This is a genomic window from Xanthobacter sp. DMC47 (assembly GCF_056313845.1).
The window spans coordinates 222832-278770 of sequence record NZ_JBQUZM010000001.1 but is presented as its reverse complement, the minus strand read 5'-3'; the positions used below and the strand labels follow the sequence as shown (position 1 = coordinate 278770).

Annotated in this window: 55 protein-coding genes (1 of these 55 cut by a window edge); 42 read left to right on the top strand and 13 right to left on the bottom strand. The window is 68.2% G+C overall.

The genetic code is table 11. The features are described 5' to 3' along the window. Nucleotides 1-106 precede the first annotated feature (106 nt). From ACT54R_RS01350 to ACT54R_RS01335, 4 genes are read left to right on the top strand one after another with little or no spacing between them, the layout of a single operon-like run. Nucleotides 107-904, top strand: coding sequence for a sterol desaturase family protein (locus ACT54R_RS01350; RefSeq protein ID WP_168458190.1), 798 nt, complete (start codon nucleotides 107-109; stop codon nucleotides 902-904). A gap of 4 nt (nucleotides 905-908) precedes the next feature. Continuing rightward, entirely contained in the window at nucleotides 909-1304 is a 396-nt protein-coding gene (locus tag ACT54R_RS01345) for a hypothetical protein (RefSeq protein ID WP_476322668.1), read from the top strand. Nucleotides 1305-1347: 43 nt separating this feature from the next. Beyond that, nucleotides 1348-1533 carry a hypothetical protein gene (locus tag ACT54R_RS01340; RefSeq protein WP_168458188.1) on the top strand — a complete coding sequence of 62 codons (186 nt, stop codon included), beginning with the start codon at nucleotides 1348-1350 and terminating at the stop codon, nucleotides 1531-1533. A 33-nt stretch (nucleotides 1534-1566) separates the two neighbouring features. Further along, nucleotides 1567-1944, top strand: coding sequence for an antibiotic biosynthesis monooxygenase family protein (locus tag ACT54R_RS01335; protein ID WP_476322665.1), 378 nt, complete (start codon nucleotides 1567-1569; stop codon nucleotides 1942-1944). A 3-nt stretch (nucleotides 1945-1947) separates the two neighbouring features. Here the strand turns inward: ACT54R_RS01335 and ACT54R_RS01330 are convergent, their stop codons facing one another. Genes ACT54R_RS01330 through ACT54R_RS01315 form a run of 4 tightly spaced genes read right to left on the bottom strand, consistent with a single transcriptional unit; the run spans nucleotide 1948 to nucleotide 6294 of the window. Beyond that, entirely contained in the window at nucleotides 1948-3114 is a 1167-nt protein-coding gene (locus ACT54R_RS01330; protein WP_476322662.1) for a CaiB/BaiF CoA transferase family protein, read from the bottom strand. Beyond that, nucleotides 3114-4241 (bottom strand): acyl-CoA dehydrogenase family protein, encoded by a 1128-nt coding sequence (locus ACT54R_RS01325; RefSeq protein ID WP_476322659.1) that lies wholly within the window; start codon nucleotides 4239-4241, stop codon nucleotides 3114-3116. Before ACT54R_RS01325 ends, ACT54R_RS01330 begins: the two co-directional genes overlap by 1 nt. 49 nt (nucleotides 4242-4290) lie before the next feature. After that, nucleotides 4291-5481, bottom strand: coding sequence for an acetyl-CoA C-acyltransferase (locus tag ACT54R_RS01320; RefSeq protein ID WP_476322656.1), 1191 nt, complete (start codon nucleotides 5479-5481; stop codon nucleotides 4291-4293). A 45-nt stretch (nucleotides 5482-5526) separates the two neighbouring features. Beyond that, nucleotides 5527-6294, bottom strand: a complete 768-nt coding sequence (locus tag ACT54R_RS01315) for a 3-hydroxyacyl-CoA dehydrogenase (RefSeq protein ID WP_476322653.1) — start codon at nucleotides 6292-6294, stop codon at nucleotides 5527-5529. Nucleotides 6295-6424: 130 nt separating this feature from the next. Between ACT54R_RS01315 and ACT54R_RS01310 the strand changes: the two genes are divergently transcribed. The 11 genes from ACT54R_RS01310 (at nucleotide 6425) to ACT54R_RS01260 (ending at nucleotide 17652) form a co-directional block, all read left to right on the top strand. Further along, the gene (locus tag ACT54R_RS01310) at nucleotides 6425-7411 is read left to right on the top strand and encodes an AraC family transcriptional regulator (protein WP_476322650.1); all 987 of its coding nucleotides are present in this window, start codon (nucleotides 6425-6427) and stop codon (nucleotides 7409-7411) included. A 134-nt stretch (nucleotides 7412-7545) separates the two neighbouring features. Continuing rightward, a complete protein-coding gene (locus ACT54R_RS01305; RefSeq protein ID WP_168458181.1) occupies nucleotides 7546-8247 on the top strand; it encodes a phosphatidylserine decarboxylase in 702 nt (233 codons plus the stop codon). Beyond that, nucleotides 8247-9095 carry a CDP-diacylglycerol--serine O-phosphatidyltransferase gene (pssA, locus tag ACT54R_RS01300; protein ID WP_168458180.1) on the top strand — a complete coding sequence of 283 codons (849 nt, stop codon included), beginning with the start codon at nucleotides 8247-8249 and terminating at the stop codon, nucleotides 9093-9095. The genes ACT54R_RS01305 and pssA overlap by 1 nt, the downstream gene beginning before the upstream one ends. 241 nt (nucleotides 9096-9336) lie before the next feature. Beyond that, complete coding sequence (locus ACT54R_RS01295) at nucleotides 9337-10959, top strand: ABC transporter substrate-binding protein (protein ID WP_168458179.1); 1623 nt, start codon at nucleotides 9337-9339, stop codon at nucleotides 10957-10959. Between the two features lie 192 nt (nucleotides 10960-11151). Continuing rightward, a complete protein-coding gene (locus ACT54R_RS01290; protein ID WP_168458178.1) occupies nucleotides 11152-12165 on the top strand; it encodes an ABC transporter permease in 1014 nt (337 codons plus the stop codon). Next, a complete protein-coding gene (locus tag ACT54R_RS01285; RefSeq protein WP_476322644.1) occupies nucleotides 12162-13049 on the top strand; it encodes an ABC transporter permease in 888 nt (295 codons plus the stop codon). The genes ACT54R_RS01290 and ACT54R_RS01285 overlap by 4 nt, the downstream gene beginning before the upstream one ends. Nucleotides 13050-13059: 10 nt before the next feature. Continuing rightward, entirely contained in the window at nucleotides 13060-14811 is a 1752-nt protein-coding gene (locus ACT54R_RS01280; protein WP_476322641.1) for a dipeptide ABC transporter ATP-binding protein, read from the top strand. An 8-nt stretch (nucleotides 14812-14819) separates the two neighbouring features. Beyond that, nucleotides 14820-15029, top strand: a complete 210-nt coding sequence (locus ACT54R_RS01275) for an AtzG-like protein (RefSeq protein WP_476322638.1) — start codon at nucleotides 14820-14822, stop codon at nucleotides 15027-15029. Nucleotides 15030-15036: 7 nt separating this feature from the next. Beyond that, a complete protein-coding gene (locus ACT54R_RS01270) occupies nucleotides 15037-16470 on the top strand; it encodes an AtzE family amidohydrolase (protein WP_476322635.1) in 1434 nt (477 codons plus the stop codon). A gap of 11 nt (nucleotides 16471-16481) precedes the next feature. After that, complete coding sequence (hpxZ, locus tag ACT54R_RS01265) at nucleotides 16482-16871, top strand: oxalurate catabolism protein HpxZ (RefSeq protein WP_476322632.1); 390 nt, start codon at nucleotides 16482-16484, stop codon at nucleotides 16869-16871. 64 nt (nucleotides 16872-16935) lie between these two features. Continuing rightward, entirely contained in the window at nucleotides 16936-17652 is a 717-nt protein-coding gene (locus ACT54R_RS01260) for a GntR family transcriptional regulator (protein WP_476322629.1), read from the top strand. A 14-nt stretch (nucleotides 17653-17666) separates the two neighbouring features. On the opposite strand, the gene ACT54R_RS01255 is transcribed toward ACT54R_RS01260, so the two are convergent. Continuing rightward, complete coding sequence (locus tag ACT54R_RS01255) at nucleotides 17667-18548, bottom strand: LysR substrate-binding domain-containing protein (RefSeq protein WP_476322626.1); 882 nt, start codon at nucleotides 18546-18548, stop codon at nucleotides 17667-17669. A gap of 283 nt (nucleotides 18549-18831) precedes the next feature. On the opposite strand from ACT54R_RS01255, the gene ACT54R_RS01250 reads away from it, so the two are divergent. Further along, nucleotides 18832-19161, top strand: a complete 330-nt coding sequence (locus ACT54R_RS01250) for a DUF1127 domain-containing protein (protein WP_476322623.1) — start codon at nucleotides 18832-18834, stop codon at nucleotides 19159-19161. Nucleotides 19162-19339: 178 nt separating this feature from the next. Here ACT54R_RS01250 and ACT54R_RS01245 read toward each other — a convergent pair whose 3' ends face one another. From ACT54R_RS01245 to ACT54R_RS01235, 3 genes are all read right to left on the bottom strand, one after another. Then, a complete protein-coding gene (locus tag ACT54R_RS01245; RefSeq protein WP_476322620.1) occupies nucleotides 19340-20389 on the bottom strand; it encodes a DUF937 domain-containing protein in 1050 nt (349 codons plus the stop codon). A gap of 321 nt (nucleotides 20390-20710) precedes the next feature. Then, entirely contained in the window at nucleotides 20711-22552 is a 1842-nt protein-coding gene (locus ACT54R_RS01240) for a monovalent cation:proton antiporter-2 (CPA2) family protein (protein ID WP_476322617.1), read from the bottom strand. Nucleotides 22553-22750: 198 nt separating this feature from the next. Continuing rightward, entirely contained in the window at nucleotides 22751-23332 is a 582-nt protein-coding gene (locus ACT54R_RS01235) for an invasion associated locus B family protein (protein ID WP_476322614.1), read from the bottom strand. A 530-nt stretch (nucleotides 23333-23862) separates the two neighbouring features. On the opposite strand from ACT54R_RS01235, the gene coxB reads away from it, so the two are divergent. The 9 genes from coxB to ACT54R_RS01190 all read left to right on the top strand — a co-directional run bounded on the left by coxB (nucleotide 23863) and on the right by ACT54R_RS01190 (nucleotide 31718). Then, the gene (gene coxB / locus ACT54R_RS01230) at nucleotides 23863-24744 is read left to right on the top strand and encodes a cytochrome c oxidase subunit II (RefSeq protein WP_476326332.1); all 882 of its coding nucleotides are present in this window, start codon (nucleotides 23863-23865) and stop codon (nucleotides 24742-24744) included. 122 nt (nucleotides 24745-24866) lie between these two features. Beyond that, complete coding sequence (gene ctaD, locus ACT54R_RS01225) at nucleotides 24867-26492, top strand: cytochrome c oxidase subunit I (protein ID WP_168458166.1); 1626 nt, start codon at nucleotides 24867-24869, stop codon at nucleotides 26490-26492. Between the two features lie 113 nt (nucleotides 26493-26605). Next, nucleotides 26606-27598, top strand: coding sequence for a heme o synthase (locus ACT54R_RS01220; protein ID WP_476322610.1), 993 nt, complete (start codon nucleotides 26606-26608; stop codon nucleotides 27596-27598). Then, the gene (locus tag ACT54R_RS01215) at nucleotides 27595-27783 is read left to right on the top strand and encodes a hypothetical protein (protein WP_168458164.1); all 189 of its coding nucleotides are present in this window, start codon (nucleotides 27595-27597) and stop codon (nucleotides 27781-27783) included. The genes ACT54R_RS01220 and ACT54R_RS01215 overlap by 4 nt, the downstream gene beginning before the upstream one ends. An 85-nt stretch (nucleotides 27784-27868) precedes the next feature. After that, on the top strand, nucleotides 27869-28480 hold the full coding sequence (locus ACT54R_RS01210; RefSeq protein ID WP_168458163.1) for a cytochrome c oxidase assembly protein: 612 nt from the start codon (nucleotides 27869-27871) through the stop codon (nucleotides 28478-28480). Nucleotides 28481-28613: 133 nt separating this feature from the next. Further along, nucleotides 28614-29441, top strand: a complete 828-nt coding sequence (locus tag ACT54R_RS01205; RefSeq protein WP_476322606.1) for a cytochrome c oxidase subunit 3 — start codon at nucleotides 28614-28616, stop codon at nucleotides 29439-29441. Nucleotides 29442-29528: 87 nt separating this feature from the next. Beyond that, nucleotides 29529-29915 carry a DUF983 domain-containing protein gene (locus ACT54R_RS01200; RefSeq protein ID WP_168458161.1) on the top strand — a complete coding sequence of 129 codons (387 nt, stop codon included), beginning with the start codon at nucleotides 29529-29531 and terminating at the stop codon, nucleotides 29913-29915. Further along, nucleotides 29912-30673, top strand: a complete 762-nt coding sequence (locus tag ACT54R_RS01195; RefSeq protein WP_476322602.1) for an SURF1 family protein — start codon at nucleotides 29912-29914, stop codon at nucleotides 30671-30673. Before ACT54R_RS01200 ends, ACT54R_RS01195 begins: the two co-directional genes overlap by 4 nt. Nucleotides 30674-30863: 190 nt before the next feature. Next, on the top strand, nucleotides 30864-31718 hold the full coding sequence (locus tag ACT54R_RS01190; protein WP_476322599.1) for a MipA/OmpV family protein: 855 nt from the start codon (nucleotides 30864-30866) through the stop codon (nucleotides 31716-31718). Between the two features lie 47 nt (nucleotides 31719-31765). On the opposite strand, the gene ACT54R_RS01185 is transcribed toward ACT54R_RS01190, so the two are convergent. The 4 genes from ACT54R_RS01185 to ACT54R_RS01170 form a co-directional block, all read right to left on the bottom strand. After that, the gene (locus ACT54R_RS01185) at nucleotides 31766-32653 is read right to left on the bottom strand and encodes an SRPBCC family protein (protein WP_476322596.1); all 888 of its coding nucleotides are present in this window, start codon (nucleotides 32651-32653) and stop codon (nucleotides 31766-31768) included. Next, nucleotides 32650-32991: an ArsR/SmtB family transcription factor gene (locus ACT54R_RS01180; RefSeq protein WP_476322593.1), complete on the bottom strand. Its 342-nt coding sequence runs from the start codon at nucleotides 32989-32991 to the stop codon at nucleotides 32650-32652. Before ACT54R_RS01180 ends, ACT54R_RS01185 begins: the two co-directional genes overlap by 4 nt. Nucleotides 32992-33078: 87 nt before the next feature. Beyond that, the gene (locus ACT54R_RS01175; protein WP_476322590.1) at nucleotides 33079-33498 is read right to left on the bottom strand and encodes a hypothetical protein; all 420 of its coding nucleotides are present in this window, start codon (nucleotides 33496-33498) and stop codon (nucleotides 33079-33081) included. A 3-nt stretch (nucleotides 33499-33501) separates the two neighbouring features. After that, the gene (locus ACT54R_RS01170) at nucleotides 33502-34347 is read right to left on the bottom strand and encodes an AAA family ATPase (RefSeq protein WP_476322587.1); all 846 of its coding nucleotides are present in this window, start codon (nucleotides 34345-34347) and stop codon (nucleotides 33502-33504) included. A 320-nt stretch (nucleotides 34348-34667) separates the two neighbouring features. Between ACT54R_RS01170 and dksA the strand changes: the two genes are divergently transcribed. After that, the gene (gene dksA / locus ACT54R_RS01165) at nucleotides 34668-35084 is read left to right on the top strand and encodes an RNA polymerase-binding protein DksA (RefSeq protein WP_168458155.1); all 417 of its coding nucleotides are present in this window, start codon (nucleotides 34668-34670) and stop codon (nucleotides 35082-35084) included. A 105-nt stretch (nucleotides 35085-35189) separates the two neighbouring features. Here the strand turns inward: dksA and ACT54R_RS01160 are convergent, their stop codons facing one another. After that, nucleotides 35190-36773 carry a flagellar biosynthetic protein FliO gene (locus tag ACT54R_RS01160; protein ID WP_476322584.1) on the bottom strand — a complete coding sequence of 528 codons (1584 nt, stop codon included), beginning with the start codon at nucleotides 36771-36773 and terminating at the stop codon, nucleotides 35190-35192. A gap of 373 nt (nucleotides 36774-37146) precedes the next feature. Between ACT54R_RS01160 and ACT54R_RS01155 the strand changes: the two genes are divergently transcribed. From ACT54R_RS01155 to nuoN, 16 genes are all read left to right on the top strand, one after another. Beyond that, entirely contained in the window at nucleotides 37147-39819 is a 2673-nt protein-coding gene (locus ACT54R_RS01155) for a response regulator (RefSeq protein ID WP_476322581.1), read from the top strand. Between the two features lie 233 nt (nucleotides 39820-40052). Further along, nucleotides 40053-41726 (top strand): DUF3300 domain-containing protein, encoded by a 1674-nt coding sequence (locus ACT54R_RS01150; RefSeq protein ID WP_476322578.1) that lies wholly within the window; start codon nucleotides 40053-40055, stop codon nucleotides 41724-41726. 548 nt (nucleotides 41727-42274) lie between these two features. Then, nucleotides 42275-42640 carry an NADH-quinone oxidoreductase subunit A gene (locus tag ACT54R_RS01145; RefSeq protein ID WP_024278565.1) on the top strand — a complete coding sequence of 122 codons (366 nt, stop codon included), beginning with the start codon at nucleotides 42275-42277 and terminating at the stop codon, nucleotides 42638-42640. Beyond that, nucleotides 42631-43215 (top strand): NuoB/complex I 20 kDa subunit family protein, encoded by a 585-nt coding sequence (locus ACT54R_RS01140; protein ID WP_168458153.1) that lies wholly within the window; start codon nucleotides 42631-42633, stop codon nucleotides 43213-43215. Before ACT54R_RS01145 ends, ACT54R_RS01140 begins: the two co-directional genes overlap by 10 nt. A gap of 15 nt (nucleotides 43216-43230) precedes the next feature. After that, nucleotides 43231-43860: an NADH-quinone oxidoreductase subunit C gene (locus ACT54R_RS01135; protein ID WP_168458152.1), complete on the top strand. Its 630-nt coding sequence runs from the start codon at nucleotides 43231-43233 to the stop codon at nucleotides 43858-43860. A gap of 32 nt (nucleotides 43861-43892) precedes the next feature. Continuing rightward, nucleotides 43893-45080, top strand: coding sequence for an NADH-quinone oxidoreductase subunit D (locus ACT54R_RS01130; protein WP_476307667.1), 1188 nt, complete (start codon nucleotides 43893-43895; stop codon nucleotides 45078-45080). Between the two features lie 74 nt (nucleotides 45081-45154). Beyond that, entirely contained in the window at nucleotides 45155-46027 is an 873-nt protein-coding gene (gene nuoE / locus ACT54R_RS01125; protein WP_476322573.1) for an NADH-quinone oxidoreductase subunit NuoE, read from the top strand. A 5-nt stretch (nucleotides 46028-46032) separates the two neighbouring features. Continuing rightward, nucleotides 46033-47337 carry an NADH-quinone oxidoreductase subunit NuoF gene (gene nuoF, locus ACT54R_RS01120; RefSeq protein WP_168458151.1) on the top strand — a complete coding sequence of 435 codons (1305 nt, stop codon included), beginning with the start codon at nucleotides 46033-46035 and terminating at the stop codon, nucleotides 47335-47337. 117 nt (nucleotides 47338-47454) lie between these two features. Then, nucleotides 47455-49533, top strand: a complete 2079-nt coding sequence (nuoG, locus tag ACT54R_RS01115) for an NADH-quinone oxidoreductase subunit NuoG (protein WP_476326330.1) — start codon at nucleotides 47455-47457, stop codon at nucleotides 49531-49533. Between the two features lie 50 nt (nucleotides 49534-49583). After that, nucleotides 49584-50603: an NADH-quinone oxidoreductase subunit NuoH gene (nuoH, locus tag ACT54R_RS01110; RefSeq protein ID WP_168458150.1), complete on the top strand. Its 1020-nt coding sequence runs from the start codon at nucleotides 49584-49586 to the stop codon at nucleotides 50601-50603. A gap of 43 nt (nucleotides 50604-50646) precedes the next feature. Next, on the top strand, nucleotides 50647-51135 hold the full coding sequence (gene nuoI / locus ACT54R_RS01105) for an NADH-quinone oxidoreductase subunit NuoI (RefSeq protein ID WP_024278573.1): 489 nt from the start codon (nucleotides 50647-50649) through the stop codon (nucleotides 51133-51135). Nucleotides 51136-51333: 198 nt separating this feature from the next. Beyond that, nucleotides 51334-51942: an NADH-quinone oxidoreductase subunit J gene (locus ACT54R_RS01100; RefSeq protein WP_168458149.1), complete on the top strand. Its 609-nt coding sequence runs from the start codon at nucleotides 51334-51336 to the stop codon at nucleotides 51940-51942. Nucleotides 51943-51953: 11 nt separating this feature from the next. Then, nucleotides 51954-52262 carry an NADH-quinone oxidoreductase subunit NuoK gene (gene nuoK, locus ACT54R_RS01095; RefSeq protein WP_024278575.1) on the top strand — a complete coding sequence of 103 codons (309 nt, stop codon included), beginning with the start codon at nucleotides 51954-51956 and terminating at the stop codon, nucleotides 52260-52262. A 4-nt stretch (nucleotides 52263-52266) separates the two neighbouring features. Further along, the gene (gene nuoL / locus ACT54R_RS01090; RefSeq protein ID WP_476322568.1) at nucleotides 52267-54192 is read left to right on the top strand and encodes an NADH-quinone oxidoreductase subunit L; all 1926 of its coding nucleotides are present in this window, start codon (nucleotides 52267-52269) and stop codon (nucleotides 54190-54192) included. A gap of 2 nt (nucleotides 54193-54194) precedes the next feature. Further along, nucleotides 54195-55706 (top strand): NADH-quinone oxidoreductase subunit M, encoded by a 1512-nt coding sequence (locus ACT54R_RS01085; RefSeq protein ID WP_476322565.1) that lies wholly within the window; start codon nucleotides 54195-54197, stop codon nucleotides 55704-55706. A gap of 16 nt (nucleotides 55707-55722) precedes the next feature. Beyond that, nucleotides 55723-55939, top strand: partial view of an NADH-quinone oxidoreductase subunit NuoN gene (nuoN, locus tag ACT54R_RS01080; protein ID WP_168458146.1) — the beginning only. 1214 nt of this gene lie beyond the right edge of the window; the window shows 217 of its 1431 coding nt (coding positions 1-217); the start codon lies at nucleotides 55723-55725; its stop codon lies beyond the right edge, outside the window.

Here is a 55939-nt window from a genome sequence, read left to right as displayed (position 1 = left end):
CAGGGCGTCCCTTCCCGTCTGGGTGCGAGGGAGACGGAGCCTCCAGAAGCGGTGCTGAGAGAATCAAGACAATGACGCGCGCCGACAGCGCGCAAGGGAGAGAGCGATGGAACTCACGTCGAGCCCCATGACGGATCGCCAACGCAAATACCGCGCGACCTACCGCGAGCGGGTCACCGGTTGGTATAATGGCTGGCTGCACATTGCCATCATTTACACGATCGGCTTCACCGCCCTGTACATCTACATCTCGAACATGAACGCGATCCGCTGGTGGGAGTGGCTCACCATTCCCGTCGTGTTCTTGTTCTGCAATTTCTTCGAGTGGTGGCTACACCGCTACGTGATGCACCGGCCGTCAAGCTTTCCGCTGTTCCGCGCGGTGTATAACCGCCACACCTTGATGCACCATCAGTTCTTCACCGAAGAAGAGATGCGCTTTGCCGGTCACCACGACTGGCGCGTCACCTTCTTCCCGCCTTACGCGCTGGTGACCTTCACGCTGATGTCCATTCCCGGCGCCATCGTGTTCGGCTGGCTGATCTCGCCGAATGTGGGCTGGCTGTTCATCACCACCACCACCTCGGTCTACCTGCTCTACGAGTTCATGCACTTCACCACGCACATCGACGAGAACTGGTTCGTGCGGAACGTGCCCTTCATCAACACCAACCGCCGCCACCACGCCGCGCACCACAATCAGTCGCTCATGATGGAGCGCAACATGAACCTGACTTTCCCCATCATGGACTGGGCGTTCGGCACGTCGGACCTCAACCGCGGCCTCTTCGGCCATCTCTTCAACGGCTATGACACCCGCCACCTGAAGACCGACATGCGCCGCACCGCGCGCACGCCGAAGGGCGCGACGGGCGCATCCGGCCACGTCGCGCCGGCGGAGTGAGGGCATGGCTGCGATCGAACCCAATCTGGCAGGCCTCGCGATCTTCGCGGGGCTGTGGACGGCGGCCTGCCTCGGCTTTCTCGTGCTCTCCGGCATGTTCCCGGCGAGCACCCGGCCGGCGGGGGCGCGTCAGGCGGGGGGGCGCGCCCTCGTTCTGGTGAACAGCCTTTTGTGGCTGGCGCTGGCGGCCGCCGCGCTCGCCTACGGCTACGCCAACCTGCGCTTGACGAGCCTGATCGTCGTCGGCGGCCTCGTGCTGCTGTTCGCGCCGGCACCGTTCGATCTGCTGCCGACGCCATTCCGTGATGGACGCCGGGGTCTCGCCGCTCTGGTCGCGCTCCAGGGATCGGCGCTCGCTGTCTGGGCCGTGCTTCCCGGCGGCGGCGCCGGGCTCATCTGAAGGTCAGCGCCGGCATCGTCCGGCCAGCAAGAGGGGATATCCCATGCCCACCCACATCAAGTTTATCCTGTCGCTCGTCGTCCTCGCCGTCGCGGCGGCAGGCTATGCGTTCCAGTCTGCGCTCGGGCAGGAGGGGCCCAAATATGCCGTCGCCTTCCTCGGCGTCTTCATGGTCGTCGCCATGTGGGTCTTCCCGGAGGTGCAGCGCCGGCCGGGCGACAAGGTCTAGCCCTGCAGAAAAGCAAGAAGGGGAAGCAGGGGCATGATCGCCATCATTTTCGAGGTGTGGCCGGCCGAGGGCCAGCGCGACACCTATCTTGACCTCGCCGCGCGCCTGCGCGTGGAATTGGAGACGATGGACGGCTTCATCTCGGTCGAGCGGTTCGAAAGCCTCACCAATCCGGGCAAGATGCTCTCGCTTTCCATCTGGCGCGATGAGGAATCGGTGAAGGCCTGGCGCAACCTCACCTCCCATCGCAAGACGCAGGCGGCGGGGCGGGCCGGGGTGTTCCACGACTATCGCCTGCGGGTCGCGGCCGTGGTGCGCGACTACGGCATGTTCGAGCGTGACGAGGCGCCCGACGACAGCAGGGCTCTGCACAAGCCGAAGGCCGCCGCCGCGGCCGATCCCGCCTTCTGAGGTTCAGCGCAGCTCCGGCGGCCAGTCGAGGCCGGAACGGCCCGCCGGGTCGGGCGGGGCGGCTGCGGCGGCTATCTCGTCGTCGCCGAGGCCGGCCTCACGCAGGACCTCGGTGGTGCGATCACTGAGATCGAGCGGATGGGCCTGTGCGGGCGTGCGCGAAAGGCGGGGCACCGCGGGCACTCGGTTGGGTCCGCTGTCCGGATGGCGGGCGGCGATGTGGGGATCGCTCCACACCTCGTCCGGCGCCAGCACCGGCGCGACGCAGGCGTCTGTGCCGGCGAACAGGGCGGTCCAGTGGTCCCGCGGCGCGCCGGCAAATGTGGCAGCGAGCGTGCGCTCGATTTCGGGCCATAGATCCCGCCGCATGTGGTCCGGCGGATCGCCGAGGTCGAGGCGGCGCCACAGGGCCTCGAAGAAGCCCCGCTCCAGCGCGCCGACCGCGATGAAGCCGCCGTCGGCGCAGCGATAGGAGCGATAGAAGGGTGCTCCGCCGCCGAGCAGCCCGTCGCCGCGCGCGGGCCAGTGCGGCGTCTTCCACAGCGGCCAGTGCATCGCCATCAGGGAGAGCGCGCCGTCCACCATGGCGGCATCGATCTTCTGGCCCTGTCCGGTGCTCTTCGCCTCGATCACCGCGGCGAGGATGCCCAGCGCGGCGATCAGGCTCCCTCCGGCGAAATCGGCCACGAGGTTGAGGGGCGCCTCGGGCGGTCCGTCCTTCGGACCCATGGAGCCGAGCACGCCAGCGAGCGCGAGATAGGTGATGTCGTGCCCTGCCTCCAGCGCGCGCGGCCCGTCCTGCCCGAAGCCGGTCAGCGAGCAATAGACCAGGCGCGGGTTGAGTGCCGCCAATGTATCGTATCCGGCGCCGATCCGATCGGCGACGCCGGGGCGGAAGCCCTCCACCAGCACGTCGGCTGTCTTCACCAGCGTGTGGAGCGCCGCCCGGCCGGCGGGCGACTTCAGATCAAGAGAGATATGCCGCTTGCCGCGGGAGAATTCCGGAATGGCGACGCCGGCCCGGCCGCCGCCCACCACGATCACCTCCGCCCCGAAATCCGCGAGCAGCATGGTGCAATAGGGCCCGGGGGCGAGCCGGGAGAGATCGACGACCCGAATGCCAGCGAGGGGACCACGCGGGGCAGAGGAGGGGAAGGGCACCTCCGCCATCACAGCCCCCGCGCGATGACGATGCGCTGCACGTCGCTGGTGCCCTCATAGATCTGGCACACCCGCACATCTCGATAGATGCGCTCCACGGGGAAATCCGCCAGATAGCCGTAGCCGCCGAAGGTCTGGATGGCCGCGGAGCACACCTGCTCCGCCATCTCGGAGGCGAACAGCTTTGCCATGGACGCCTCGGTGAGGCAGGGCAGGCCGGCTTCGCGCAGGGAGGCGGCGTGCAGCACCATCTGACGGGCCGCTTCGATGCGGGTCGCCATGTCGGCGAGGCGGAAGGCGACCGCCTGATGCTCCATGATGGGCTTGCCGAAGGTCACGCGCTCCTTCGCATAGGTGCGCGCCGCCTCGAACGCCGCGCGCGCCATGCCCACGCACTGGGAGGCGATGCCGATCCGTCCGCCTTCCAGATTGGACAGGGCGATCTTCAGGCCCTCGCCCTCGGCCCCGAGCCTGAGGTCGGCCGGTAGGCGCATGTCGTTGAAGGCGAGCTGGCAGGTGTCGGAGGAATGCTGGCCCAGCTTCTCCTCCACCCGCACCACCTCGTAGCCGGGGGTGTCGGTGGGCACGATGAAGGCGGAGATGCCCTTCTTCCCCGCGTCCGGGTCGGTGACGGCAAAGACGATAATCACGTCGCCGTTCTTGCCCGACGTGATGAACTGCTTGGCGCCGGAAAGAACGTAATGGTCGCCGTCCCGCCGCGCGCGGGTGCGCAGCGCCGCCGCGTCCGATCCGGCCTGCGGCTCGGTGAGGGCAAAGCCTCCGATCCATTCGCCGGAGGCGAGCTTGGGCAGGAAGCGCGCCTTCTGCGCATCCGTGCCGAACTTCACGATGGGCATGCAGCCGACGGAGGAATGCACGCTGACGATGGTGGAGCAGGCGCCGTCCGCCGCGGCGATCTCCTCCAGCGTGAGGGCATAGGAGACGAGATCGGTGGCCGAGCCGCCATGGTCCTCGGGCACCAGCATGCCAAGGAAACCGAGGGCGCCCAACTCCTTCAGTTCTTCGCCCGGGAAACGGTGCTCCCTGTCGCGCGCCGCCGCGCCGGGAGCGAGGCGCTCCTGCGCGAAGGCGCGCACCGCGTCGCGGATGGCAACCTGGGTTTCGGTGAGGATCATGGCAGGCTCCTCCGGTTCTTGTTGTTGGATGTCCTTGGCGACCTCTGCCTCAGCTCAGGCGCTCGATGGCCACGGCCGTCGCCTCGCCACCGCCGATGCACAGCGAGGCGATGCCGCGCTTGAGCCCGTAGCGCTCCAGCGCCGCCAGCAGCGTCACCATCACCCGGGCGCCCGAAGCCCCGATGGGATGGCCGAGGGCGCAGGCGCCGCCGTGGACGTTCACCTTGTCCTCCGGCAGGCCGAGATCGCGCATGGCGGCCATGGGCACCACGGCGAACGCCTCGTTGATCTCGAACAGGTCGACGTCCTTCAGATCCCAGCCGGTCCTCCCGGCGAGCTTCTGAACCGCGCCGATGGGAGCGGTGGTGAAGAGGTTTGGCGCCTGCGCGTGGGTGGCATGGCCCACGATGGCGGCGAGCGGCGTGAGACCGCGCTTCTCCGCCTCCGAGCGGCGCATGAGCACGAGGGCGGCCGCGCCGTCGGAGATGGAGGAGGAGTTCGCCGCCGTCACCGTTCCACCGTCGCGGAAGGCGGGCTTCAGCGTCGGGATCTTGTCCAGCTTCGCCTTCGGGGGCTGCTCGTCCGCCGAGACCACGCGCTCGGTCTTGCCGGCCTTCACTATAACGGGGACGATTTCCCTCTCGAACGCGCCGTCCGACATGGCCTTCTGCGCCTTGGTCAGCGAGGTGATGGCGAAGGCGTCCTGCGCCTCGCGGGTGAACTGATAGGCCTCCGCGCATTCCTCGGCGAAGGTGCCCATGAGGCGGCCCTTGTCGTAGGCGTCCTCCAGCCCGTCGAAGAACATGTGGTCGATGACCCTGCCGTGGCCCATGCGGTAGCCGCCACGGGCGCGGTCGAGCAGGTACGGAGCGTTGGTCATGCTCTCCATACCGCCCGCAACCGCGACGGAGGCCGAGCCGGCGGCGAGGAGGTCATGGGCGAACATGGCCGCCTTCATGCCCGAACCGCACATCTTGTTGACAGTGGTGGCGCCGGTGGAGAGCGGAAGGCCGGCGCCCAGCGCCGCCTGCCGCGCCGGAGCCTGGCCGAGGCCGGCTGGCAGCACGCAGCCGAACACCACTTCCTCCACCTGATCGGGCGCGAGGCCGGCGCGGGAGAGGGCGGCACCGATGGCCGCGGAGCCGAGCGCGGGCGCTGCCACGTCCTTGAGGTCGCCCTGGAAGCCGCCCATGGGCGTGCGGGCGGTGCCGACGATGACGATGGGGTCGGAAGCCGTCATGAGTCTTGTCTCCGATAGCGGGAGGAAGTCGTCAGAGGTAGGGACTCAGCGCGGCGCCATCCGCAGCGCGCCGTCGAGACGGATCACCTCGCCGTTCAGCATGGTGTTCTCGCAGATGTGCTTGACGAGGCCGGCATATTCAGACGGCCGTCCGAGGCGCGAGGGGAAGGGCACGCTCTTGCCGAGGCTGTCCTGAACATCCTGCGGCAGGCCGGCCATCATCGGCGTCTCGAAGATGCCGGGCGCGATGGTCACGACACGGATGCCGAACCGCGCCAGCTCGCGCGCCACAGGAAGGGTGAGGGCCGCGACGCCGCCCTTCGAGGCGGCATAGGCGGCCTGGCCGATCTGTCCGTCGAAGGCGGCGATTGAGGCGGTGTTGACGATGACGCCGCGTTCCCCGTCGGCGTCCGGCGCCTCCTTTACGATGGCGTCGGCAGCAAGCCGGAGCATGTTGAAGGTGCCGATGAGATTGACAGTGATACCGCGCACGAAGCTTTCGAGCCGGTGCGGACCGTCACGGCCCACCACCTTCTCGCCGGGCGCGACGCCGGCGCAGTTCACGAGACCGTGAACATGGCCGAAGCTGTCGAGGGCGAGCTGGACGGCGGCCTTTCCGTCGGCCTCGCTGCTCACGTCGGCGCGCTGGAAGCGGGCGGCATCACCAAGCTCTGCCGTCATGGCGGCGCCAGCATCGGCGTTGATGTCGACGATGACGACGCGGCCGCCATTGTCCACCACCATCCGCGCCACCGCCGCGCCGAGGCCCGAGCCGCCACCGGTGACGAGAAAAACGCGCCCTTCGATCTTCATGGTGCTCCTCCCGAGGAGACATGCCGCCGCTTCGGCGGCCGTTGGTTCTCGTCTAGCAGAAAAGCCGAGTGACATTCGATGACACTAGCGATCTATTCAGATGAGCGTTTTTGCCACTCGGGAGCGTAGCGTGGAACGCCGCATGATCTCCGGGACCTTCGTGGATGATGCCCTCGGCTGCCTGACGGCGCGGGGCATCGACGCTGGTCCGGTGCTCGCCCGGGCGGGCCTCGCGCTGCCGGTGACGGAGGCCGTCTCGGCCGAACAGTATGGGGCGCTATGGACGGCGGCCGCCGAGGCGCTGGACGATGAGTTTTTCGGCCTCGCCGCCCGCCCCATGCGGTGTGGCAGCTTCACCCTTCTCTGCCATGCGCTCATGGGCGCGCAGACTCTGGAGCAGGCCCTGCGGCGGGCGCTGCGCTTCCTGCGAGTGGTGCTGGATGACCCGAGCGGGGAGCTGGTCGTCGCGGATGGCCTCGCGTCGGTGGTGCTGGCGGACCGGGGTGCGGCGCGCTCGGCCTTCGCTTACCGCACCTACTGGATCATCCTCCACGGCATTACCTGCTGGCTGGTGGGACGGCGCATCCCGCTCCGGCAGGTGGATTTCCGCTGCGGTCCGCCGGACCATGGAGCCGACTACCGACTATTCTTCGGCGCACCCGTGTGCTTCGACGCGCCGGAGAGCCGGCTCGCCTTCGATGCCGCCTTCCTGAAGCTGCCCGCCCACCGCAGCGAGCGGGCCTTGCGCGACTTCCTGCGGGGGGCGCCAGCCAACATCCTGGTGCGCTACCGCCACGACGAGGGACTTGCGGCCCGTGTCCGCGCGCGTCTCCGGGACCAGCCGGCTGCGGCCTGGCCGTCCTTCGAGGATCTGGCCCGGCAATTGCGGCTGCCTGCCTCCACCCTGCGGCGGCGATTGGCGGAGGAGGGGGCCGCCTATCGCGACATCAAGGACGAGCTGCGCCGGATGAAGGCGGAGGAGCTGTTGCGCGACACCGACCGGCCGGTGGGAGAGATATCGGCTGAGCTCGGCTTTTCCGAGCCGAGCGCCTTCCACAGGGCCTTCCGCAAATGGACGGACCTGAGCCCCGGCGCCTTCCGGCGTGCTGCCGCCTGAGGGAGAGCGGCGTTCCGCCATTTGACGGCGGGCCGGCGGCTCTCTACCTGTGCGCCAACGACGGCGCCTGGCGCCGACGAACCATGAATTGCGGCGCTGCGGCGGCGCCGGCCGGTGCGCCCTGGAGTAAGCTGTTGTCGATCATAGCCAGCATCCGCAAGACTCTCGTTCCCATCCACCGCGAGGGCTATCCGTTCATCGCCATCGCGGTGGTGATCGCGCTCGTGCTGTTCTTTTTTTCGACCTTCCTGGGCATGATCGGCTTCGGCCTCGCCATTTGGACGGCGCTGTTCTTCCGTGACCCGGAGCGCGTGACGCCGGTGCGCGAGGGACTGGTGATCGCGCCCGCGGATGGCCGCGTCTCGCAGGTGGGGTTGGCGCGTCCGCCGCGGGAGCTGGACCTTTCCGACGAGCCGCTGCTGCGCGTGTCGATCTTCATGAACGTGTTCAACGTCCACGTGAACCGCGCGCCGGTGACGGGACGCATCGAGCGCATCGCCTACAAGCCCGGCCTCTTCCTCAATGCCGACCTTGACAAGGCGAGCGAGGACAATGAGCGCAACGGCCTCATCATCTCCACGCCCTATTGCCGGGTGGGCTGCGTGCAGATCGCCGGCCTCGTGGCGCGCCGCATCGTCTCCTTCGTGCGCGAAGGCGAATCCATCGGCGCTGGCGAGCGCTTCGGCCTGATCCGCTTCGGCTCTCGTGTGGACGTCTATCTGCCCGTCGGCTCGCGCGTGCTGGTCAGCGAGGGCCAGTTGACGGTGGCGGGCGAGACGGTCCTGTGCGATCTCTCCCAGCCGCAGCAGCGCGAGACCGCCTATCGGGTGAGCTGATGGAAACGCCCTTTCCCCCGTTCGATCCGGAAGGCCGTCCCCGGCCGCGCCTTGGCGGCAGCATCGGCAAGGTGCCGATCCGGGTGTTGCTGCCCAATCTCGTGACCTTGCTGGCCCTCTGCTCCGGCCTCACCGCCGTGCGGCTCGCCATCGAGGAGCGGATTGAACTGGCGCTGGCGGCGATCGTATTCGCCGCCATCCTCGACGGGGTGGACGGGCGGCTGGCGCGGGCGCTCAAGGGCACCTCGCGCTTCGGTGCGGAGCTGGACAGCCTCGCCGATTTCGTGAACTTCGGCTGCGTTCCGGCGCTGATGCTCTATTTCTGGGGCCTCAACGAAGCCGGCTCGTTCGGCTGGATCGCCGCGCTCGCCTATGCGATCTGCGCGGCGCTGCGCCTCGCCCGCTTCAACGTGATGCTGGACGACCCGAACAAGCCGCCCTTCGCCGGCGACTATTTCACCGGCATTCCGGCCCCTGCGGGCGCCATCACCGTGCTGCTTCCGGTCTATCTGGAGCTGATCGGCCTGCCGCACGGGCGGGTGAGCGCGGCGATCGCGCTGGTCTATTGCCTCGCCATCGCCTTCCTCATGATCTCCACGGTGCCGGCCTGGTCCGGCAAGACGCTGGGGCGGCGGGTGCGGCGGGACATGGTGCTGCCGCTGTTCGTGGCTGTGGCCATCTATTTCGCGCTGCTGGCGAGCTATCCCTGGATCGTGCTCTCGGTCTGCTCCGCGCTCTATCTGGCCCTGTTGCCGGTCTCGACCCTGCGCTACCGGCGCCAGATGAAGGCCTGGAGGGCGGAACGCGCCGCCGCGGCGGTCGTCACCTCGGACGTGCTTCCCTCCTGATCGGTGCTCGGTTGAAGGATGGCGCCTCGCTGGGCAAGCGCTGCCGCAGCCTTGCGCACGGTATTGCATACAATGCGCACGATAATGACTATTATATAGTCATATCCGGACGGATGCCTCTGGGGCTGTAGTAGGTGTGGCGTGGGCAATCCATTGATATAGTTTCGTTTTCTAAAAACTGTATGCAATTGGCACGCGGCTTGAATGGCATTGGGCGACCGCCACCACAGGAATGTCGCCGATGAACCGCCGCGAATTCATGAAGTCCGCCTCCGCCACCGCCGTCGCGACCGGCACGGGCGTCGCCGCTCCGGCGGTGTTCTCGCCGGCGAAGGCGCAGGCCCGCAACGAGACGCTGCTGATCGTCTCCGAGAGCGGCCCGAACAACCTCGACATCCACGGCGTCGGCACCAACGTGCCCGGCTATGAGGCGAGCTGGAACACCTACGACCGGCTCATCACCCACGAGATGACTGAGAAAGAGGGCGTGCGGTACTACGACCGCGACAAGCTCAAGGGCGAGCTTGCCGAGGACATGAACATCGGCGACATGTCCGTCACCTTCAAGCTGAAGAAGAACGCGACGTTCCAGGACGGCACGCCCGTCACCGCCAAGGACGTGAAGTGGTCGCTGGACCGCGCCGTCTCCGTGGGCGGCTTCCCCACCTTCCAGATGAAGGCCGGCTCTCTGGAGAAGCCCGAGCAGTTCGTGGTGGTGGACGACCACACCGTGCGCGTGGATTTCCTGCGCAAGGATCGCCTGACCATCCCGGACCTCGCGGTCATCGTGCCCTGCGTCATCAATTCCGAGCTGGTGAAGAAGAACGCCACCGAGAAGGACCCCTGGGGCCTCGAATACACCAAGCAGAACACCGCGGGCTCCGGTGCCTATCGCGTCACCAAGTGGACGCCCGGCACGGAAGTCATCTTCGAGCGTTTCGATGACTGGAAGGGCGGCCCGCTGCCCAAGATCAAGCGCGTGATCTGGCGCATGGTCCCCTCCGCCGGCAACCGCCGGGCCCTGCTGGAGCGTGGCGATGCGGATATCTCCTACGACCTGCCCAACAAGGATTTCGTGGAGCTGAAGCAGGCCGGCAAGCTCAATATCACGTCGGTGCCGTATTCCAACGGCGTGCAATACATCGGCATGAACGTGAAGAACCCGCCCTTCGACAATCCGAAGGTGCGTGAGGCCGTCGCCTACGCCATTCCCTACGAGAAGATCATGGAGGCCGTGCTCTACGGTCTCGGCCGCCCCATGTTCGGCGCGCCGGCCGACGCCGCCACCAAGGTGGCCTGGCCGCAGCCGACCAAGTTCAAGACCGACCTTGCCAAGGCCAAGCAGCTGATGGCCGAGGCGGGCTTTGCCGGCGGCATCGACACCACGCTCTCCTTCGATCTCGGCTTTGCCGGCGTCAACGAGCCCATCTGCGTGCTGCTGCAGGAAAATCTGGCGCAGATCGGCATCAAGACCACGATCAACAAGATCCCCGGCGCCAACTGGCGCACGGAGCTGAACAAGAAGGTGCTGCCGCTCTACACCAACGTGTTCTCGGGCTGGCTCGACTATCCGGAATACTTCTTCTTCTGGTGCTACCACGGCTCCAATTCGGTCTTCAACACCATGAGCTACCAGTCGGCGGCCATGGACACCTTCATCGACGGCGCGCGCGCTGCGGCCGCGAGCGGTGACAAGGCGGCCTACGATACGGACGTGAAGGGCATGGTGGACCTCGCCTTTGCCGACGTTCCGCGCATTCCGCTCTACCAGCCGTTCGTCAACGTCGCCATGCAGAAGAACATCACCGGCTACGAATACTGGTTCCACCGCCGGCTGGACTATCGCGCCTTCCAGAAGGGCTGAGGTCTCTCCCGTTCCTCTCGAGGGAGGAAGCGGCGTGAGGGGTGGCGCCGGGGGCGGAAGCCGGCGCCCGGGCCAGTCCGGATGCCGGCATCGGTGCCGCCCCTCACCCCACACCCGGCGGCCGCCGGACACGAGAAAACGGTCGCGGCGCCTGAATGCCCCGCAGCCCCGATCGGACACAGGAATATCGCCATGCTGAAGCTCCTAGGCAGTCGTCTCGCCACAGCCGTGCCCAGCCTGATCGGCGTGGTGATCGTGACCTTCCTACTCACCCGCGTGCTGCCCGGCGACACGGCGGCCTATTTCGCGGGGCCCGCCGCAACGCCGCAGGCCATCGCCGAGATCCGCACCAAGCTCGGCCTCGACAAGCCGTTGCCGGTGCAGTTCGCTGATTACGTCTCGGCGCTGGCGAAGGGCGACCTCGGCGCCTCGCTCTCCACCGGGCAGCCGGTCGCGACCGAAATCGCGGCCCGCCTACCCGCCTCGGCCGAACTGACGCTGGCGGGGCTGGTGCTGGCGCTGCTCATCGCGGTGCCCTTCGGTATCATGGCGGCGGTGCGACAGGGATCGTGGATCGACCACGCCTGCCGCATCATCACCACGGCAGGCGTCTCGCTACCGGTGTTCTTCACTGGGCTGCTGCTGGTCTATGTCTTCTACTTCAAGCTGGGATGGGCGCCGGCGCCGCTGGGGCGGCTCGACGTGTTCTATTCCGCGCCGGAGACGGTCACGGGCTTCTACCTCATCGACAGCCTGATCGCCCGAGATCTCGAGACTTTCCGCGCGGCACTGGCGCAGCTTGCGGTTCCCGCGATCACGCTCGCCATCTTCGCCCTCGCGCCCATCGCCCGCATGACCCGCGCGTCCATGCTGGCGGTGCTCTCCTCCGAGTTCGTGCGCACGGCCAAGGCGGCGGGGCTGACGGACTACACGGTCATCATCACCTACGCCTTCCGCAATGCCATGCTGCCCGTCGTGACGACGCTGGGCATGGTGTTCTCCTTCCTGCTCGGCGCCAACGTGCTGGTGGAGAAGGTGTTCGCCTGGCCGGGCATCGGCTCCTACGCGGTCGAGGCGCTGATTACCTCGGATTATGCGCCGGTGCAGGGCTTCGTGCTCGCCATGGCGATCCTCTACGTGATCCTCAACCTCCTGATCGACCTTGCCTACGGCATCATCGATCCCCGCGCGCGGAGCGAAGCATGACCCTCGCAACGGCCGACACCCAGAAGGCCCCGGGCGGCCTTGCCGCGACCCTCGCCCACGCCCGCTACGTGATCTCGGACAATCCCGTCACGGGCATCGCCTTCGGCATGTTCCTGGTGCTGGTGGTGTGCGCCGCGTTCGGGCCGTTCATCGTGCCCTATGACCCGCTCGCCTCCGACACGGCGGCGGCCTTGCAGGCCCCGTCCGCCGCGCACTGGTTCGGCACCGACAACCTCGGCCGCGACATCTTCTCCCGCGTGGTGGTAGCGAGCCGGCTGGACATGGCCATCGCCATCTTCTCGGTGGCGCTGGTGTTCGCGGTGGGCGGCGTCGCCGGCATCGCGTCCGGTTTCTTCGGCGGCTGGACGGACCGGATCATCGGCCGCGTCTCCGATACCATCATGGCCTTCCCGCTGTTCGTGCTGGCCATGGGCATCGTGGCGGCGCTGGGCAATACGGTGACGAACATCGTCATCGCCACCGCCATCATCAACTTCCCGCTCTATGTGCGCGTGGCGAAGTCGGAAGCCGCCATCCGCCGCAATGCCGGCTACGTGCAGGCGGCGCGGCTTACCGGCAATTCGGAATGGCGCATCCTGCTGACGACCATCCTACCCAACATCATGCCCATCATGATGGTGCAGATGTCGCTCACCATGGGCTACGCCATCCTGAACGCGGCGGGCCTCTCCTTCATCGGCCTCGGCGTGCGTCCGCCGACGCCCGAGTGGGGCATCATGGTGGCCGAGGGCTCAGCCTACATTGTCTCCGGCGAATGGTGGATCGCTCTGTTCCCCGGCCTCGCGCTCATGTTCGCGGTCTTCTGCTTCAACCTCCTGGGCGACGGTCTGCGCGATATCGTCGATCCCCAGCGCCGCACCTGAGGAGGCCGCCATGCATGGAGTTGTGGACGTGAAGGAACACTCCGCCAAGTCCTCCGAAGCGCCGAGCGGCCCGCTGCTTCAGGTGCGCGACCTCACCGTCGAGTTCGTCACCCGCCGCGGCATCGTCACGGCGGTGAGCAAGGTGGACCTGACCCTCGGCAAGGGCGAGACGCTGGGCATCGTGGGCGAGTCGGGCTCGGGCAAGTCCGTCACCTCCTACACGGTGATGCGCATTCTCGACCGTGCCGGACGCATCGCGGAAGGCTCCATCACCTTCTCCGGCATCGACGTGGCCCACGCGCCCGAGAGCGAGATGCGCGACCTGCGCGGCCGCGAGATGTCGATGATCTTCCAGAACCCGCGGGCCGCGCTGAACCCTATCCGCACGGTGGGCGCGCAGATCGGCGACGTGCTGCTCCAGCATGTCCAGGCCGACCCGCGCAACGTGAAGCACAAGGTCATCGACATCCTCAAGCAGGTGCGCATCGCCCGGCCGGAGGACCGCTACCACGCCTATCCGTTCGAGCTTTCGGGCGGCATGTGCCAGCGCATCGTCATCGCGCTCGCGCTGGCCTGCCGGCCGCAGCTGATGATTGCGGACGAGCCCACCACCGGCCTCGACGTGACCACCCAGAAGGCGGTGATGGACCTCGTGACGGAGCTGACGCGCGAGCGCGGCATGTCCACCATCCTCATCACCCACGACCTCGGCCTCGCCGCCGCTTATTGCGACACGGTGATGGTGATGGAGAAGGGCAAGGTGGTGGAGACCGCCCCCGCCGAGCGCATCTTCCGCGATCCCCAGCATCCCTACACCCGCAAGCTCATGCGCGCGACGCCGCGCCCGGGCATCACCCTCAAGGACCTGTTGCCGGAAGGCGAGGGTGCACCCGCTGCGGCTGCGATGCCCGCCCCCGCGACGGGGGCGGGGGAGACGCTTCTCACCGTCGAAAACCTCGTCCGGGAATATCCCCGCCAAGGCGCGCCCTCGGCCTTCCTCGCGAAGATCAAAGGCAAAACCCTGACGCCGGAGGAAACCATTTTCCGCGCTGTCGACGGCATCTCCTTCGAGGTGAAGCGCGGCGAAAGCGTCGGCCTCGTGGGCGAGAGCGGCTGCGGCAAGTCCACCACCTCCACCATGGTGATGCGCCTCATCGATCCCACGGCGGGAAAGATCACCTTCGCCGGTGAGGACATCGGCGCGATCCCGGCCAAGGACTTCGCTCACCATCCCATGCGCAAGCGCATCCAGATGGTGTTCCAGGACCCGACCGAGAGCCTCAATCCGCGCTACACCGCCTCCCGCGCCATCGCCGATCCCTTGCTGCGCATGGGTGGCTATTCGGGCGGCGCAAAGCTCGATGCCCGTGTGGCGGAACTGGCCGAAATGGTCGGCCTGCCCCAGAACCTTCTGGAGCGGTTCCCGCATCAGCTGTCTGGCGGCCAGAAGGCGCGCATCGGCATCGCTCGCGCCATCGCACTCGATCCCGATCTCGTCATCCTTGACGAGCCGACGGCGGCGCTGGACGTGTCGGTGCAGGCAGTCGTGCTCAACCTGCTGGAAGAGCTGAAGCAGCGGCTCGGCATGAGCTATCTGTTTGTCTCCCACGACCTCCACGTGGTCGGGCTTCTGTGCGACCGGGTGATCGTGATGCGGCAGGGGCGGATCGTGGAGGAGGGGACATCGCAGCAGGTGCTGGAGGCGCCCAAGGACGCCTATACCCGCGAACTCATCGCCGCCATTCCCCATCCCCCGGTCTGAGGCGCCAAATGGCCAACGAAACCACGCTACCGCGGGTCGAGGACACCGCCCTCGCGCAGCTTCTCGACGGGGCGCTCTCCGCCCATGGCGTCACCGCGCGCCCGGAATGGCGCGCGGAAGCGCTCGCCTATTTGCGCAGCATCGCCGATGCCGCGACCCTGGTCCGCAGCCTCGACCTCGGCGATGCCGAGGAACCGGCTCCCGTCTATCGTCCGTGAGGTGGTCATGAACGCGCCCGTCCCCGTTCCCGACGCCACCCGCCTTGCCGGTGCCACCGCCGCCGAGATCGCCGCCGCCGTCGCTTCCGGCACCGTTACGGCCCGGGCCCTCATCGAGGCGACGCTGGCCCGCATCGGCACCCTCGATCCCGCCATCAACGCCTTCACCGACGTCACTGCCGCGCGCGCCCGCGCCCATGCGGACGGCATCGACGCCGCCCGTGCCGCCGGCAAACCGCTGGGGCCTTTGGCCGGTGTGCCGTTCGCGGTGAAGAACCTGTTCGATATCCAAGGCCTGCCCACCCGCGCCGGCTCCAAGATCAACCGGGAGCGTGCGCCTTCCCCGCAGGATGCCTTTCTGGTGGCGCGGCTGGAGGCGGCTGGTGCCATCCTCGTCGGCGGGCTGAACATGGGCGAATATGCCTATGACTTCACCGGCGAGAACGTCCATGACGGCGCCTCGCGCAACCCGCACGACCTCACCTGCATGTCCGGGGGCTCGTCCGGCGGAACCGGGGCGGCTGTGGCCGCTGCCATGGTGCCCATCGCACTCGGTTCCGACACCAACGGCTCCATCCGCGTGCCGTCCTCCTTGTGCGGCACGTTCGGGCTGAAGCCTACCTATGGCCGGCTGGGGCGGGGTGGCAGCTTTCCCTTCGTGACGGCGCTGGACCATCTCGGCCCGCTCGCCCGCTCGGTCGCGGACCTCGCGCTGTCCTACGATGCCATGCAGGGCGAGGACGTGCGGGATCCCGGCCAGACGCCGCGGCCCTTTGAGCCCGTTGGAGGGCTGCTGGGGCAGGGAATCGGCGGGCTGCGCATCGCCATCGCCGGCGGCTGGTTCCGCGCCAAGGCGCAGCCGGAAGTATTTGCCGCTGTGGATGCGGTCGCCGGCGCGCTCGGCGCACGGGAGACCGTGGACATTCCCGATGCTGCGCGCGCCCGCGCCTCCGCCTACATCATCACGGCGGCCGAGGGCGCGAGCCTGCATGCGCGGCGTCTCGCCGTGCGGCCGGACGATTTCGACCCCGCCGTGCGCGACCGGCTGCTCGCCGGCCTCGCCATTCCCGCCTCGTGGGTGGATGCTGCGCAGCGCTTCCGCCGGCACTTCCGGGGTGAGATGCTGAAGCTGTTCGAGGCCCACGACGTGCTTCTCGCCCCTGCCACGCCCTGCCGGGCGCCAAAGCTGGGGCAGAAGACCTTCGTGCTCGACGGCGAAGAGATGCTGGTGCGACCGAATCTCGGCCTGTTCACCCAGCCTATTTCGTTTATCGGTCTGCCCGTCGTGGCCGTACCGGTGCGCGTGGCGGTTGGCGAGGCGCCGGACCTGCCCGTCGCCGTGCAGGTCATCGCCCCGCCGTGGCGGGAAGACATCGCGTTGCGCGTGGCGGCCGAGCTAGAGCGGCAGGGCGTCGCCGCAGCTCCTGCCGCGGCCCTTTGAAGGAGGACCTTTTGGAGATCGACATTCCCGAGGTGAAGGCCGAGGTGGAAGCCGCGTTCGCGCTTTATGAGGCCGCGCTCGTCGGCAACGACGTGGAGACGCTGGAAGCGTTGTTCAACGACGATCCGCGCACCATCCGCTACGGCGGCGGCGAGAACCTCTATGGCATGGACGCCATCCGCGCCTTCCGCCGCGCCCGCTCGCCGGCAGGCCTCGCACGCGACCTCGCGCAGACGGTCATCACCTCCTACGGCCGTGACTTTGCCGTGGCATCGACCCTGTTCCATCGCGACAGCGCGCCGGGCAAGGTCGGCCGCCAGCAGCAGACCTGGGTGCGGTTTCCCGACGGCTGGCGCGTGGTCGCCGCCCATGTCTCCATGATCGAGGAGCCCCAGGCCTGACCCGGCTTCCTACGACCTTTCACGGACTTCGCCGCGTGCGGGAATCCCGGTAAAATCCAGCGTCATGACACTCTTTGCGCCGCCCACCCTCAAGACCGCCGCCCCGGCCCCGCGCGTGCGCAAGCGCCGTGCGGTCGGCCGGCCGGTGACGCGCACCGAGGAACTGCGCCTGCAGATTGCCGACGACATCGTTCGCGGCCGGCTCGCCCCCGGGACCGCGCTGGAAGAGGTCGAAATCGCAAAGCGTTACGGCGTATCCCGCACCCCGGTTCGCGAGGCGCTGCGCGACCTTGCCGCCTCCGGTCTGGTGGAGGCGCGACCTCATCGCAGCGCCCTGGTGGCCCAGCCTTCGCTGGAGCGGCTGCGCGGCATGTTCGATGTGATGGCGGAATTGGAAGCCCTGTGCGCCGGTCTCTGCGCGGTGAACATGACACCGGCCGAGCGGGCGGGGCTTGAATCCATCCATTCTGAGCTGGCCGACCTCACCCGCCGCGGCGACGAAGGCAGCTACACGGTGCTCAACGAGCGTTTCCACACAACACTTTATGCGGGCAGCCACAACGATTACCTGACCGAGCTGACCCTCGCCACACGCGCCCGGCTCCAGCCCTTCCGCCGCGCGCAGTTCCGCACCCTCGGCCGCCTGGCCCGCTCGTACGAGGAGCATGATCGCGTGGTGACGGCCATCCTGCGCGGCAACAAGGAGGAGGCGGCGCAGGCCATGCGTTCGCACATCCTCACGGTCGAGGACGCCTACGAGCGCTACGCCGAGACGGTGTGACGGCTCGCGCCGTCCTATTCCGCCGCGTCCACTTCGGTCAGGTTGTCGAGGCCCTGCACGATGTGCTGGGCGAGGGCATCCGCCAGCGGCGATGGCTCGTGGCGATTGCGCAAAAGCCCGATATCGCAAGGTGGTAGGGGCGGGTAGCCTTCCGCGGCGCCGAGCACGCGCATGCCCGTCCGCAGCGCCGATTCCGGCAGCACCGAGACGGCGAGGCCGGAGAGGACCGCCGCCACCACGGCGCCGCAATTGGGGCTGGTGTAGAGGATGCGGTGGCTGCGCCCGGCCCCGGCCAGCCGCGATACCGCGATATCGCGCCACTGGCAGGTGGGCCGCCCCAAGGCCAGCGGCACCGGGGTCTCCAGATGCGCCGCATGGCGGGCGGAGGAAACCCACAGCAGGCGTTCCCGGCGGATCACATGGGCGTTGCGGGAGGTGATTTCCGTGGCTGTGATGATGGCGAGATCGATGGTGCCGGAGGCGATGTACTGCACCAGTTCGGCGGTCGGCTCGCAGATCACGGTCAGCTCGACGGACGGATGGGTGCGCGAAAAACGCGCCATAATATCAGGCAGATAACGGTCGGCGTAATCGTCCGGCACCCCGAGGCACACGCGCCCGGACAGCTCCGCGTCGGCGAAGCTCGAAACCGCTTCCATGTTCAGCTTCACGATGCGCCGGGCATAGTCCAGCAGGCGTTCGCCGTCTTCGGTGAGGCGGGAGGCGCGGCCGTCGCGGACGAAGACGGGGCGGCCGACCCGCTCCTCGAGCCGCTTCATCTGCATGGACACCGCCGACTGGGTCTTGTGGACCACCTCCGCCGCCTTGGTGAAACTGCCGGTTTCGGCAATGGCCACAAAGGTTCTCAGCTGGTCGGGGTCAAGCATGGCCGTCATCGTCGCGCTCCTGTGGGGCAGCCCTGCGCCAGCCGCATGGGCCGGCCGCCCCGTCGCCGCAATCATCACGCAAAACGATACGAGAGATGAAAAACATTCGCTAGCGTGATTTGTGCGAAGCATCCAGAAAGGTCCTGCCGATCGGATGCGGCGCGAAATCGGGTGGTTTCACCGGGGTGTCAGGGCCAGTTTCAGGCCCGTTCGGCACATGCCGGGTGTGTTCAGACCATCACGGCCCCGGAAAGGAGGGTCGGCGGAGCGCATCCAGGCAACGGAGATGAAGATGACGTACCATGGTGAGACCCGCAGGACCCCCTTCGCCCCCGCGGGCGAACTCGTCGCCGCCTTGTGCCTCTCGGCCATTGGCGTCGCCGCCAAGGGCCTGAACTCGGTGAAGACCATCGGCCGCGTCATCGAGCGCCGCCAGATGATGGCCGACCTCGCGCATCTCGACGACCATATGCTGCGCGACATCGGGGTGACGCGGGCGGATGTGCGCGATGCCGTCGCTGCGCCGCTGTTCGAGGACCCGACCCAGCTTCTGGTGCTGCGTGCCAAGGAGCGGCGCGCTGCGGCGCGGCTCGCCAGCTGGCGCGGTTATCCGGCGGACTGACCGCAGGCCCGAGACTTTGACGATCCGCGAATGCGCGAGCACAAGCTTCCGCGATCCCGCGACTGGATGATTTCAAGTATCGAGACGTTCAACGATCCGGCGGAAGCGCCCCTCGACTCCGCCGTGCCTCGACCCGCGCCGTCCGCAACCGGCGCGGGTCGATTTTTTTGCCTGAGGCCTACTTTCCGCCGCCGCCCGACGACTTGTCGCCCGGGAATCCGTTATCGGGGCGGCCGAGGCGGGGGCGGTCCGGCGGCAGGGTCTCGGCTTCCTGCACATTCTGCGCCGCCGCATTCATGCTCTGGGTGGCGGCGGCCATGGAGGCCGCGGCCGAGCGCATGATGTTCATCCAGAATTCCGGAACCGCATAGGCCTGCCGGCTCGCCTCCGGGGCGCCGGGCTGGGCCGGCGGGGGGAAGGGCGGCGGGAAGCCCTGCGCGAACATCTGGGCGAAGAAGTTCTGGAACGGCAGCAGCGGCGCGGGCGGGGGCTCCGGCGGCTTTTCCCGCGTGGGCGGCACGCCGGCCTGGGTCATGGTCTTGGACATGGCGTTCACCACGTCCTGCCACGCGGTGGCGGGGGTGCGCTGGGGCGCGGGGGCCGGCGCCGCGCGCTGGAACATCATCTGAGCATAGGCATCGGCCCAGGGATTGCCGGTGGTGTAGGGCCGCCCGCCCTGCTCGGTGGCGGTGCTGGTGAAGGCGAGGAAGGCGTCGATCCAGGGATTGCCCGAGGAGATCGGCGCGATCTTCTGCTCGGTCTGGCCCGGCATCCGGCTCAGCATGGCGGCCAGCATCTGCTGCAGCGCGCCGGAGGCGGCGAGCGACTTGGCGAGCCCGCCCACCACCAGGGTGGCGTAGGTCGGCATCACCTGCTTCACCATGGCCATGCCGAGGCCCGTGGAGGAGGCGACGTGCGCGGCCACGGCACGGCTGACCTCGGACGAGCCGAAGACGGTATCGAGCGCCTCGGACCCCGCGCGGGTCAGTTCGGCCGGGGCGGCGGGCTGGGAATAGAAGGCGCCGTAGGGACCGCTGGTCATCAGGGTCATCAGCGCGGCGAGGGATTCGGGGGACTGGGAGGCCTGCTTGAAGGCTTCGGCGAAGGCAGGCATCACCGCCTCGGCGACCTGCTGGGCCTGCTGCGCGGAAAGGCCATACATGCGGCCGATATTGTCCATCGCCTGCCCACCCTGGGCGGCGCGCAGCATCTCCACGAACTGATCCATACACGAACTCCGTCGGACCACGGGCACGCAACGGGCGGAGGCGTTCCGCACGGGCATCTGCCCGAAATCTTGGCAGCGAGCTTACGCCATCATCCTGCCGAAATCACGAAATGGTTCGGTGGTGTCAGGAGAATTGAGGGGGAGGGGGAAAGGATGCGAGCGGGCCCGGCGGCGGTCGCCGAAGGGATGTTCGAGGTCCGGTGCAAGCTACCCGCGCGGCGGCCGATGCACCCCTCTTCTTCAAGGGGAGAGGGAGTACGGCCGGTGCTTGAGGCCCAGGCTGTTTGCACCCTTCCCTTCCAGTCGGCGAGCCCCGCCCGCTTACCCCGAGAATTCGGTCTCGTGGCTGAGGATGTCCTGCGCCTCCGGGTTGAGCGGGCGGGCGCGGCGTTCGGGCTCGGTGAGGGGCTCGGGCTCCACCTTGGGCCGCGAGAAGGCATCGCCGCCGGCGAACAGGCCGTCCTGCATCTGCCGCTCCAGCCGCGCCCGGTCGCGCTCACGCACGTCGGCGATGCGGGCTTCGGCGGCGGTCTCGCTCACCCCGAGCGCCTCCAGGGTGCGGGCGCCGAAGGAGAGGGCCGATTCGAGGGTCTCGCGCAGCTCGAAATCGACGCCGAGGCGCACCAGCTCCATGGAATGCACGCGATCGAAGCTGCGCACGAACAGGCGCGGCCCCTGGATGGAGGTGCGTACGATCTCGACGATGCGGTTGGCGTCGTCCTTGTTGTCGACGCAGACGCAGATGACTTCCATCGACTCCGCGCCCGCCGCGCGCAGCACGTCGAGCCGCGTGCCGTCGCCATAGTAGATGTGCACGCCGAACCGGCCGGCGCTCTGGATCATCTCCACGTCCTTGTCGATGATCGTGACGCTGACATCCTGCGCCAGCAGGCATTGTGAGACGATCTGCCCGAACCGGCCGAAGCCGATGACCAGCACCGAGCCGTCGGCGTCGGTGAAGTCGTCTGCGGGCGGCTCCGGCGCCGGCGGGGCAAAGCGCGGCAGGAAGCGCGACACGCCGGCGAACAGCAGCGGGCCGAGCACCATAGTGAGCGCGGCCAGCGCGATGAGCAGGTCGGCCTGCTCCGTGCGCAGGATGCCGTTTGCGAGGCCGAGGGGGAACAGCACGAAGGCGAATTCGCCGGCCGCCATCAGCGCCACCGAGGCGCGCAGGGAATCGCCGGGCGCGATGTTGTCGGCGCGGAACACGAGATAGACGACCACCGACTTGATGACCGCTACCGCCAGCGCGCCCACCACCAGGCGCGGGATGTGGTGGAGGATCACGTCGATGTTCAGCGTCATGCCGATGCTCATGAAGAAGATGGCGAGCAGCAGGCCGCGGAAGGCGTCCACATTGGCTTCGAGTTCGTGGCGGAAGGTGCTTTCCGAAAGCAGGAGGCCGGCCAGGAACGCGCCCATGGCCGCCGACATGCCGGCCATCTCCATGAGGCCTGCGGCGCCGAGCACCACCATGAGCGCCGCCGCCGTCATCGCCTCGCGCGCGCCGGAGCGGGCCAGCACCCGGAACAGGGGATTGAGCAGGTAGCGGCCGGCGACGACGATGACGGCGATGGCGCCCACGGCCATGGCCGCCTGCATCAGCGTCGCCTTTGGATCGTGGATCTCGCTCTCGCTGCCGGGGGCGAGCAGCGGCACCAGCGCCAGCAGCGGCACCACCGCGATGTCCTGGAACAGCAGGATGGAGAAGGTGCGCTGCCCGTAGGGGCTGCCGAGGTCGCCACGCTCGCCCACGAGCTGGAGCGCGATGGCCGTGCCCGACACCGAGAGCGCGAGGCCGGAGACCACCGCCGCCGCGACGCCGAATCCAAGGCCGAAATAGGCGAGCAGCGCGAAGGCCAGCGATGTGAGCACCAGTTGCGCCGTGCCCAGCCCGAAGATGTAGTGGCCCATGGAAAGGAGGTGGGATGGCTTCAGCTCCAGCCCGACGAGGAACAGGAGCATGACCACGCCCAGCTCGGCGACCGTATGCACCACCGAGGGATCGGCGACGTTGAGGCCGATGGGGCCGATGGCGATGCCGACCAGAAGGTAGCCGACGATGGGCGAGAAGCCGATGCGCTTGGCGACGAGGACCGCGATGACGGCGGCGCACATGAAGGCCAGCGCCCCACCGAACAAGGCGTGTTCATCGACTGGCATGCGCGACGTCCTCCCCCGACCGTCCCGATCCCTGACGGATCAGAACGCCTTCCGCAAGGGCTGCATTCAAGCAACTTCGGCGCCACCCATCCCCGGCGGCCCCTGCTCATCGCTCATGACCGGCGAGCGTGTCGAAACCATGCCGTGGACGCGGCGCGGGGGTGGCCGTCCGCGCAAGCGTGACGACCGTCCACGCCCTTACTTGAGGGCATCAAATCCCGGGCCGAATCCGTTGAGGCTGAGCGGGACGCCGATGCCTTCCTCGGGCGTCTGGAAGATGATGAAGGTGGCGAGCTTGCCAGTCTTGAGACGACCGACGAGGGTTTCGTCCATCACCACCTCGGCGACGCAGCCATTGGGCAGGCAGCGCACGAAGCCGGCGCGGCCGATGTCCTGGTCGTCGATCTTGAGGCCGAGGCCGGCGGGCAGAAGCACGCCCAGCGGCGCCAGCACGCGCAGAAGGCGGCTCTTCTGGTCCGAGGTCTTCAGAACGATCACGGTGAGGCCGACATTGGGCCGGTCCTCCGCCTGCACCGACTGGAGGAGCACGCACTGCTCGCTCTGCGCGCCGGGCGGGGTATCGCAGCGAATCTGCCACTCGCCGAACACCGACTTCACCACGCCCTGCGCCGCCGCCGGGGCCGCCGCCGAGAACAGCGCGGCCACGAACGCGCCGACAAACAGCACGAGCGCGCGCCCCCCGACGCGGCGGGTCGCGGTGCCGGGCGTTTCGGCGCGATCGGTCTCAATGGCGGGAAAAGGTCGGAACGACAGGACCATCGCAAGCTCCGGCAGGGTCCGGCGGGGGAGGCCGGGCGATCCTGCCTTATCTGATTTCGTGAACCAATGCCTTAATGCCCAAGCCATCGCGTCAACAATGGGGCAGGAGCGACTTTCCCCCGCCGGCAATCCGGCCGGGCATCCTTGCGTAAACCACGGACGGGGTGCGCGGTATTTTGTCTCTTGCGCCCCGTTTGGAACCCCGTGCGACTCGTTCGAGGGGGTGTGTAGCGCTGGCTAAAGTGGAGTTAGAACAATTGGTTACTAAAACGGCCGGCGCGCCCGCCGCCGCCCGCCAGGACCGCCTTGGACGTTTTGTCCAATTGGGCAAACCCCGGGCGATTGCAAGGCGCCCCCAATTGTGTTTGATGAATCTTAGGGAGAGTGCCTGCCCAAAAACAACGCAGTCCGCACGGCTGCAAAACGCGGGTTTCGCACTCGAATAGGCTGCGTGTCGCGCTTCATCGGCGCGCCGGCGGCGGGGAATTTTCCGGCGGGTCTCCGCCGGCCAGGGAGATGGGTAGAAGATGATGTCGCTCATTCGCACCGCGGCCCGTCTGCGCGATGCTGCCCTCGCCGCCGGCGCCTTCGCCGCGGCGATGCTCGCGAGCGCGGCGGCCCACGCCCAGATGGGCCAGCCGGCCCCGTGGCAGATCAACCTGCAGGATGCCGTCACCCCGGTGATGGAGAACATCCACAGCTTCAACGTGCTGCTCATCACCATCATCACCGCCATCGTGCTGTTCGTGCTGGTGCTGCTGGTGATCGTGGTGGTGCGGTTCAACGAGCGCGCCAATCCGGTTCCCTCCAAGACCAGCCACAACACGATGATCGAGGTGGCCTGGACGGTGGTGCCGGTGCTGATCCTCGTGGCCATCGCCATCCCCTCGTTCCGGCTGCTGCACCTCGAATTGAACATCCCCAAGCCCGACCTCACCGTGAAGGTGACGGGCCACCAGTGGTACTGGTCCTACGAATATCCGGATAACGGCGGCTTCGGCTTCGACTCCTACCTCGTCGCCGAGAAGGACCTGAAGCCCGGCCAGCCCCGCCTCCTCGCGGTGGACAACGAGGTGGTGGTGCCGATCAACAAGAACATCCGCATCCAGGTGACGGCGGCGGACGTGATCCACTCCTTCGCGGTGCCCTCCTTCGGCGTGAAGATCGACGCCATGCCGGGCCGCCTGAACGAGAGCTGGTTCAAGATCACCCGCGAGGGCGTCTATTACGGCCAGTGCTCCGAGCTGTGCGGCCGCGACCATGCCTTCATGCCCATCGCCGTGCGCGCCGTGAGCGAGGCCGACTTCAACGCCTGGGTCGCCCAGGCGAAGGCCAAGTTCGCCTCCGCCAAGGATGCCGAGGGCAAGTTCGCCGATGCCGGCACCTCTGAGGGTGTCGCGACCGCGCGCTGACGGTTCTGGGTCCGCGATGGCGGACCCTTGAGGTTTCTCCGCGCGGCGGACGGCCGGGCGGTTCCCAGAATAGATGCGGCGCGGCGGGACGGGGCGGCGCCGGGAACACGAGGAAAGCGGGAATGGCCACCGAGGCAGTCACCCACAGCCATCACGACGATCACGACACCCACGATTCCCATATCCCCACGGGCTGGAAGCGCTGGGTCTTCTCGACCAACCACAAGGACATCGGCGTGATGTACCTGATCTTCGCCATCGTGGCGGGGATCGTGGGCGGCGCCCTCTCCATCGCCATCCGCATGGAGTTGCAGGAGCCGGGTCTCCAGATCTTCAAGGATCCGCAGACCTTCAACGTCTTCACCACCGGCCACGGCCTCATCATGATCTTCTTCATGGTGATGCCCGCGCTCATCGGCGGCTACGGCAACTACTTCGCCCCGCTGATGATCGGCGCGCCGGACACGGCGTTCCCGCGCATCAACAACATCGCCTTCTGGCTGCTGCCGCCCGCCTTCATCCTCGCGCTCTCCTCGCTGTTCGTGGAAGGCGCGCCGGGCACCAACGGCTTCGGCGGCGGCTGGACCATCTATCCCCCGCTCTCGTCCAAGCTCGGCCACCCCGGCCCGGCCATGGACCTGCTGATCTTCTCGCTGCACATCGCGGGCGCGTCCTCGCTGCTCGGCGCGATCAACCTCATCACCACCATCTTCAACATGCGCGCCCCGGGCATGACGCTGCACAAGATGCCGCTGTTCGCCTGGTCGCAGCTCATCACCGGCTTCCTGCTGCTGCTGTCGCTGCCCGTTCTGGCCGGCGCCATCACCATGCTGCTGACGGACCGCAACTTCGGCACCACCTTCTTCGACCCGGCCGGCGGCGGTGACCCGATCCTGTTCCAGCACCTGTTCTGGTTCTTCGGCCACCCCGAGGTGTACATCCTTATCCTGCCCGGCTTCGGGCTGATCTCCCACATCATCTCCACCTTCTCGCGCAAGCCCGTGTTTGGCTACCTCGGCATGGCCTACGCGATGGTCGCCATCGGCGTGGTGGGCTTCGTGGTGTGGGCGCACCACATGTACACGGTGGGTCTGTCCTCCTCGACCCAGTCCTACTTCGTGGCCGCGACGATGATCATCGCGGTGCCGACGGGCGTGAAGATCTTCTCCTGGATCGCCACCATGTGGGGCGGCTCCATCCAGTTCCGCACGCCCATGCTGTGGGCGATCGGCTTCATCTTCCTGTTCACCGTGGGCGGCGTCACTGGCGTGGTGCTCTCCAACGCCGGCATCGACCGCTCGCTTCACGACACCTACTACGTGGTGGCGCACTTCCACTACGTGCTGTCGCTCGGCGCCGTGTTCGCCATCTTCGCGGGCTGGTACTACTGGTTCCCGAAGATGTTCGGCTACATGATCCCCGAGTTCTGGGGCAAGCTGCACTTCTGGGTCACCTTCATCGGCGTGAACCTGGTGTTCTTCCCGCAGCACTTCCTCGGCCTCGCCGGCATGCCCCGCCGCTATGCGGACTATCCGGACGCCTTCGCCCACTGGAACTTCGTCTCCTCGGTCGGTTCCTACATCTCGGGCATCGCCGTGCTGATCTTCCTCACCGGCACGACCCTCGCCTTCCTGCGCAAGGAAAAGGCGGCGGACAATCCGTGGGGCGAGGGCGCGACCACGCTGGAATGGACCCTGTCCTCCCCGCCGCCCTACCACCAGTTCGAGGTCCTGCCCCGCATCAAGTGAGGCAGTGACGCAGCTCCGGAGCCGCGGGAAGCCGCGGCTCCCATCGGCCCATCCGGGCCGCCTCTTCCGAAACGAAGTCTCGAACGTGCGTCCAAGGTTGCCGGAGTAGCGAAATGAGTGATGAGCGTGCCAGCCTGACCGGACCCGACCCGTACGCCATGGCGTCGGGCGGCGTTGTGGCGGGCGGGGCTGCGTCGGCCGGCGTCGCCGCTGCCGGCGAGGGCCTGGCCGCGCCGCGCGATTATTTCGAGCTTCTGAAGCCGCGTGTGATGTCGCTGGTGATCTTCACCGCGCTGGTTGGCCTCGTCCGCGCGCCGGGCGATGTTCATCCGGTCATCGCCTTCACCGCGCTCCTGTGCATCGCCGTGGGCGCGGGCGCGTCCGGCGCGCTCAACATGTGGTGGGATGCGGACATCGATGCCGTGATGACCCGAACCCGCGGCCGTCCGGTGCCGTCCGGCCGCGTGACCGGGCAGGAGGCGCTGGCCTTCGGCCTCACCCTGTCCGCCTTCTCGGTGGTGGTGCTCGGCCTCCTGGTCAATGCGCTCGCCGGGGCGCTGCTCGCCTTCACCATCTTCTTCTACGTGGTGATCTACACCATGTGGCTGAAGCGCTCGACCTCGCAGAACATCGTCATCGGCGGCGCCGCCGGCGCCTTCCCGCCCCTGGTCGCCTGGGCGGCGGCATCCGGCACGGTGTCGCTGGAGCCGGTGCTGCTGTTCGCCATCATCTTCTTCTGGACGCCGCCCCACTTCTGGGCGCTGGCGCTGTACCGGGCCGACGACTACGCCCGCGCCGGCGTGCCCATGTTGCCGGTGACGGCGGGGCCGGACGAGACCCGCCTCCAGATCCTCCTCTACACCCTGTTCCTCGTGCCGCTGGCCGCGAGCCCCGCCTTCCTCGGCTACGCCGGCCTCGCCTATGGCGCGGTCTCGGTGCTCGCCGGAGCCTGGATGATCGTCCTCGCCGTGCGCGTCTTCCGCGTCCGCGAGGGCGAGGCGGCGGTCAAGGCGGCCAAGGGCCTGTTCGGATTTTCCATCGTGTATCTGTTTGCATTGTTCGCGACGCTGCTCGGCGAGGCGGTCATTGGTGGCCTGCTGCGATGAGCGGTGAGAAGAAGCAGAAGCCGCGTCCTCCGCAGGAGGAGGGCGTCGTGCTCACACCGGAGCAGTTGAAGCGGCGGCGGGCGCGCAGCATCGCCATCGCCTCCGTGCTGGGGTTCCTGGCACTGCTGTTCTACGTGGTGACCATCGTGAAGCTCGGCCCCAACGTGCTCAATCGCCCGCTCTAGGGCTGGGTGAGGCGGACGGGCAAGGGTAACAGGCGAGGTTAACAGGCAAAAGGGTCCGGGGGGCTTCCGGACACGAGGACGAGGAATGGACGAGGCGAACGAGACGATGGCCGAGAGCGCCCCCCGCGCCGCCCGACACTGGGTGGTGGCGGCCGCGTGCGTCGGCTTCATCGCCGCCATGGTGGGTGTCACCTACGCCTCCGTGCCGCTCTACGCCATGTTCTGCTCGCTCACCGGCTTCGGCGGCGCCACCCGCGTCGGTGCCACGCCCACCGCAGCTCCTCTCGAGCGCGAGATCACCATCCGCTTCGACGCCAACGTCTCGCCCGGCCTGCCGTGGGCCTTCGCGCCCGTGCAGCGCGAGATGACGGTGAAGATCGGCGCCACCAGCCTCGCGCACTACACCGCGCAGAACCGCTCCGGCGACGACACCCGCGCCAACGCCACCTACAACGTGTCCCCACCCCAGGCCGGCGCCTATTTCGTGAAGCTGCAGTGCTTCTGCTTCGAGGAGCAGACGCTGGCCGGCCGCGAGAAGATGGACATGCCGGTGGTGTTCTACGTGGACCCGGCCATCGCCGACGACCCGGACCTGAAGACGCTGAAGGACATCACGCTGTCCTACACCTTCTTCCCGGCGAAGGCGGACAGGCCGCAGGTGCGCGCCGACGCGGACGGGGTGCGCAAGCCGCTCTAGGCGGCGCGCGGAACGATCACCGCCCCGACCGGGGCATGACATTCGGGCGGCGCCGCCGTCCAGAACGCAAAGGGTCCCCCGGCGTGAAGCCGGGCGGGCTCACGAGACAGGGAAAAGGGGAGGCCGGTTCGCCATGGCCGACGTACACGTCAAGCAGCACGATTACCACGTCGTCGACCCGAGCCCGTGGCCGATCATCGGCTCGGTGGCGGCGCTGATCCTCACCTCGGGCGCCGTGGTGTGGATGCACGGCGGCACCTCGCTCATTATGATCGCTGGCTTCCTCGGCGTGCTCTACACCATGTTCGGCTGGTGGCGGGACGTGATCCGCGAGAGCCGCGCCGGCTTCCATACCCGCGTGGTGGTGCTCGGCCTGCGCTACGGCATGATCCTGTTCATCGCCTCAGAGGTGATGTTCTTCGTCGCCTGGTTCTGGGCCTTCTTCGATGCGTCGCTGTTCTCCGGCGAAGCCATCAATTTCATGCGCATGGACTTCACCGGCGGCGTGTGGCCGCCGAAGGGCATCGAGAGCCTCGATCCCTGGCACCTGCCGCTGCTCAATACGCTGATCCTGCTCACCTCGGGCACGACCGTGACCTGGGCGCACCACGCGCTGGTGCATGGCGACCGCCAGGGCCTCAAGTGGGGCCTGTGGTGCACGGTGGTGCTCGGCGTTCTGTTCTCCATGTGCCAGGCGTACGAGTACGTCCACGCGCACTTCCATTTCGCCGGCAACATCTATGGTGCGACCTTCTTCATGGCGACCGGCTTCCACGGCTTCCATGTGATCGTGGGCACCATCTTCCTCGCCGTGTGCCTGATGCGCACCTACATGGGCGACTTCACCCCCGAGAAGCACTTCGGCTTCGAGGCGGCCGCCTGGTACTGGCACTTCGTGGACGTGGTCTGGCTGTTCCTGTTCACCTTCGTCTATGTGTGGGCGCAGGGCGGGCACGCCTGATCCGCGCGGGCTTAACCGCGCCAGAGACACCACGCAGGCCGGCGCACCCACGCGCCGGCCTTCTCATTTCGGCACCGGAGGTGCCCCGTGTCGCTTGATCCCTATCACGCTCCCGTCTCGCCCTTCGCGGCGGGCCTCTCCTGCCGGTGCCCGCGCTGCGGCCGTGGCCCGCTGTTCAAGGGCTTCCTGGACCTCGCGCCCTCCTGCACCTCCTGCGGCCTCGACTATGATTTCGCCGATGCGGGCGACGGGCCGGCGGTGTTCGTCATCCTGTTCGCCGGGTTCATCGTGGTGGCCCTCGCCTTCTGGGTGGAGGCGAAGTTCGAGCCGCCCATGTGGGTGCATGCGCTGTTGTGGATCCCCGCCATCCTCGTGGTGACCCTCGGCCTGTTGCGGCCGCTGAAGGCGCTCATGGTGGCGCTGCAGTATCGCAACAAGGCCTCCGAGGGCCGGCTGGACCATCACGGCCAGTGACCGGAACCACGCCTTCCCCTGCGCCGCGCGGGCGGGGCCTTCTCCTGCTCGTCCTCGCCTGTGCCGCCTTCGCCGTGCTCATCGGCCTCGGCACCTGGCAGCTCAACCGGCTCGCCTGGAAGGAGGCGCTGCTCGCCCGCGTGGAGGCCCGCGTCCACGCTGCCCCCGAGGCGGTGCCGCCCCCCGATCGCTGGCCGTCGCTCACCCGCGAGGCGGATGAATACCGCCGGGTGAAAGTGCGCGGCACCTTCGACCACGCGAAGGAAGCCTTCGTCTACACCGTGCGCGGCGAGGATGCGGCCGGCCCGGTGAAGGGGCAGGGGTTCCTGGTGGTGACGCCGCTGATTCGGGCCGATGGCCCGCCCATCCTCATCAACCGCGGCTTCATCCCGGCCGACCGGCGCGATCCCGCGACGCGGGCGGAAGGCCAGGTCACGGGCGAGGTGGAGGTGGTCGGCCTGCTGCGCTTCCCCGAAGAGGCGAGCTGGTTCGTGCCGGCTAACGATCCGGCCCATGGCAGCTTCTACCGCATGGAGCCGGCCGACATCGCCGCTGCCCGCGGCCTTTCCGGCGCGGCGCCCTTCCTCATCGATGCGGATGCGACGCCGGTGCCGGGCGGCCTTCCCATCGGCGGCGGCACCCGCATCGCGTTCCCCAATCGGCATCTGGAATATGCGCTCACCTGGTACGGCCTCGCGGCGTCGCTGGTGGGCGTCGCCATCGCCGTTTTCATCAGCCGGCGCCGGCGCGCGTCCTGACGGGAGGCGTTGCCGATCTGCAACGCGGGGCCGGGATCGTCGCGGCGGCCTTGACCCGGCACTTGGTTAACCCTCACCCTGCGCCAGCGGTTTTGCCGGCTTTTTTGCCGTGCACAGGCGTCGCGGTGTTGGCAATTCATAAAGCGGCGCCGCCGCAGGATGGCCGCAGGTTCTGTCAGAGGTTTCCCCAATGGTCGTGTTCCGCAAGCTGCGTTCCCTCCTCCTCGCCACGGCTTTCGCGGGGGGAGCGTGCGGCGTCGCGCATGCGGCCGACATGTTCTCGCCGCCGCCGGCCACGCCGGTCCCGCCCTCGGCCAACGAGGACTGGTACCTCACCATCGGCGCGTCCCTCTCGGCGGACCCGAGCTATCCCGGCGCGGACAACTACTCGGCCCGGCCAGGCCTCATCTTCTCCATCCGCAAGGCGAGCCAGCTCAACGTCTTCCGCAGCGTGGACGACAATCCGTCCTTCGCCATCTTCGACACGGGCAATTTCCGCGTCGGCGCCGTCGGCCGCATCGACTGGGGCCGCGATGCCGGCGATTCCCTGCGCCTGACCGGCCTCGGCAATATCGATCCGGCAGTGGAAGCTGGCGCCTTCGCCGAGTGGTACCTGACGGACTGGTTCCGCACCCGCGCAGAACTGCGCTACGGCGTCGGCGGCTTCGAGGGCATCCGCGGCCTGCTCGGGGCCGACGTGATCCTGCCCTACGGCCAGTGGCGCTTCGCTGTCGGCCCCCGCCTCACCTATGGTGGCTCGGGCTACATGAGCACCTATTTCGGCGTGACGCCGCTGCAGTCGGTGGTGGCCAACGCCTATGGCAATCCGCTGCCGGTCTACAACGCCTCTGCCGGCTTCGACATGGTGGGCGCCATGGCGCAGCTCACCTACAATTTCCGCAACGGCTTCGAGACCGGCGTGTTCGGCGGCTATGGCCGCCTGCTGGGCGATGCGGCGTCCTCGCCCCTCACCACCGACGCCAACCAGTTCACCGCCGGCGTCTCCCTCAGCTACACCTTCAACATCGGCAAGTCCTGGTGGTGAGAGATTTGGTGTTGAGAGGTTTGAGGGTAAGGGTTCCGGGCTGAGGTTCAGCCCGTGACGCGCCTTTCCAGCTTGGCCAGCGTCTGCTGGCCGAGTTCGATCGCGCCGAAGCCCTTGGCAGCCTGAAATTCGGCCGCCGTGCTGAACACCATGCCCAGCGTGACCTTGGTCGCCCCGTCCTGATCGTCGAACGCCGCCCAGGCGTCGGCGTGCTTCGGCCCGTTCTCGCCCCAGAGCAGGGAATAGGCGATCCGCTCCTGCGGCCGCACTTCCCGGTAGAGATGGTGGTTGGGGAAGACGGTGCCGTCGGGCCCGATCATGTCGAACACCCATTCGCCGCCCTGCCTGAGATCGATGCGTGCGGTGCGGCAGGAGAAGCCGTCCGGCCCCCACCACTGCGGCAGCGACTGGGGATTCATCCAGGCGCCCCAGACCACGGCACGCGGGGCCTTGATGACCCGCTCCAGCACCATGGTGCGCTCGGCCGCGCCGGCGAGATTGCCGAGCCCGGCATCGAAGCCCTGCCGGTATCCCGCTTCCATGTCGGCGGCGAGCGCGGAGAGCTGGACCGTCACGACAAGCCGGCTGCGTTCGCCGTTGCCGGAGAAATCCGCCGTCACCAGAGCCGCCGACTGCGTGGCGCCCTCGGCGGAGACCACCTCGTAGTTCACGCTGCGCGCAGCGGGCGAGATCGCCAGCCAGCCGCATTCGCACCGGATGTCGGGCTGGCCCTCGACCTTGCAGACCGAGACCTCGCGGCCGCCCACGCGGGTGTCGGCCTCCAGGAATTCCACAGTGACGGCGGCCGTGGGCGCGGCCCACACCGCCCGCGCGGCCGGGGCGGTCCAGGCCTGCCAGAGGGTCGAGAGCGGCGCCGAAACCGCGCGCTCAAAGGTCAGGGTGGCGAAGCGGCCGGGTGCGTCCTGCACGGTCATTGGGGTCCTCCCTTCATCACGTTGGTCACGAAGGCATCCAGCCGGTCGAGCCGGGCCTCCCAGAGGGCGCGTTGTTCGTCGAGCCAGGTGCGCGCGGGCTCCAGCGCCTCCGGGCGGATGGCGCAGGTGCGCACACGCCCGTCCTTGGCCGTGGCGATCAGCCCGGCCTCCTCCAGCACGGACAAATGCCGCATCACCGTTGGCAGGCGCAGGCCCGTGGGGCCGGCGAGATCCGTCACCGCCGCAGGCCCCTCGGCGAGGCGCGTCAGGATCGACCGGCGGGTCGGATCGGCCAGCGCGTGGAAGAGCAGCGAGAGATCGGGATCATGCTTAGCCATGTTGCTAAGTATAGAGGCGCAAGCGGCCGCCGCAAGGAAAACTTCGCACTTTAGCTAAGTATTGTCTCCGGCGAGGCGCAGAAGGCTCTATTCGCCGCCACCACCACCGCCGTCCCCGTCACCCGAGCCGCCGCTGTCGCCGGAATCGGGGCCGCCGCCGCTGTGGCCCACATGGGGGGATTCGCCCCCCGCCTCGCCGGAATGGTGGTGGGCGGAATATCCGGCCGCGATGATGAGCGCGCCGCCCGCTGCCGCCGCCGCTGCTGCCCGCGCCGCATTGGCCGTGTCCGGCTCGCTGCGGGCAGCCGACGCGGCGGGGGCGGGGGAGTCCTCCCGGCCGATCCCGTAGTCGGCCGGCGGCTTCGCGCGACCTGCCCCGGTATCCGGCTTCGCGGCGGCAGCCTTCGCGCCATCCCCCGTGGCCTTCCCGCCGCCGCGCACGCTGAGAAACAGCGCCAGCGGCGCGCCGATGACGAGAAGGGCGACGAGGATTTGCGTCGCGTCCATGGGTCAGCGCTGCTCCCGCCGGGCGAGGAAGGCGAGGCGCTCGAACATGTGGACGTCCTGCTCGTTCTTCAGAAGCGCGCCGGCGAGCGGCGGAATGGCCTTGCGCACGTCCTTTTCGCGCAGGGTCTCAAGCTCGATGTCCTCGGCCATCAGCAGCTTGAGCCAGTCGATCAGCTCGGAGGTGGACGGCTTCTTCTTCAGCCCGGGCACGTCGCGCAGCTCGTAGAAGATGCGCAGGGCCTCGCCGACGAGCCGCTGCTTGATGCCGGGGAAATGCACTTCGACGATCGCCCGCATGGTCTCGGGGTCGGGAAAGCGGATGTAGTGGAAGAAGCAGCGGCGCAGGAAGGCGTCCGGCAACTCTTTCTCATTGTTGGAGGTGATGATGACGAGGGGGCGCTGGCGCGCCTTCACCTGCTCGCCCGTCTCGTAGACGTGGAACTCCATGCGGTCGAGTTCCTGCAGCAGGTCGTTGGGAAACTCGATGTCCGCCTTGTCCACCTCGTCGATCAGCAGCACCGGCCGCGCGTCGGACGAGAAGGCCGTCCACAACTTTCCCTTGCGGATGTAATTGGCGATGTCGTGGACCTTGGGGTCGCCGAGCTGGCTGTCGCGCAGGCGGGCCACCGCGTCATATTCGTAGAGGCCCTGCTGCGCCTTGGTGGTGGACTTCACGTGCCACTCGATCAGCGGCGCCCCGAGCGCCGACGCAACCTCCTGTGCCAGAACGGTCTTTCCGGTGCCGGGCTCGCCCTTGATGAGCAGCGGGCGTTCGAGGACGAGGGCCGCGTTCACGGCGACCTTGAGGTCGTCGGTGGCCACATAGCTCTTGGTGCCCTCGAACCGCATGAGACGTGATCCCTTCCCGCGCTCTCTCGCGCCGCAGCAAGGTCGGCACGCCGCGCCCATCCGTCAAGGGGCGGAGCCCGCAGGACAAGGACATCCCGGTTGTCGTAACTCGAAGGCGTCGATATAAGCGCGGCGACCATGGGGCCTCCTCCTGGCCGAAAGGTCGGCTCCGCCGGCCCGCACGCCGGGGCGGCAGCCCTTAAGTTCCGTGACGGGGAGTTCGTCGTCGGTGCTTGGCTCCACGCAAGGCCGGATGGGCATGATCCGACTTGCCGCGTCTCGCTTCGACGGCAGAGCGACGCATATCGAGGACCTTGCTGATGTCGATCCAAATCGACGAGGACTATCGGCCCCGTGAGGATGAGCCCTTCATGAACGATCGGCAGCGCGAATATTTTCGCCTCAAGCTGCTGCGTTGGAAGGACGATATTCTGAAGGAGGCCCGCGAGACCCTGCAGCACCTTCAGGACGAGAACCAGAATCACCCGGATCTGGCGGACCGGGCCTCGTCCGAGACCGACCGCTCAATCGAGCTGCGCGCCCGCGACCGCCAGCGCAAGCTGATCGCCAAGATCGACGCGGCGCTCCAGCGGATCGAGGACGGCTCCTACGGCTATTGCGAGGACACCGGCGAGCCGATCTCGCTGAAGCGCCTCGAGGCCCGGCCCATCGCCACCCTCTCGGTAGAGGCCCAGGAGCGTCACGAGCGGCGCGAGCGGGTCTATCGCGACGACTGAGCCGTCCTCCCGGGTGGCACCATTTCAAATGTGCAGAAGGCCGGCGGAGCCATCGCCCCGCCGGCCTTCTTGCGTCCGGCACCGGCCCCGTGGCCGGCGAACGGTTCAGCGGCTGCGCGCGTTGGTGCGGCCGAGCAGGTTGGCCATCTCGGCGTCGAAATCATCCAGCGGGTCGCGCGGGGTCTCCGGCTCGACGCGGGGCGCCTCCCCGGCGTGGGGGGCGCTCGGGGGCGCGGCGACGACGGGCGGCAGGGGAGGCGCCGCGTGGGACGAGCCCGCAGGGGCCGGGGCGTGGATCACCGGAGCGGCGACATCCGTGGACACCGGCGTTACGGTCGGGGAGGGGGCACGCAGCAACGGGCTCGAAGTCTCGGGCCGGAGCGGGGCCTCCTCGCGGCTCACGTCACGCAAGGCGAGCGGCTCACGGCGCGGCTGCTCCGGCGCCGGCAGCGGGCGGCTCTCGCCGGCCGGGCGGAAGGCGAACTCCCGCGGGCGCAAGGACGTGTCGGGGCGGGGGGCGTCGATCCGGGGCGCGTCCGGGCGGGGCGCCTCGGTGCGCGGGGTCGGCTCCGTGCGCGGCCGCGGCTCGGTCGAGCGCAGGCGCGACTGGGACAGGAAGCGCGACAATGGACCCTCGCTCGACCGCGGCGGCGGCGGGGGCTCGATCACCGGCTCGGGGCGGGGGGCCGGCGCTGGTTCGGCGGGCGTCTCGGGCTCGTCGCCGAGCAGGTCGGAAAGGCTGATCTGCGGCGCGGCGGAAGCCGGCTGCGGGTGGACAAGCGCGGCGTCGAGGCGGTGGGTGAGATCCTCGAGTTCCGCAGCGACCTCGCTGACGGCGGGGGGCGCGTCTTCGGTCTCAACCCGGGGAGCCTCGACCTTGGCGGCCTCGACCTTCGGGGCTTCGACCTTCGGCGAGTCAATTCTGGGCGAGTCAATACGGGGAGCATCGCTCTTGCCCGCGTCGCTTTTGCCGGCATCGAGCCGGGACGGCGTGCTGGCGGCGAACTCGGCCTTGAGGGCGTCCAGGCGAGCCTGGTCGGGCCGGGGGGCCTCGGCCCGCACGGTGTCCCTGGAGGGTTCCTTCGGGGCGTCCTTGGCCGCGGCGGACTCGGGCGCGCCATCGGCGGCACGCGGGGCGGAGCGGCCGGAGAGGGTGCCGTCGCCCCGCATCAGGGGCCGCCGCGCCAGGGCCGAACGGCGCTCCTCGCGGGTGTTGGCGGGCGATGCTTCTTCCGCTGCGGCAGGTTCGGGCGCCGGAAGGCTGGCGGCGGGGACATCCGCGGCGAGAGCCACCGGAGCCGGCGCGGCGGAGAGGGGGCGGCGCGGCGTGGGACGTTGCAGGCTCGGTGCTTCGCGCGGGGGCGTCACGGCGGCAGGCGCGGCTTCCACCGCTTCGGCACCGCCGATGTTCTGTTCGATCACGAGGTCGCTGTTGCCGCCGATCAGCAGCAGGTGCTCCACCTCGTCGCGGCGGATTAGAACGAGGCGGCGGCGCGGGTCCACGGATACGCTGTCGAGCACGGAGAGGCGGGGGCCGGCCCGGCCGCGGCGCTCGCCGCCGGCGGTGCGGGCGGCGAGGCGGCGCATCACCAGCACCGTCAAGCCCAGCAGCGCCGCGATCACGATGGCCGCAACGGCCACCCGAATCGGGAGCGCGAGCTGGGTACCGAACATCTGCTGTAGCATCATGCCTCCGCTTAACTCGAACCGGGCACGTCCTCGGGCGTGGGCCCGTCGGTGGCCTCCCTCCGGCATCCTTCCGGAACGCGCGATGTCCCTCGGACCATCCTGCCCAGAAGCATCGTCCCCTGGACCATCGCGCCGTCAATATCACGAAATGCCCGGACGTCCGGACGCGCCAATAGCCGCGCCGGGAGCGCATCGTGAGCCTCAGGGCCTAAGGTTTTGTTGATAATCGTGGCAGGATTTAAGTCACCGGCGATTCTCTCCCTTAAATCCGTGCGAATGATGCACGCATCTGGGCGGCAGATCGCCTGAACGGGTCGCCGGAATGGTAAAAGAGCGCATGCGGGGTCGCCAGACAAAGGACCAGGGAACCGCCGTGCGGCGCAAGAAGGGTCGTGGGGCGGGGCCGCTGGGCGCCCGGCTCTTCATCGTCGCCTTCGCGCTCGCGGGGGGCTTCGTGGGCGCGACGATCCTCGGGCGGGACGGGGGCGGCATCGCCTCTGCCATCATCGCGGCGCTCGCCGTGGTCGGGGTGGTCGAGCTTTTCCTTGCCGCCCGGCGCGCCTTCAAGGGCGCGCAGCCGGACGATCCGCTCGGCGAGATTGCCCTTGCGGCATCCGGCGACGCCATGGCCGTGGTGGAGGATGGCGAGCGCATCGTCGAGGCCAATGCCGCCTACCTGCGCATGTGCCGTAGCGGCACTGCCGAGCCGCCGCTGCCGGAACGCTTCCTCGCCCGCATCCCCGGCAGCCAGGGGACGGTGGGCGAACTGCTCAATGCCGTCGCCGGGGCAAGCCCCCACCTGAGCACCATGCCGTTCGGCGGAGGCGCGGGCGGTCGGCAGCTTGAGGTCTCGGTGCATCCCGTAGGCGGGACCCGGCGTGTGCTGTGGACCCTGCGCATGGTCGATACCGCCGAGGCCGAGCCGGCGCCGGCGTTCGCTCCCGCACCTGCGCCCGCTGCCGCCCCGTCCCCTGCAGCCGCTCCCGCGCCCGTCGTGGCGAAGCCGCTGCCGGCGGCGCCCGCGGTGCGCGCGCCGGAGCCGGTGGTGGTGGCACCCGCTCCGACTGCTCCCGCGGTGGCTCCCGCCGTCGCCGCTCCCTCTCCCGTGCCTGCTCCTCTCGCTCCGACACCCCCGTCGCCCGCGCCCGAAGGCTATGCCGGGCCCGACCTGGTGGCGGCGTGGGAGGAATTGCCGGCCGGCCTGCTGCGCATCGTCGGCGGCCGGGTGGTGGACCCCAACCTCACCTTCTGCCGGATGCTCGGCTACGCCCTCGCCGATTGGGGGCCGGACGGCATGGCGCTCAGCCGGGTCGTCACGCCCGAAAGCCTGCCGGCCCTCGCGGCGGCGCAGGCGAACGGCGGCCGGGCGTCGCTGGTCGCGGCGTTCCGGCGCAAGGATGGCGCGGCGCTTCCGGTGCTGTTGCGCATCGCCGCCACCGCCGAGGGCACCGGCGCCGTCGCCTTGCCGCTCGATGCGGTGGAGGGCGCGCTCGGCGCGGCCCCCGCCGGGGGAGGCCCAGCCGCTGGCGCCGAAGCCAACGGTATAGAAGGCGGTGGCGGCCAAATCCTCGGCGACCTGTTCTTCCGGCGTGCCCCTCTGGCCATGGCGCTGGTGGACCGGTCCGGCGGCGTGCGCGCCGCCAATGCGGCCTTCGAGCGCCTGTTCGGCCGCGATGCCGCCGGCCGGCCCCTCGCCGCGCTGGTGGCCGATGCCGCCGGCACCGAGGCGCTGCTCGCCGCCGCGGCCGGCGCCAGCGAGCCGCCCGCGCCCTGCGACGTGACTCTGGCCGGCGCAAATGCCCGCTCGGCCCGCTTCTATGCGGCGCCGCTTGGCGCCAGCGGCGACATCGCGTTGTGCGCCATCGACATGACCGAGCAGCGGGCGCTGGAGGTGCAGTTCGCCCAGTCGCAGAAGCTGCAGGCGGTGGGGCATCTCGCGGGCGGCGTGGCGCACGATTTCAACAACGTGCTCACCGCCATCATCGGCTATTGCGACCTGCTGCTGGCCAAGCACCGGCCGAGCGATCCGTCCTTCCCGGACATCATGCAGATCAAGCAGAACGCGAACCGCGCCGCCGGGCTCGTTCGGCAGCTGCTCGCCTTCTCCCGGCGCCAGACCCTGCGCCCGCAGGTGATCGAGCTGGCCGACGTGATCTCGGATGCCGCCGCGCTGCTGCGCCGCCTCATCGGCGAGCGCATCACGCTGGATGTGGAGCACGCCCGCGACCTGTGGCCGGTGAAGGTGGACGTAAACCAGTTCGAGCAGGTGATCGTGAACCTCGCGGTGAACGCCCGCGACGCCATGCCGGACGGCGGCACCCTCACCATTCGCACCGGCAACGTGCCGGCCGCCGGCTGCGGCGCCTATGGGCAGGGGCTGCAGGAGGGCGACTATGTCATGGTGGAGGTGGCCGACACCGGCACCGGCATTCCGCCCGACATCATGGACAAGATCTTCGAGCCCTTCTTCTCCACCAAGGAAGTGGGCAAGGGCACCGGGCTCGGCCTGTCCACGGTCTATGGCATCGTGCAGCAGACCGGTGGCACCATTCTCGCCGACAGCGAAATGGGGCACGGCACCACCTTCCGCGTCTTTCTGCCCCGCCATGTGGGCGGCCTCGAGGAGGAAGAGGCACCCAAGCCCGCCGAGCCGGAGCCGAAGGCCGGCGATACCACAGGGCAGGGGCGCCGCGTGCTGCTGGTGGAGGACGAGGATGCCGTGCGCGCCTTCGCCAGCCGGGCGCTGGCCAATCGCGGCTACGAGGTGCTGGCTGCGGCGAGCGGCGTCGAGGCGCTGGAGCTGATGAACCGGGAAGGCAGCGTCGATCTCGTCATCTCCGACGTGGTGATGCCGGAGATGGACGGCCCGACCCTGCTGCGGGAGTTGAGAAGCCGCGAGCCGGGGCTGAAGGTGATCTTCATCTCCGGCTATGCCGAGGAGGCATTCGCCCGCAACCTGCCTCCGAGCGAGCATTTCTCCTTCCTGCCCAAGCCCTTCTCCCTGAAGCAGCTGGTCGCCGCGGTGAGCGAGACGCTGAGGGCCTGAACCCGGCGCCTCCGGCGCCGGTGCATTTCTCTAACGTAATGAGAGAGAAGGGATATCGGCGCCCCCTGTGGCGCTCCGTCAGGCGCCGCGCGCTCTAGACGGGCGGCCTGCGATTGCGCATTGTCAAGGCGCGGCCCTGCCGGCGGCCGCCAGATCGGCGCACCGCGCCCGGTCTGCGGCCGGGGCGGGCCGGCGAGGGGGAGGACCCTGACTTGACACCAAGACGCACGAACATGCGGCGCCGGGAGCTGGCGGGCTGGTCCCGCATCGCCGTGGCGCTGGCCTTCGGCTGGACCACGAGCCTCTATCCGGCCATCGCCCAGCAGAGCGCGCCTGATACCGGCGCCCCGGCGACCCAAGCGCCGGCCGCCCCGCCGACAACGCCGCCGGATGCCGCGCCTCAGGTCGCGCCTCAAGCGGCCCCGCCGCCCGCTGCTCCCCAGGCAGCGACGCCGCCCGCTGCTCCTTCTTCGGCCCCGCCGCCCGCCACGGCCGTTGCGCCCCCTCCTGGCGTGCCGACTGACGGTGCTCCGGCCGGTGCGCCTCCGGCCGCGCCGGCGTCCTCGCTCTATACGCTGGCCGAGCTTGAGACCCTGCTCGCGCCGTATGCGCTCTACCCCGACACGCTGCTCGCCCAGATGCTGCCGGCCACCGCCTATCCGCTGGAGCTGGTGCAGGCGCAGCGCTGGCTGGACACTCACAAGAGTGCGGTGAAGAAGGGCGATTTCTCCGGTGCCGACGCCCAGAAGTGGGACCCCTCGGTGAAGGCGCTGACGCGCTTCCCCACCGTCGTCGCCAAGCTGAATGAAAATCTCGATGCCACCCAGTCCATCGGCTACGCCTTCGTCAGCCAGCCGGAGGACGTGTCGGTCGCCATCCAGACCCTGCGCGCCAAGGCCGAGGCGGCCGGCACGCTGAAGACCAACGACAAGCAGGTCGTGACCAGCCGGCAGGAAGACGGCCGGAACGTGGTCTACATCACCTCGGCCGACCCCACGATGGTCTATGTGCCGACCTACGACCCGACCACGATCTACACCGCGGCCGGCGTGGGCCTGCTGGCCTTCGGGGCCGGCGTGCTCGTCGGCAGCGCCTGGAGCAATCCGTGGAACTGGGGGCGCGGCTGGGTCTACCCGCCGCCGTGGCCTGGCTATCCCGGCTGGCGTCCGCCGCCGCCCCGCCCGCCGGGCGGGTGGCCGGGCGGTCCCGGCCACCCCGGCTGGCCGCCGCCTCCCGGCTATCCCGGAGGTCCGGGCTATCCCGGCTACCCGGGCAAGCCCGGTGGTCCGGGCTATCCCGGCAAGCCGGGCGGTCCCGGTTATCCCGGTGGCCCCGGCTATCCCGGTGGTCCCGGCGGCCCTGTCGGCCCGTGGAAGCCGAATCCCGCCAAGCCGCTTCCCGGCAAGCCCGGCTATCCGGGTGGCCCGGGCTATCCCGGCAAGCCCGGTGGACCGGGCGGCCCCGGCTATCCCGGTGGTCCTGGTGGTCCGGGTGGTCCTGGTGGTCCGGGTGGACCCGGCTATCCCGGTGGCCCCGGCAAGCCGGGCGGTCCGGGCGGACCGGGCTATCCGGGTGGTCCCGGTGGTCCAGGCAAGCCGGGTGGACCGGGCGCTGCCGGGCAGCCGGGCGGTCCCGGTGGTCCCGGGAATGCAGGCAAGCCCGGTGCACCCGGAAGCGCGGGCAAGCCCGTCGGTCCGGGCACGACGGCGAAGCCGGTGAAGCCCACCGGCAGCTCGCAGCAGCTCAAGAAGGGCAGCGGCGGCAAGTCGAGCGTGAAGCCCGCAGGCAGGCCCTCCGGGCAGCCGAAGCAGTACCGCAGCGGCGGCGGCCCCAAGATCCAGGGCGGCGGCGGCGGCGGCGGGCGCGGCGGCGGTGGACGTCCGGGCGGCGCACGGCCCCATCGCTGAGCAGGTGCCGGGGGAAGCCCCGGCTCCGGCATGCCCGCAGAATCGCCGGGGCGGAATCGCCCCGGCCGGGCATCGGTGATCGACCGGCGCGACTCGCGCCGGTGCCGGTTGGTCTGTGCAAAGCGGCCGGTCCGCCGGGCAGGTGGAGGGGAAGACGCACACGGCATTGTGTCGCACGGATGCAACAGTCGCCCGCAACTGCATCTTGCACAGAATTGAGGCCCTCCCGATCTACCTCCCCTGAGAGAACCGCAGGCCGGCTCCGGCCCAGCTTTCGCGGCGCTGCGAAAGGGGCGGCGCGGCGGCCGTGGACCGGCTGCCCCGGGCGCACCGGCGATCCTCCGCCAAAGGCATGACACCTTGGCCGATCCGCGCACTTGCCTCCCTTCTGGCGCTGCGATAAGGCTCTCGCGTCGTTTCGAACTTCTCTAGCCGGACGGCGCGGTAACGCTTCAGGCGATCAGCCGTTTCAAGCTCCTTAAGACCCAATTGGGTGACCCAAGCGCGGCGCCCATGGCACCGACCGAGCGCTCCGAGGTGCGAGCAAGATGAACGCGTTGCTCATGGACTATCTGCCGGTGGTGATCTTCATCGGCGTTTCGGCGGTGATCGGCCTGGCCCTGCTGGTGTCGCCCTTCATCGTCGCCTACCAGAATCCGGACCCGGAGAAGCTCTCCGCCTATGAGTGCGGCTTCAACGCATTCGATGATGCGCGCATGACGTTCGACGTGCGCTTCTACCTGGTGTCCATCCTCTTCATCATCTTCGACCTCGAGGTCGCCTTCCTCTTCCCGTGGGCGATCAGCTTCGGTGGCCTCGGCGACCTCGGCTTCTGGTCGATGATGATCTTCCTCGGCGTGCTCACCGTCGGGTTCATCTACGAATGGCGCAAGGGAGCTCTGGAATGGGACTGACCCCTTCGGCCACCAAGCCCGAGATCGCGCGCGCCGCGACCGGCATCGTCGATCCCTCCACCGGCCGCCCCGTGGGCGCGGATGATCCCTTCTTCAAGGAGATCAACAACGAGCTGGCGGACAAGGGCTTCCTCCTCACCACCGCCGATGATCTCATCACCTGGGCGCGCACCGGCTCGCTCATGTGGATGACCTTCGGTCTCGCCTGCTGCGCGGTGGAGATGATGCAGGCCTCCATGCCGCGCTACGACGTGGAGCGCTTCGGCTTCGCGCCGCGCGCCTCGCCGCGGCAGTCGGACGTCATGATCGTCGCCGGCACGCTGACCAACAAGATGGCCCCCGCGCTGCGCAAGGTCTACGACCAGATGCCGGAGCCGCGCTACGTCATCTCCATGGGCTCCTGCGCCAATGGCGGCGGCTACTACCACTTCTCCTATTCGGTGGTGCGCGGCTGCGACCGCATCGTGCCGGTGGACATCTACGTGCCGGGCTGCCCGCCCACCGCGGAAGCGCTCCTCTACGGCATTCTGCTGCTGCAGAAGAAGATCCGCCGCGTCGGCACCATCGAGCGCTGATCGGGAGCCGGTGTGATGGACGAGACCCTCAACGACCTCGCCGCCCACGTCTCCGGCGCCCTGCCGGGCGTGGTGATCGGCACCGAGATCGCCTTTGGCGAGCTGGCGCTGCTCATCGAGCCGTCGCAGATCGTCAAGGCCGTGACCTTCCTGCGGGATGACCCGGCCTGCCTGTTCACCTGCATCGTGGACGTGTGCGGCGTGGACTATCCCGCCCGTGAGAAGCGGTTCGACGTGGTGTACCACCTGCTTTCCGTGAAGCAGAACGCTCGCATCCGCCTCAAGGTCGCCACCGACGAGGACACCCCGGTGCCCTCCATCACCGGCGTCTTCCCCGGTGCCAACTGGTTCGAGCGGGAGGCCTACGACATGTACGGCATCCTGTTCACCGGCCACCCGGAGCTGCGCCGCCTTTTGACGGACTACGGCTTCGACGGTCACCCCCTGCGCAAGGACTTCCCGACCACGGGCTTCGTGGAGGTGCGCTACGACGACGCCCAGAAGCGCGTGGTCTACGAGCCGGTCCGCCTGCCGCAGGAGTTCCGGAACTTCGACTTCCTCTCGCCGTGGGAGGGCGTGGAATACGTCCTTCCCGGTGACGAGAAGGCCTCGGGCCAGCCGCCCGCGCCGCCCAAGGCCGGGTGAGGGAGCGTCTCATGGTTGATGTCGCCGACGAGATGAAGCCCGCGGACAAGGTCCGCAACTTCCAGATCAATTTCGGCCCGCAGCATCCTGCGGCGCACGGCGTGCTGCGCCTTGTGCTGGAGCTGGACGGCGAGGTGGTGGAGCGGGTGGACCCGCACATCGGCCTCCTGCACCGCGGCACCGAGAAGCTGATCGAGGCCAAGACCTACCTTCAGGCCGTGCCCTATTTCGACCGGCTCGACTATTGCGCGCCGATGAACCAGGAGCACGCCTACTGCCTCGCGGTGGAGAAGCTGCTGGGCATCGAGGTGCCCAAGCGCGGCCAGCTCATCCGCGTGCTCTATTCCGAGATCGGCCGCCTGCTCTCCCACCTCCTCAACGTCACCACGTTCGCCATGGACGTGGGCGCGCTGACCCCGCCTTTGTGGGGCTTCGAGGAGCGCGAGAAGCTCATGATCTTCTATGAGCGCGCCTCCGGCAGCCGCATGCACGCCGCCTACTTCCGGCCCGGCGGCGTCCACCAGGACCTGCCGCGCGCGCTGGTGGAAGACATCGGCGCCTTCTGCGACCCGTTCCTGAAGCTGGTGGCGGACCTCGACGCGCTCGTCACCAACAACCGCATCTTCAAGCAGCGCACCGTCGACATCGGCGTGGTGTCGGTGGAAGAGGCGCTGTCCTGGGGCTTCTCCGGTCCGGTGCTGCGCGGCTCCGGCGCGGCGTGGGACTTGCGCCGTTCGCAGCCCTACGAGTGCTATTCGGAACTCGACTTCGACATTCCGGTGGGCAAGCACGGCGACTGCTACGACCGCTATCTCGTCCGGATGGAGGAGATGCGCCAGTCCACCTCCATCATGAAGCAGTGCGTCGAGCGCCTGCTGAAGGAGACGGGCCCGGTCCACACCCAGGACCACAAGGTCGCGCCGCCGAAGCGGGCCGAGATGAAGCGCTCCATGGAAGCGCTCATCCATCACTTCAAGCTCTACACCGAAGGCTTCCACGTGCCGGAAGGCGACGTGTATGCCGCGGTGGAAGCGCCCAAGGGCGAGTTCGGCGTCTATCTCGTCTCGGACGGCACCAACAAGCCGTACCGCTGCAAGATCCGCGCTCCGGGCTTCGCGCACCTGCAGGCCATGGACTTCCTCAATCGCGGCCACATGCTGGCCGACGTCTCCGCGGTGCTCGGCTCGCTCGACATCGTGTTCGGGGAGGTGGACCGCTGATGGCCCGCCTTCCTCTCGCCCTTTGCCCGATGCTTGCGCGCGGCCTGCGCGCGGCTTCTTCCGGGATCTGAACCATGTCCGTCCGCCGCCTCGCCGCCGAGCAGCCCGAGAGCTTCAGCTTCACGCCGGAGCTTGAGGCCATCGCGCAGAAGCTGATCGCCAAATATCCGGAAGGCCGGCAGGCCAGCGCCGTGGTGCCCCTGCTGTGGGAAACCCAGAAGGCCGCCGGCGGCTGGCTGCCCGAGCCCGCCATCCGCGCGGTCGCCGATCGCCTCGGCATGGCCCACATCCGCGTGCTCGAGGTCGCCACCTTCTACACCATGTTCAACCTTGAGCCGGTGGGGAAGTATTTCGTGCAGCTGTGCGGCACCACGCCCTGCATGCTGCGCGGCGCGGAAGCCATTCGCCACGTCTGCGAGAAGAAGATCGGCCACGAGCGGCATGTCTCGGCCGACGGCACCTTCTCCTGGCTTGAGGTGGAATGCCTCGGCGCCTGCACCAACGCGCCCATGGTGCAGATCAACGACGATTATTACGAAGACCTCACCCCCGAGAACTTCGAGAAGCTGCTCGACGATCTCGCCGCCGGCCGTCCGGTGAAGGTGGGGCCGCAGAATTCCCGCAAGGGCTCCGAGCCCGAGGGCGGCCCGCGCGTGCTGCTCGACCCCGCGCTTTATGATTTCAAGACCACCGTGCCCGCCGCCGGCGGTGCTGGCACCGAGACGCCGGATCTTCTCTCCGCCGGCCGCGCCCGTGCGGCGTCGGAAAGCCCGGCCGATCCCCTGGGCGCCACCGCGGCGGCTCAGGAAAAGGCGGCCGACGGCGCCGACACGCGTGAGAAGCGCGAGACCGTCGCCGCGGAGGCGCAGGCCTCCAGCCCGTCCGTTACAGGTTCCGACCGTGAGCCGGTGAAGACCGGCACCGGCGTGCGCGATCCGGAGGAGTGAGGCCCATGCTCGCCGACAAGGACCGCATCTTCACCAATCTCTACGGCTTCCACGACTTCGGTCTTGAAGGCGCGCTCAAGCGCGGCAACTGGGACGGCACCAAGGCCATCCTGGAGAAGGGCCGCGACTGGATCATCAACGAGATGAAGGCGTCCGGCCTGCGGGGTCGCGGCGGCGCCGGCTTCTCCACGGGCATGAAGTGGTCCTTCATGCCCAAGCAGTCCGATGGCCGTCCCCACTATCTGGTGGTGAACGCCGACGAATCCGAGCCCGGCACCTGCAAGGACCGGGAGATCATGCGCAACGATCCGCACACGCTGATCGAGGGCTGCCTGATCGCCTCCTTCGCCATGGGCGCCCACGCGGCCTACATCTACATCCGCGGCGAATACATCTTCGAGCGCGAGCGCCTGCAGGCGGCGGTGGATCAGGCCTATGAGGCGCGCCTCATCGGTAAGGACAACGTCCACGACTATCCCTTCGACCTCTATGTCCACCACGGTGCCGGCGCCTATATCTGTGGCGAGGAAACCGCGCTGCTGGAGAGCCTCGAGGGCAAGAAGGGCATGCCGCGCCTGAAGCCCCCGTTCCCCGCGAACATGGGCCTCTATGGCTGCCCCACCACGGTGAACAACGTGGAGAGCATCGCGGTCGCGCCGACCATCCTGCGGCGCGGCGCGGCCTGGTTCTCCTCCATCGGCCGCCCCAACAATGTGGGCACCAAGCTGTTCTCCCTCGCCGGCCATGTGAACACGCCCTGCGTGATCGAGGAGGCCATGAGCATCCCGTTCAAGGAGCTGGTGGAGAAGCATGGCGGCGGCGTGCGCGGCGGCTGGGACAATTTGCTCGCCATCATCCCCGGCGGCGCGTCCTGCCCGGTGATCCCCGGCGAGCAGTGCGAAGACCTCATCATGGACTTCGACGGCACCCGCGCGGTGAAGTCGTCCTTCGGCACGGCCGGCGTGCTGGTGATGGACAAGTCCACCGACATCATCAAGGCCATCGCCCGCATCTCGGCCTTCTTCAAGCACGAGAGCTGCGGCCAGTGCACGCCGTGCCGCGAGGGCACCGGCTGGATGTGGCGCGTGGTCAACCGCATGGCCGAGGGCCGCGCCCAGAAGCGCGAGATCGACCTGCTGCTGGAAGTCACCACCCAGATCGAGGGCCACACGATCTGCGCGCTCGGCGATGCCGCCGCGTGGCCGGTGCAGGGCCTCATCCGGCACTATCGTCATGTGATCGAGGCGCGCATTGACCAGTATGCCGCCAACCCGCATCCGGACCCCGTGGTCCCGGTCGCGGCGGAGTGAAGAGCACCCCGCCGGGCGCGCCGACGCGACGGGCGGGGAGGGGAGTTGTCTCAGGGAGCGGGCGCCGTGCGTCCGGCTCCGGCCGCGCCCGGCGCGGTTCAAGGTGAGGTGGAAGTGATGGCGAAGATCGTCGTCGACGGAACCGAGGTCGATGTACCTGCCGAATACACGCTGCTTCAGGCGTGCGAGGCGGCGGGCGTCGAGATTCCGCGCTTCTGCTTCCATGAGCGGCTGTCGATCGCCGGCAACTGCCGCATGTGCCTGGTGGAAGTGAAGGGGGGGCCGCCCAAGCCCACCGCCTCCTGCGCCATGGCGGTGAAGGACCTGCGTCCCGGCCCCAACGGCGAGCCGCCCGTGGTGCTCACCAAGAGCCCCATGGTGAAGAAGGCCCGCGAAGGGGTGATGGAGTTCCTGCTCATCAACCACCCGCTGGATTGCCCGATCTGCGATCAGGGCGGCGAGTGCGACCTGCAGGACCAGGCCATGGCCTACGGCGCGGACACCTCGCGCTTCGCCGAGAACAAGCGCGCCGTTGAAGACAAGTATATCGGCCCGCTGGTCAAGACCTCCATGAACCGGTGCATCCAGTGCACCCGCTGCGTGCGCTTCTCCACGGAAGTAGCCGGCGTGCCGGATCTCGGCGCCATCGGCCGCGGCGAGGACATGGAGATCACCACCTATCTCGAGCACGCCATGCGCTCGGAGATGCAGGGCAACGTGGCGGACCTCTGCCCGGTGGGCGCGCTGACCCACAAGCCCTACCAGTTCCACGCCCGGCCGTGGGAGCTCATCAAGACCGAGTCCATCGACGTCATGGATGCGGTGGGCGCCAACATCCGCATCGACACCCGCGGCCGCGAGGTGATGCGCATCCTGCCGCGCAACAACGACCTCGTGAACGAGGAGTGGATCTCCGACAAGTCCCGCTATGTGTGGGACGGCCTCAAGGTCCAGCGGCTCGACCGCCCCTATGTGCGCAAGGACGGCCGCCTCGTGCCCGCCTCCTGGAGCGAGGCGTTCGCCGCCATCGCCGCCAAGGTGAAGGGCGCCACCCCCGCCAAGGTCGGCGCGATCGTCGGCGACCTCGCCAGCGTGGAAGAGGTGTTCGCCCTCAAGACGCTGATCGGCAAGCTCGGCTCCGCCAACATCGATGCGCGCCAGGACGGCGCGAAGCTCGATCCGGCGCTCGGCCGCGCAACTTACGTGTTCAACCCCACCATCGCCGGCATCGAGCAGGCCGACGCTATCCTCCTCGTGGGCACCGACCCGCGGCATGAGGCGTCCGTCATCAATGCGCGCATCCGCAAGCGGTGGCGGCAGGGCGGGCTGAAGATCGGCCTCATCGGCGCCAAGGTGGACCTTACCTACGCCTATGACTATCTCGGCGCCGGCCCCGACAGCCTCGCCGACCTCGCCGGCTCGTCCGCGTTTGGGGATATCCTGCGCAAGGCCGAGCGTCCCGTCGTGATCGTCGGCCAGGGCGCGCTGGCGCGGCCGGACGGCGCGGCGGTGCTCTCGCTGGCCGCCCGGGTGGCGGTGGCGGTGGGCGCGGTGAAGGACGGCTGGAACGGCTTCGGCGTGTTGCATACTGCGGCCGCCCGCGTCGGCGGCCTCGATGTGGGCGCGGTGCCCGGCCCCGGCGGGCTGGACGTCGCCGCCATGACTGCACCTGGCGCGCTGGACGTGGCCTTCCTGATGGGCGCGGACGAGGTGGAGGTCGCCCCCGGCGCCTTCGTCGTCTATCTCGGCACCCATGGCGATCGCGGCGCCCACCGGGCGGACGTGATCCTGCCCGGCGCGGCCTATCCCGAGAAGTCGGGCATCTATGTGAACACGGAAGGCCGGGTGCAGTTCGCCAACCGCGCCGCCTTCCCGCCCGGCGAGGCGCGCGAGGACTGGGCGATCCTGCGGGCGCTGTCCGAGGTGCTGGGCCAGACCCTGCCCTTCGATAACATGCAGGCGCTGCGGGCCCAGCTCGTCTCGGCCTATCCCCACCTCGGCCATATCGACGAGGCCGCCGTGGCGGACGCGGGCGCGGTGGCGACCCTCGCGGGCGTTGGCGGCAGCGTGGACAAGACGGCGTTCGCGCCGGTGATCGAGGACTTCTTCCTCACCAACCCCATCGCGCGGGCCTCCGCCGTGATGGCCGAATGCTCCGCGCTGCGCCTTGCGGCGGCGGCGGAAGCGGCGGAGTAGGCGATGGGCACGGTGAACCGGACGGCTGCGAGCTTCACGGAAACGCGGACATGAACTGGCAGGACACCCTCATCCAGGTGCTCATCATCCTCGGGCAGAGCCTTGCTCTGCTCGTGGCGCTCCTGATCTTCATCGCCTTCATCCTGCTGGCGGACCGCAAGATCTGGGCGGCGGTGCAACTGCGCCGCGGTCCCAACGTGGTGGGGCCGTTCGGCCTCCTGCAATCCTTCGCCGACCTGCTGAAGTTCGTGCTCAAGGAGCCGACCATCCCGGCGGGCGCCAACAAGGCGATCTTCCTGCTGGCCCCGCTCGTCACCTGCGTGCTGGCGCTCGCCGCCTGGGCGGTGGTGCCGATCGCGCAGGGGTGGGTGATCGCCGACCTCAACATTGGCGTGCTCTACATCTTCGCCATCTCGTCGCTCGGCGTGTACGGCATCATCATGGGCGGCTGGGCTTCGAACTCGAAGTACCCCTTCCTCGCCGCACTCCGCTCTGCGGCGCAGATGGTGTCCTACGAAGTCTCCATCGGCTTCGTCATCATCACCGTGCTGATGTGCGCCGGCTCGCTGAACCTCTCGGAGATCGTCGAGGCGCAGAACGGCCGGTTCGGCTTCCTCGGCTGGTACTGGCTGCCGCTGCTGCCCATGTTCGTGATCTTCTTCGTGTCGGCCCTGGCCGAGACGAACCGCCCGCCCTTCGATCTCGTGGAAGCGGAATCGGAGCTGGTGGCGGGCTTCATGACCGAATACGGCTCGACGCCCTACCTGCTGTTCATGCTCGGCGAGTACGTGGCGATCCTGACCATGTGCGCCATGGGGACCATCCTGTTCCTCGGCGGCTGGCTCTCGCCCATCCCGTTCGCGCCCTTCACCTGGGTGCCCGGGCTGGTGTGGTTCGTCATCAAGCTCTGCTTCATGTTCTTCCTGTTCGCGATGGCCAAGGCCATGGTGCCCCGCTATCGCTACGACCAGCTCATGCGGCTCGGCTGGAAGGTGTTCCTGCCGATCTCCCTCGTCGCCGTCGTGGTGGTCGCGGGCGTGCTGCACTTCACCGGGACGGCGCCGCAATGACCGTTCCTTCCGCCCTTTCGCACAGCCTTCGGGGAGAGCGCCTGTGAAGCTCGATCAGGCCGCGCGCGCCATCTTTCTCACCGAGCTCGTCTCGGGCTTCTTCCTCGCCATGCGCTACTTCTTCAAGCCCAAGGCGACGTTGAACTATCCCTTCGAGAAGGGCCCGCTCTCACCGCGCTTCCGCGGCGAGCATGCCCTGCGCCGCTATCCCAACGGGGAAGAGCGCTGCATCGCCTGCAAGCTGTGCGAGGCCATCTGCCCGGCGCAGGCTATCACCATCGAGGCTGGCCCGCGCCGCAACGACGGCACCCGCCGCACGACGCGTTACGACATCGACATGGTGAAGTGCATCTATTGCGGCTTCTGCCAGGAGGCATGCCCGGTGGATGCCATCGTCGAGGGGCCGAACTTCGAGTTCGCCACCGAGACGCGCGAAGAGCTCTATTACGACAAGGAAAAGCTGCTCGCGAACGGCGACCGGTGGGAGCGCGAAATCGCGCGGTCCATCGCGCTCGACGCGCCTTATCGCTGAGCGGCGAAACGAACACGGCCGGCATCCTGCCGGTCTTCTGGAACGGGACCGGCGACGTGCGGCGACGCGCGGCGTCATAGATCGGACTTTCGGGATGCGTCGGGTTTTCGGGATGCGTCAGGACATCAGAGGGGCCGGCCGCCTTGCGGGGCCGGACATGGCCGGCGCGGGCGCGCCGCGGGCAGGGGGGCTACGCGCATGAGCGTCGCGGCAGCGTTTTTCTATCTCTTCGCCTTCGTGCTGGTGGCGTCCGCCTTCATGGTGATCTCCTCCCGCAACCCGGTGCAGTCGGTTCTGTTCCTCATCCTCGCGTTCGTGAACGCGGCGGGCCTCTTCATCCTCATCGGCGCCGAGTTCCTCGCGCTGATCCTGGTGGTGGTCTATGTGGGCGCGGTGGCGGTGCTCTTCCTCTTCGTCGTGATGATGCTCGACGTAGACTTCGTGGAGCTGCGCCAGGGCTTCCTGCAATATCTGCCGGTGGGCGTGGTGGTCGGCCTCATCTTCCTCGCCGAGCTGGTGCTGGTGGTGGGCGCATGGGCGACCGGCCCCGGGGTCTCCTCGGCGGTGAAGTCCGCACCCGGCGGCATCGCCACCGAGAGCAACGTGCGCGCCATCGCGCAGGTGCTCTACACCGACTACATCTATTTCTTCCAGGCCGCCGGCTTCGTGCTGCTCGTCGCCATGATCGGCGCCATCGTGCTCACGCTGCGCCACAAGGTGAACGTGCGCCGGCAGAACATCACGGCTCAGGTGACGCGCTCCTCCACCATCGAGGTGGTCAAGGTGCGTCCCGGCCAGGGCCTCTGAAGGGGATGGGCATGGACATCGGTCTCTCCCACTATCTGACCGTCGCGGCGATCCTTTTCACGCTCGGGACGCTCGGCATCTTCCTCAACCGGAAGAACGTCATCGTCATCCTCATGTCGGTGGAGCTGATCCTGCTCGCCGTGAACATCAACCTCGTCTCGTTCTCCGCCTTCCTCGGGAACCTGACGGGCCAGGTGTTCGCGCTGCTGGTGCTCACCGTCGCCGCAGCCGAGGCGGCCATCGGCCTCGCCATCCTCGTGGTGTTCTACCGCAACCGCGGTTCGATCGCCGTCGAGGACATCAACGCCATGAAGGGCTGAGGCCATGTATCAGGCGATTGTCTTCCTCCCCCTTCTCGGCTTCCTCATCGCCGGCCTGTTCGGCAAGAAGATCGGTGACCGCGCCAGCGAGGTGGTGACCACCTCGTTCCTGTTCGTCGCGTGCCTGCTCGCCTGGATCGCGTTCTTCTCGGTCGGCTTCGGCGACCATGACACGCGCGTGCAGGTGATGAAGTGGATCTACGTGGGCGACCTCAAGGTCGACTGGGCGTTCCGCATCGACACCATGACGGTGATCATGCTGATCGTCGTCACCACCGTGTCCTCGCTCGTCCATCTCTACTCCATCGGCTACATGCACGAGGACCCGAGCCGGCCGCGCTTCTTCGCCTATCTCTCGCTGTTCACCTTCGCCATGCTCATGCTGGTGACGGCGGACAACCTGCTCCAGCTGTTCTTCGGCTGGGAAGGCGTGGGTCTCGCCTCCTACCTGCTCATCGGCTTCTGGTACGAGAAGCCCTCGGCGAACGCGGCGGCCATGAAGGCCTTCGTGGTGAACCGGGTGGGCGACTTCGGCTTCATGCTGGGCATCTTCGCCATCTTCGTGATGACCGGCTCCATCGCCTTCGAGGAGGTGTTCGCCGCCGCCCCGGGCCTGGCCGGCAAGACCATCACCTTCCTCGGCCACCACTGGGATGCGCCGACCGTCATCGCGCTGCTGCTGTTCGTCGGCGCGTGCGGCAAGTCGGCCCAGTTCCTGCTGCACACTTGGCTGCCGGACGCGATGGAAGGCCCGACCCCGGTGTCCGCCCTCATCCACGCCGCCACCATGGTGACGGCCGGCGTGTTCATGGTGGCGCGCATGTCGCCCATCTTCGAGCTGTCGCAGACCGCGCTGAACGTGGTGATGCTGGTGGGCGCGACCACCGCCTTCTTTGCCGCCACCGTCGGCCTGGTGCAGAACGACATCAAGAAGGTGATCGCTTATTCGACCTGCTCCCAGCTCGGCTACATGTTCGTGGCCATGGGCGCGGGCGCCTATTCCATCGGCATGTTCCACCTGCTCACGCACGCCTTCTTCAAGGCGCTGCTCTTCCTCGGTGCCGGCTCGGTCATCCACGCCATGCACCACGAGCAGGACATGCGGCACATGGGCGGCCTTCGGAAGAAGATCCCCTTCACCTACTGGACGATGGTGATCGGCACGCTGGCCATCACCGGCTTCCCCTTCCTCGCCGGCTATTACTCCAAGGACGCCATCATCGAGGCGGCCTATGCGAGCCACAACTACTTCCGCACCTACGGCTACTGGATGACCGTGATCGCTGCGGCGCTCACCGCCTTCTATTCCTGGCGCCTGATCTTCCTCACCTTCTTCGGCCATCCGCACGACCATCATCACTATGAGGCCGCGCATGAGAGCCCGCTGGTGATGACCATTCCGCTCGCCGTGCTGTCCCTCGGCGCGATCTTCGCGGGCTGGGCCTTCCACGGGATCTTCGTGGGCGAAGGCGTCCACGACTTCTTCCGCCACTCGATCTTCATGGGGGCGGAGAACCACATCCTCCACGCCATGCACGAAATCCCCGGCTGGGCCGCCTTCGCGCCCACTGTGATGATGGTGGTCGGTTCGCTGATCGCCTACTGGTTCTACATCGTGAACCCGAAGATCCCGCCGGCCTTCGCGAAGTCGCAGGATGCGCTGTACCAGTTCCTCCTGAACAAGTGGTACTTCGACGAGATCTACAACTTCCTCTTTGTGCGCCCGGCCCTGTGGCTCGGCCGCACCCTCTGGAAGCGCGGTGACGGCACCATCATCGATGGGCTGGGACCGGACGGTGTCTCCGCCCGCGTGCTCGACATCACCCGCGGGGTGGTGCGGCTGCAGACCGGCTACCTCTACCACTACGCCTTCGTGATGCTGATCGGCGTCGCGGCCCTCATCACCTGGTTCATGTTCGCCGGAGTGTGACGATGACCGACTGGCCCATCCTCTCCGTCGTCACCTTCCTGCCGCTGGTCGGGGCGCTCTTCATCTTCGTGGTGCGGGGCGACGACGAGGTGTCCGCGCGCAACGCCCGCTGGGTGGCGCTGTGGACCACGCTCGTCACCTTCCTGGTGTCGCTGCTGCTGCTGCCGGGCTTCGATGCCTCCGCCCCCGGCTTCCAGTTCGTGGAAAAGAAGGCGTGGCTCGGCGATCTCGCGTCCTACCACATGGGCGTGGACGGCATCTCGCTGCCCTTCGTCATCCTCACGACCTTCCTCATGCCCTTCTGCATTCTCGCCTCCTGGGAGAGCGTGCATAAGCGGGTGAAGGAATACATGATCGCCTTCCTGGTGCTCGAGACCATGATGCTCGGCACCTTCACGGCCCTCGATCTCGTCCTCTTCTACTTCTTCTTCGAGGGCGGCCTCATCCCGATGTTCCTCATCATCGGCGTGTGGGGCGGGCCGCGCCGCATCTATGCGGCCTTCAAGTTCTTCCTCTACACGCTGGCCGGCTCCGTGCTGATGATGCTTGCCATCATGGCCATGTACTGGAAGGCCGGCACGACGGACGTGCCCACCCTGATGCAGTTCGGCTTCCCGTCGGGCATGCAGTACTGGCTCTGGCTCGCGTTCTTCGCCTCCTTCGCGGTGAAGATGCCCATGTGGCCGGTGCACACCTGGCTGCCCGACGCCCACGTGGAGGCGCCGACCGCCGGCTCCGTCATCCTGGCCGGCGTGCTGCTGAAGATGGGCGGCTACGGCTTCCTGCGTTTCTCGCTGCCCATGTTCCCGGAGGCGAGCCACTATTTCGCGCCGCTGGTGTTCACCCTCTCGGTGGTGGCCATCATCTACACCTCGCTGGTCGCGCTGGTGCAGGAGGACATCAAGAAGCTGATCGCCTACTCGTCCATCGCCCACATGGGCTTTGTGACCATGGGCATCTTCGCCATGAACGAGCAGGGCCTGCAGGGCGCCATGTTCCTCATGATCTCCCACGGCTTCGTCTCGGGCGCGCTGTTCCTGTGCGTCGGCGTCATCTACGACCGGCTGCACACCCGCGAGATCGCCGCCTATGGCGGCCTCGTGAAGCGCATGCCGCTCTACGCGACCGTGCTGATGGTGTTCACCATGGCGAACGTTGGCCTGCCGGGCACCTCGGGCTTCGTCGGCGAATTCCTCACCATGCTCGCCGCCTTCGAGCGCAATACCTGGGTCGCCTTCTTCGCGGCCACCGGCGTCATCCTCTCCGCGGCCTACGCGCTGTGGCTCTACTGGCGCGTCGTGTTCGGCCCGCTGGAGAAGGAAAAGCTGAAGTCCATGATGGATCTCTCGCCCCGCGAGATCGCCATCATGGTCCCGCTGGTGATCCTCACTATCCTGTTCGGCGTGTGGCCCGCGCCCATCCTCAACATGACATCCCATGCGGTGAACGCGGTCGTCGCGCGCACCGATTCCGTGGCGGGCGCGGTGAAGACCGCCCTGCTGCTGAGCTTCTGATTTTCGAGGACGCCTCATGTCGCAGCTCCTGCCTCCCCTCGGCGCGGTCCTGCCGGAACTGGTGCTCGCCGTCTCCGCCATCGTGCTGATCCTCATCGGCGCGTTCCGCGGTGAGGGCTCGGCCAATCTGGTCACCGGCCTCGCCATCGCGGTGCTGGCCGCGGCGGGCGTGCTGGTGCTGCTTCAGCCGGGCACCGAACTCGCCGCCTTCAACGGATCGCTGGTCATCGACG

Bases quoted from the DNA above. Each gene is read 5' to 3' on its own strand.
- ACT54R_RS01180 (WP_476322593.1), bottom strand. From the start codon at position 32,991: ATGGCTAAGCATGATCCCGATCTCTCGCTGCTCTTCCACGCGCTGGCC.
- dksA (WP_168458155.1), top strand. From the start codon at position 34,668: ATGTCGATCCAAATCGACGAGGACTATCGGCCCCGTGAGGATGAGCCC.
- coxB (WP_476326332.1), top strand. From the start codon at position 23,863: ATGTCGCTCATTCGCACCGCGGCCCGTCTGCGCGATGCTGCCCTCGCC.
- ACT54R_RS01185 (WP_476322596.1), bottom strand. From the start codon at position 32,653: ATGACCGTGCAGGACGCACCCGGCCGCTTCGCCACCCTGACCTTTGAG.
- ACT54R_RS01335 (WP_476322665.1), top strand. From the start codon at position 1,567: ATGATCGCCATCATTTTCGAGGTGTGGCCGGCCGAGGGCCAGCGCGAC.
- ACT54R_RS01245 (WP_476322620.1), bottom strand. From the start codon at position 20,389: ATGGATCAGTTCGTGGAGATGCTGCGCGCCGCCCAGGGTGGGCAGGCG.
- ACT54R_RS01150 (WP_476322578.1), top strand. From the start codon at position 40,053: ATGCGGCGCCGGGAGCTGGCGGGCTGGTCCCGCATCGCCGTGGCGCTG.
- ACT54R_RS01330 (WP_476322662.1), bottom strand. From the start codon at position 3,114: ATGGCGGAGGTGCCCTTCCCCTCCTCTGCCCCGCGTGGTCCCCTCGCT.
- ACT54R_RS01130 (WP_476307667.1), top strand. From the start codon at position 43,893: ATGAAGCCCGCGGACAAGGTCCGCAACTTCCAGATCAATTTCGGCCCG.
- ACT54R_RS01160 (WP_476322584.1), bottom strand. From the start codon at position 36,773: ATGATGCTACAGCAGATGTTCGGTACCCAGCTCGCGCTCCCGATTCGG.
- ACT54R_RS01340 (WP_168458188.1), top strand. From the start codon at position 1,348: ATGCCCACCCACATCAAGTTTATCCTGTCGCTCGTCGTCCTCGCCGTC.
- ACT54R_RS01260 (WP_476322629.1), top strand. From the start codon at position 16,936: ATGACACTCTTTGCGCCGCCCACCCTCAAGACCGCCGCCCCGGCCCCG.
- ACT54R_RS01140 (WP_168458153.1), top strand. From the start codon at position 42,631: ATGGGACTGACCCCTTCGGCCACCAAGCCCGAGATCGCGCGCGCCGCG.
- ACT54R_RS01210 (WP_168458163.1), top strand. From the start codon at position 27,869: ATGGACGAGGCGAACGAGACGATGGCCGAGAGCGCCCCCCGCGCCGCC.
- nuoE (WP_476322573.1), top strand. From the start codon at position 45,155: ATGTCCGTCCGCCGCCTCGCCGCCGAGCAGCCCGAGAGCTTCAGCTTC.
- ACT54R_RS01235 (WP_476322614.1), bottom strand. From the start codon at position 23,332: ATGGTCCTGTCGTTCCGACCTTTTCCCGCCATTGAGACCGATCGCGCC.
- ACT54R_RS01135 (WP_168458152.1), top strand. From the start codon at position 43,231: ATGGACGAGACCCTCAACGACCTCGCCGCCCACGTCTCCGGCGCCCTG.
- ACT54R_RS01240 (WP_476322617.1), bottom strand. From the start codon at position 22,552: ATGCCAGTCGATGAACACGCCTTGTTCGGTGGGGCGCTGGCCTTCATG.
- ACT54R_RS01255 (WP_476322626.1), bottom strand. From the start codon at position 18,548: ATGACGGCCATGCTTGACCCCGACCAGCTGAGAACCTTTGTGGCCATT.
- ACT54R_RS01270 (WP_476322635.1), top strand. From the start codon at position 15,037: ATGAACGCGCCCGTCCCCGTTCCCGACGCCACCCGCCTTGCCGGTGCC.
- ACT54R_RS01345 (WP_476322668.1), top strand. From the start codon at position 909: ATGGCTGCGATCGAACCCAATCTGGCAGGCCTCGCGATCTTCGCGGGG.
- nuoF (WP_168458151.1), top strand. From the start codon at position 46,033: ATGCTCGCCGACAAGGACCGCATCTTCACCAATCTCTACGGCTTCCAC.
- ACT54R_RS01280 (WP_476322641.1), top strand. From the start codon at position 13,060: ATGCATGGAGTTGTGGACGTGAAGGAACACTCCGCCAAGTCCTCCGAA.
- ACT54R_RS01320 (WP_476322656.1), bottom strand. From the start codon at position 5,481: ATGACGGCTTCCGACCCCATCGTCATCGTCGGCACCGCCCGCACGCCC.
- ACT54R_RS01220 (WP_476322610.1), top strand. From the start codon at position 26,606: ATGAGTGATGAGCGTGCCAGCCTGACCGGACCCGACCCGTACGCCATG.
- pssA (WP_168458180.1), top strand. From the start codon at position 8,247: ATGGAAACGCCCTTTCCCCCGTTCGATCCGGAAGGCCGTCCCCGGCCG.
- ACT54R_RS01350 (WP_168458190.1), top strand. From the start codon at position 107: ATGGAACTCACGTCGAGCCCCATGACGGATCGCCAACGCAAATACCGC.
- nuoG (WP_476326330.1), top strand. From the start codon at position 47,455: ATGGCGAAGATCGTCGTCGACGGAACCGAGGTCGATGTACCTGCCGAA.
- ACT54R_RS01215 (WP_168458164.1), top strand. From the start codon at position 27,595: ATGAGCGGTGAGAAGAAGCAGAAGCCGCGTCCTCCGCAGGAGGAGGGC.
- ACT54R_RS01285 (WP_476322644.1), top strand. From the start codon at position 12,162: ATGACCCTCGCAACGGCCGACACCCAGAAGGCCCCGGGCGGCCTTGCC.
- nuoL (WP_476322568.1), top strand. From the start codon at position 52,267: ATGTATCAGGCGATTGTCTTCCTCCCCCTTCTCGGCTTCCTCATCGCC.
- ACT54R_RS01315 (WP_476322653.1), bottom strand. From the start codon at position 6,294: ATGAAGATCGAAGGGCGCGTTTTTCTCGTCACCGGTGGCGGCTCGGGC.
- ACT54R_RS01325 (WP_476322659.1), bottom strand. From the start codon at position 4,241: ATGATCCTCACCGAAACCCAGGTTGCCATCCGCGACGCGGTGCGCGCC.
- ctaD (WP_168458166.1), top strand. From the start codon at position 24,867: ATGGCCACCGAGGCAGTCACCCACAGCCATCACGACGATCACGACACC.
- ACT54R_RS01295 (WP_168458179.1), top strand. From the start codon at position 9,337: ATGAACCGCCGCGAATTCATGAAGTCCGCCTCCGCCACCGCCGTCGCG.
- ACT54R_RS01250 (WP_476322623.1), top strand. From the start codon at position 18,832: ATGACGTACCATGGTGAGACCCGCAGGACCCCCTTCGCCCCCGCGGGC.
- ACT54R_RS01085 (WP_476322565.1), top strand. From the start codon at position 54,195: ATGACCGACTGGCCCATCCTCTCCGTCGTCACCTTCCTGCCGCTGGTC.
- ACT54R_RS01175 (WP_476322590.1), bottom strand. From the start codon at position 33,498: ATGGACGCGACGCAAATCCTCGTCGCCCTTCTCGTCATCGGCGCGCCG.
- ACT54R_RS01170 (WP_476322587.1), bottom strand. From the start codon at position 34,347: ATGCGGTTCGAGGGCACCAAGAGCTATGTGGCCACCGACGACCTCAAG.
- ACT54R_RS01190 (WP_476322599.1), top strand. From the start codon at position 30,864: ATGGTCGTGTTCCGCAAGCTGCGTTCCCTCCTCCTCGCCACGGCTTTC.
- nuoH (WP_168458150.1), top strand. From the start codon at position 49,584: ATGAACTGGCAGGACACCCTCATCCAGGTGCTCATCATCCTCGGGCAG.
- ACT54R_RS01205 (WP_476322606.1), top strand. From the start codon at position 28,614: ATGGCCGACGTACACGTCAAGCAGCACGATTACCACGTCGTCGACCCG.
- nuoK (WP_024278575.1), top strand. From the start codon at position 51,954: ATGGACATCGGTCTCTCCCACTATCTGACCGTCGCGGCGATCCTTTTC.
- ACT54R_RS01145 (WP_024278565.1), top strand. From the start codon at position 42,275: ATGAACGCGTTGCTCATGGACTATCTGCCGGTGGTGATCTTCATCGGC.
- ACT54R_RS01100 (WP_168458149.1), top strand. From the start codon at position 51,334: ATGAGCGTCGCGGCAGCGTTTTTCTATCTCTTCGCCTTCGTGCTGGTG.
- ACT54R_RS01275 (WP_476322638.1), top strand. From the start codon at position 14,820: ATGGCCAACGAAACCACGCTACCGCGGGTCGAGGACACCGCCCTCGCG.
- ACT54R_RS01290 (WP_168458178.1), top strand. From the start codon at position 11,152: ATGCTGAAGCTCCTAGGCAGTCGTCTCGCCACAGCCGTGCCCAGCCTG.